Here is a 57,160-nt window from a genome sequence, read left to right as displayed (position 1 = left end):
CCGCGACACCCTGCCCGACTGGCAGCGGCGGGTACGTGTGCTGGCCGGCTTCCCGCAGGTGCGGTGCAAGGTCTCCGGGCTGATCACCGAGGCCGACCACCGCGAGTGGACCATCGCCGACATCCGGCCGGTGTGGGACACCCTGCTGGCCGCCTTCGGCCCCTACCGGCTCATGTTCGGCTCCGACTGGCCCGTCTGCGTCCTGGCCGGCGGCTGGGCCCGCTGGGCGGCCACCGTCGAGGAGCTGCTGCACGGTTTCTCGGAGCACGAGAAGCAGGCGCTGCTGTGCGACACGGCGGCCGGCTTCTACCGGCTGTACGAGACACAGGAAGAGGCGTCTGCATGCTGCTGACCGAACTGCTCCACCCCGGCATCCTCGAAGCGCTCGCGGGAGCCGGGCACGGGGCCCGCGTCCTGCTCGCGGACGGCCACTACCCCGCCAGCACCGCCGTCGGGGAACGCGCGAGGATCGTCCACCTCAACCTCTCACCCGGCGTGCTCGACGTCAGCACCGTCCTCGACGTCCTGCTGCGGGCTCTGCCCGTCGAAACGGCTCACGTCATGGTGCCGCCGGAGGGGGAGCCGGAACCGCCTGCCATCGCCGAGTACCGCTCCCGGCTCGCGCCCGTCCCCGTCGAGACGCTCGGCCGCTTCGAGTTCTACGACGCCGCCCGCTCACCCGACCTCGCCCTGGCCGTCGTCACCGCCGACATCCGTACCTACGCCAACCTGCTGCTGACCATCGGCGTCCGCGCTGAAAGGACCCTGACCCCGCGATGACTCTCGCCGTTCGCTATCTCGCCGCCCGAACTCTCGACACCGCACCCGCCGAAAGCGCCGAACCCGGCCCGGGTGAGGTGCAGGTGGCCCCCGCCTACGTCGGTATCTGCGGCACCGACCTGCACATCTTCCACGGTGACATGGACGCCCGTGTCGCGACGCCCGCCGTGCTCGGGCACGAGATGTCCGGCCGCGTCGTGGCGGTGGGGGCGGGTGTCGAGGGCTGGCGCCCCGGGGACGCGGTGACCGTGATGCCGCTGCGCTGGGACGACAGCTGCCCGGCCTGCCGCTCCGGTCACCGGCACATCTGCCAGCACCTGGACTTCATCGGCATCGACTCCCCGGGGGCGATGCAGCAGCGCTGGACCGTACCCGCCACCACCCTCGTCCGCCTGCCCCACTCGATGCCCCTGGACCAGGCCGCGCTCGTCGAGCCCACCGCGGTCGCCGTGCACGACGTCGGCCGGGCCGGTGTGCGCCACGGCGAGAAGGTCGTCGTGGTAGGTGGTGGTCCGGTCGGCATCCTCATCGCCCTGGTCGCCCGGGCCGCCGGCGCCGAGGTGCGGGTGGTGGAACTCAGCGCACACCGGCGGCTGCTCGCCGAGGAACTGGGCCTGGCCACCTGGGACCCGGCCGCAGCCGACGTACCCTCGCTGGTCGGCGAGTGGACCGGCGACGCGGGCGCCGACGTGGCCTTCGAGGTGTCCGGTGCCGCCGGCGGCGTCGACACGGCCGTCGAGGTCCTCGGAGTGCGCGGGCGGCTGTGCCTGGTCGCCATCCACCCCAGGCCCCGCGAGATCAACCTGCACCGCTTCTTCTGGCGCGAACTCACCCTCGTCGGGGCCCGGTTGTACGACCGCTCCGACTTCGAGAAGGCGGTCGCCCTGGTCGCAGACGGCACCGTCGCCGCCCACCGCCTCATCAGCAAGGTCGTCCCGCTCACCCAGGCACCGGCCGCCTTCGAGGCCCTGGAGGGTGGCGGTGACGTGATGAAGATCCTCGTCGACTGCACCACCGACTCCGAGGGAGCCGCCGCGTGAACGCCTTCGACCTCACCGGAAAGCTCGCCGTCGTCACCGGCGCCAGTCGTGGCATCGGCCGCGCCATGGCCCGGGGCCTCGCCGAGGCCGGCGCCGACATCGTCGGCGTCAGCGCGTCACTGGAGGCGGGCAGCGACGTCGAGAAGGACGTCACCGCCGCGGGCCGCACCTTCGAGGCGATCCGCACCGACTTCGCCGACCCCGAGGCCGTACGGGCACTCGGCGCGGACCTCGCCGGGCGCGAGCGCCCGGTGGACATCCTCGTCAACAACGCCGGCACCATCCGCCGTACGCCCGCCGCGCAGCACTCCGACGCGGACTGGGAGCTGGTGCTCCAGGTCAATCTCAGCGCGCAGTTCGCGCTCACCCGCGCGGTCGGGGCGGGCATGGTCGCCCGCGGGCACGGCAAGGTCATCTTCACGGCTTCGCTGCTGAGCTACCAGGGCGGCATCACCGTGCCCGGCTACACCGCCGCCAAGCACGGGATCGCCGGCCTGACCAAGGCGCTGGCCAACGAGTGGGCCCCGCACGGCGTCAACGTCAACGCCATCGCGCCCGGCTACATCGCCACCGACAACACCCAGGCGCTCCAGGACGACCCGGCGCGCAGCAAGGCCATCCTGGAGCGGATTCCGGCCGGCCGCTGGGGCTCTGCCGACGATCTCGCCGGTGCGACCGTCTTCCTCGCGTCGGGTGCGGCCGACTACATCCACGGCACCACCCTGCCCGTCGACGGCGGATGGCTCGGCCGATGAGCGCGACGAGCGGCACCGGCCTGACGGCCGTCCTCGCGGGGGCGCGTCTCCTGCCGGTGCTGACCGTGCCGTCCGTGGCGAGTGCCGGCCCGCTGGCCGACGCGCTCGCGGCCGGCGGCGCCCGGTGCGCCGAGGTCACCTTCCGCACGCCCGATGCCGAGCAGGTCCTCAAGGCGATGGCGGCCCACGGGGGCCTGACCGTCGGCGCCGGCACCGTCCTCACGGCCGAGCAGGCGGAACGGGCCGTGGCGGCCGGAGCCCGGTTCCTCGTCTCCCCCGGTTTCGACGCGGAGGTCGTCGACCGGGGGCGGGAGTTGGGGGTTCCGGTCGTGCCCGGCATCGCGACCGCGACCGAGTTGATGCGCGCGCTGACGGCGGGCCTGGACACGGTCAAGCTGTTCCCCGCCGAGCCGCTCGGCGGAACCCGGATGCTCCGGGCACTGGCGGCGCCCTTCCCGCAGGCCCGTTTCGTGCCCACCGGCGGCATCGGCCCGGACCAGATGCCCGGCTACCTCTCCCACCCGGCGGTCCTCGCCGTGGGCGGCAGCTGGATGGTCGCCTCCGGCCACCTGGAGCGCGGCGCGTACGCGGAGATCCGCCGGCTGACCGCCGAGGCCGTGGAGAGGAGTGCGCCGTGACCGAGGTGATCGCCCTGGGCGAGGTGATGCTGCGCTTCGACCCGGGCGAGGGACGGATCCGCACCTCCCGCTCCTTCCAGGTGTGGGAGGGGGGCGGTGAGTACAACGTGGTACGGGGTCTGCGCCGCTGTTTCGGACTGCGCACCGCGGTCGTCACCGCCCTCGCCGACAACGCCGTGGGCCGGCTGGTGGAGGACCTGGTCCTGCAGGGCGGCGTCGACACCTCGCTGATCCGCTGGGTCCCCGACGACGGCATCGGCCGCAGCGCCCGCAACGGCCTGAACTTCGTGGAACGCGGCTACGGCATCCGCGGCGCTCTCGGCGTCAGCGACCGGGCGAACACGGCCGTGTCGCAGCTGCGGAAGGGGGACGTCGACTGGGATGCCGTCTTCTCCGGCACGGTGCGCTGGTTCCACACCGGCGGCGTCTTCGCCGGCCTGTCGGACACCACCCTGGATGTGGCCGACGAGGCGATGGCAGCCGCTCGCCGTCATGGCGTCACCGTCTCCTACGACCCCAACTACCGCCCCAGCCTCTGGGCCGGCCGTGGCGGTGCCGACGGCGCCCGGGAGGCGGACCTGCGCCTCGCCCGGCATGCCGACGTGGTCGTGGGTGCCCTGGGTCTCGCGGGCAGCCGTCCGGGCGCCTGCCGCCTCACGGCCGACGAGGTTCCCGACGCGCTCGCCGAGGTCGCCGGTCTGCTGCCCGGGGTGAGCGTGCTGGCCACGACGTTGCGCGAGGTGCCGTCCGCCGGCGTCAACGACTGGTCCGCGGTCGCCTGGTCACGCGGGGCCGGCCTCGTCGCCGGTCCGCGGATGCCCGGACTGCACGTCCTGGACCGCATCGGCTCGGGCGACGGCTTCGCCGCGGGACTCGTCTACGGCCTGCTCACCGGTGCGGGCCTGGAACAGGCCGTCGCCTACGGCACCGCCCACGGCGCCCTCGTCATGACCACCCCGGGGGACGTCTCCATGGCCACCCTCGCCGAGGTGGAAGCGCTCGTCGCGGGCGGCTCGGCCCACGTCAGACGCTGACCGCACGCACCTGTCATCCCGAGGAGAACGTCTTGCGCCGCCGAACGATCCGCAACACCCGTGTCGAACTCACCGAGCTCGGCTTCGGAGCCTCCGTGATCGGCAACCTCTACCGCCTCACCTCCCACGAGGAGGCGTCGGCCGCGGTCGACGCCGCCTGGGACTGCGGAATCCGCTACTTCGACACGGCCCCCCACTACGGTCTCGGCCTGTCCGAACGCCGCCTCGGCACCGCTCTGCGCGCGAGACGCCGCAGCGAGTACGTCGTCTCCTCCAAGGTGGGCCGTCTGCTCGTCCCCAACGAGAACCCCCGTGGGGTCGACAGCGAGGGCTTCGTCGTCCGCGACGACGTGCGCCGCGAGTGGGACTTCAGCCGGGACGGGGTACTGCGCTCCATCGAGGCCACGCTGGAGCGCACCGGCCTGGACCACCTGGACGTCGTGTACCTCCATGACCCCGACGACCACTGGCGGCAGGCCGCCGGCGAGGCCATGCCCGCCCTCGCCGAGCTGCGCGACCAGGGCGTCGTCGGTGCGATCGGCGCCGGTATGAACCAGTCCGCCATGCTCGCCCGGTTCCTGCGCGAGACCGCCGCCGACGTCGTCATGCTCGCCGGCCGCTACACCCTGCTCGACCAGGGCGCCCTCGACGACGTCCTGCCCGCCGCGCAGGAGACCGGCAAGAGCGTCGTCGCCGTCGGTGTCTTCAACTCGGGCCTGCTCTCCCGCGACCGTCCCGCCGCCGGCATGAAGTACGACTACCAGGACGCCCCGCCCGACCTCGTACGGCGTGCCCTGGCCATCGCGGAGATCTGCGAGGCCCACGGCACGAACCTGCCCGCCGCGGCCATCGCCTTCCCCCACACGCACCCCCACGTCGTCAACGTCACCCTCGGCATGCGCAACGCCGACCAGGTCACCCGCAACGCGCAGCTCCACCACCGGAGCATTCCCGCCGGCCTCTGGAGCGACCTCCTCGACCAGGGACTGATCCGGCCCGACGTGCCCCTCCGGCGGGTCCCGGACAGTGACGGCATCTCCGAGAGGAGCACCCCGTGTCCCTGACCGACAGGGCGATCGCGCAGATCCGCGAGCTCATCGCCTCCGGCGCGCTCCCGCCCGGCTCGAAGCTGCCTCCCGAGCAGGAACTGGCGGCCCAGCTCGGCCTGTCCCGCAACCTGGCCCGGGAGGCGGTCAAGGCGCTGGCCGTGGCCCGCGTCCTGGAGGTCAGACGGGGAGACGGCACCTACGTCACCAGTCTCCAGCCGGGGCTGCTGCTCGAAGGGCTCGGCGGCGCGGTGGAGCTCCTCCAGGTGGACCCGCGCGTCGTACTGGACCTCATGGAGGTACGTCGCCTGCTGGAACCCGTCGTCACCGCGCTGGCCGTCGCCCGGATCTCGGACGACGGCCTGGCCGAGGTGAAGGGACATCTGGACGCGATGCGGGAAGCGAGCGGGGTCGAGCAGCTGAACGCCCATGACGCCGCCTTCCACCGGGCCATCGCGAACGTCACCGGCAACGAAACCCTCATCACCCTCCTCGAGGGCATCTCGGGCCGCACCCTGCGCGCCCGCATCTGGCGCGGCCTGGTCGACAGCCGGTCCTACGGACGCACCCTCACGGAGCACGAGGCGATCTACGCCGCCCTGGCCGCCCGGGATGCGGCGCTGGGCCACGCGGCGGCACTGCTGCACGTCAGCAACACCGAGCAGTGGCTGCGGGAGCACCTGGAGAACGCGAGCGGCTCGTCCGGGAGCGGCCCGGCAGCCGGGCTCGCCTCCTGACCGGGGCCGCCCACGCCGGGTGCGGACCGTCAGGGGGTTCCGGGCGAGCGGGCCCGACGCGACGCCCCCGCTCCGGATACGTCCAGGGATCTTCGGCCGGTCGTGCCGGTATCATCGGCGTCACATTTGACGGCCCTCCTGCCCGACTCGCGGAAGGGGCCCTGAGGAGCGGCGCTCACGGAGGGAGCTCAGGTTGTCCCTGACGGACAAGGCCATAGAGCAGATCCGTGAGCTCATTCGCTCGGGGGCGCTTCCCCCGGGCGCGAAACTGCCCCCGGAGCCGGAGCTGGCGGCGCAGCTGGGGCTCTCACGCAACCTCGCCCGCGAGGCGGTCAAGGCTCTGTCCGTCGCCCGGGTGCTGGAGGTCCGGCGCGGAGACGGCACGTACGTGACCAGTCTCCAGCCGAGCCTGCTGTTGGAGGGCCTGGGCGGCGCGGTGGAGCTCCTCCAGAGCGACAAGGGCGCACTGCAGGACCTGATGGAGGTGCGGCGGCTGCTCGAACCGCTCGCCACCGGGCTCGCCGCCGACCGGATCACGGACGAGCAACTGGCCGAGGTGGAGCGGCACTTGATCGCGATGCGCGAGGCGCGCGACGATGTCGAGCAGCTCAACGCGCACGACGCCGCCTTTCATCGGGCGGTCGTCGCGGCCACCGGCAACGAAACCCTGCTCACCCTGCTCGAAGGCATCTCCGGCCGCACCCTGCGCGCTCGCATCTGGCGCGGGCAGGTCGACGACCGGTCGTCCGAGCGGACCCTGGCGGAACACCAGGCGATCTTCGACGCCCTGTGCACCCGGGACCCGGCCCTCAGCCAGGCCGCCGCCCTGCTGCACGTCAGCAACACCGAGCACTGGCTCCGCCGGCACCTGCAGTCCCTGGATCTTCAGGCCTGACGCCTCTTCGGGAGCGGGAACCGGCCGCCGCAGGCCGGGTTCGGCCACACCTCGCGGGAAGTATGTGCCGCGCATTGACGGTTGCCGCGAGCTTCCTATCATCCCAACCATCGAAACCCCGTGCATCGTTCGAGGTATCGGACAGCCCTGAGAACCGGGGCCGCCCGAAGTGCCCGAGGGCGCGGCCTCGCCCACCCGCATTTGTCATGCGCACGCCCATCTTCAACTCGAAGGAGTGATGTGATGCCGGCACGCAAGTCACCCAGGTTGTGGTCCGTGGTCGCCGCGGCGTTCCTCGCCCTGGCCACGGCCACCAGCGCCACGGCACTGCACGACGGCACGGACGGGCAGCGCACCGCGCCCGCCGGAGCCGCGGCCCCGGCGGCGACGGCCGGGTGCGGCAAGGCCCCCGGGCTCAACAGCGGCACCCACACCCTGCAGATCAACGGCAAGAACCGCAGCTACATCCTGAGGGTGCCGGACAACTACGACCGCAACCGCTCCTACCGGATGGTCTTCGGCTTCCACTGGCTGGGCGGCACCGCCACCGACGTGGCCACGGGTCGCACCGTCCAGAACGGCACGTGGGCCTACTACGGACTGCAGCGGCTCGCGAACAACAGCGCCATCTTCATCGCACCCCAGGGCCTGAACAACGGCTGGGCCAACTCCGGCGGCGAGGACCTGGCCTTCGTCGACGCCATGATCCGCCAGATCGACGACGCGCTGTGCGTGGACACCACCCGGCGCTTCTCCGTCGGCTTCAGCTACGGCGGCGCCATGACCTACTCCCTGGCCTGCTCCCGGGCGACGGTCTTCCGCGCGGTCGCCGTGCAGTCCGGCGGGCAGCTCAGCGGTTGCAGCGGCGGCTCCCAGCCCGTCGCGTACCTCGGCATCCACGGCATCCGGGACTCCGTGCTCGGGGTGTCCGGCGGACGTTCGCTGCGTGACCGGTTCGTCCGCAACAACGGGTGCACGGCGCAGAACGCGCCCGAACCCGCGCAGGGCAGCAGGGCGCATCGCGTCACCCAGTACGCGGGGTGCTCCTCCGGACGCCCGGTCGTGTGGGCCGCGTTCGACGAGGGCCACATCGCCGCGCCACAGGACGGGGCCGCCGGTGACAGCGGCTCCAGGACCTGGGTGCCGGGCGAGATCTGGAACTTCTTCACGCGGTTCTGAGACCTCCGCCCCGGCACCGGGCCGGCGGGAGCGTCACGCCGGCGTGGCCGCGGCTCGTTCGCTCCGGGAACGGGCCGCGGTGGCGCGCCAGGTCATGTCCACGACTGCGCCGCCCCCGAGTCCAGCCGGATGAGCACGGCGGTGTTCCCGCGTGGCAGCGAGACGGTGAGCCGACCCGCGTGCGCATCCCACTCCACGACGGCTTCGGACGCAGGGGGATACAGCACCGTGGGCTCGACCCGGGCACCGCGCAGGTGGGGAATCGCGAGAGCGCGGCCGGTGTCGCCGGACCCGTCGCGGTCCGGGCCTCCCGGGGCTGATGCGGCTCCGCCGTCGTCCGGTTCCCTCCTGCAGACGGAGAGCAACGTGGCCCCTTCGCCCCGAAGTCCGTGAACGACCCACTCGTCCTCCCAGCCGGGAAGGCCCAGGGGCCAGAACGGCCTCGCCCCGCCCAGCTCCGGCCGGAGCTCCTTGTACACGGAGATCGCCGAGCGGACCATGCCGGACTGCTCGGGGCTCATCCGGTCGAGGAAGCCGGAGAGGTGGACGCGGCCCAGCAGGGCCCCGGTGAGGGTGAGGGCGATCTCGTCGAGGGTGTGGTCCGGCTGGGGGTAGGCCCACACCGCGGCCTGCTCCGGTGTCACGGCGGTGGCGGCCGCGGCGGCGATGGGCGGATAGCGCAGGAGGTCCTGCTGGTCGCTGGTGGACTGCAGTTGGGCCACGGCCAACTGCGCGTAGTCCATGCGCAGGCCGCCCGATCCGCAGTTCTCCAGGACGAGACCGGGATGCCGGTCGAGGAGCGAGGCCATCCAGTCGAGATGGGCACGGTGGTGCCCGAGCAGACCGGCACCCGCGCTCTCGGAGCCGTTCTCCGTGCCGGGACCGATGTTGATGTTGTAGTCGAGCTTCAGGTAGCCGACGCCCCACTCGCCGACCAGCCGGTCCACGACCTCGTCGAGATGGGCGCGGGCGGCAGGGTGGCGCAGGTCCAGGTGGTGCCGCCCGTGCTCGGTGACGCGCAGACCGCCGCGCCGGAAGAACGCCTCGGGAGGAAGCGTGCGAGCCAGGGGGCTGCGTACGCCGACGACTTCGGGTTCGAGCCAGAGCCCCGGGGTCATCCCGTGCGCCCTGATGGCGTCCAGGACCTCCGGCAGACCGCCCGGGAAACGGCGGGGAGCGGGTTCCCACGCGCCGACGGCGTCCCACCAGCCCTGGGCGTCGTCGTCGTACCAGCCCGCGTCGATCACGAACACCTCGGCACCGGCCGCACCCGCCGCCTCGACCAGCGGCAGGAGCCGTTCGGTGGTGGGGTCGCCCATCAGGGTGTTCATGTAGTCGTTGTAGATCACCGGCAGCGCGCGGTGGTCGGGGTGGTCGCGCCGGATGCTGCGGCGGTGGTCGGTGAGTTCGCCGAAGGCCGCGTCCAGTCCGCCGGTTTCCGTGTGGACGAGAACGGCCGGGACGGTGTGGAACTCCTCGCCGGGGGCCAGGGTGTGCCGCCACTGGTGGTGCGCGTCGTCGGGGCCGAACAGGGCCACATAGGCGGCTCCCTCGCGTTCTCCCGTCTCGAAGCGCCAGCCCGCGCTGGACTCGATCTGCCACAGCCAGGCGCGGCCGTCCGCGTCGGTGAGGCCGGCCACGGGAAGGTGGCGGCCGGTGGACCAGCTCCCCTGCGAGTACCGCTCGAAGCAGCCCCGGCCCTCGTGGCCGTGGACAAAGCGGCTCAGCGGGACCACCCGCTTGCGGAACCCGTCCTGCCGCCACCGGCATTCGGCGAGCCAGTCGTTGTCCGCCCAGTGCAGGGTCAGCTCGTCGAGGCCGGCCTCGCCGTCGACGATGCCGCCGAGGGTCAGGGTGGAGACGCTCTCCAGCCGCAGCGCGGTGCCGCCCTCGTTGACGAGGCGTACCCGGGCCCGCAGGCAACCGCTGCCCGCGCGGGTCTCCAGGGTGACGTGGGCGGCCAGGCCGGTCCCGGGATCCGTGAGCCGGATCGTCGTACGGTCCACGCCGCCGTGCCGGACCGTCTCGTGCCCCCGGTAGGTCAGGCGCTCGCCGATGGCTGTCTCGATGAATCGCTCCCCAGACCACAGGCGCCCGTGGCCGGTGGCGGTCACCTCGACGAGGGGCACCAGGCGGGTCCAGTCCTGACCGGGTCTTCCCAGCCTCACCGCTCCACCGGCGTCCATGACGGCGTGCAGGCCGGTTTCCGGATGCGACCAGACCCAGGAGCCCTCGGCTGTTTCGACGGTAGCGGTCAACGCGCCTCCCCTTCCGGGATGTTCGGTCCTGCGGCGGTCAGTGTGGGGGCTGATCTGGGGATTCACCAACGGCGACGGTGCCGGGCCCCGGTGGCGGATGTGCCGGAGAGCTGAATCCGCGCTCGCGGTCCCTTGACGCCCGCGTTGTGACCGCTCACAATCCTCGCATGTTTGTGACCGGTCACACAAGGTCGCGCACCTCCGCCGATCCCCCTCAGGGACAGCAGAAGGCCGCGAGCATCCGCGATGTCGCCCAGGCCGCGGGCGTGTCCTACCAGACCGTTTCGAGGGTCATCAACGGCCGTCCGAACGTCCGGGAAGAGACACGCAAGCGGGTGCAGGACGCCATCACCGCCCTGGGATTCAGGCGCAACGCCACCGCGTTCGCGCTGGCCAGCGGCGTGACCCGGTCGATCACCGTCCTCACGTCGAACACTCTGCTCTACGGTTACGCAGCCACCCTTCAGGGCCTGGAGGAGGCGTCGCGCGCCGCGGGCCACACGGTCGGCGTGCGGGTCCTGACTCCCGAGGACGACCTGGACCGCACGATCGCTTCGGCCGCCGACGCCGGAGGCGGCCTGGTGGTCATCGGCTTCGACCGCCTCGGCGCGGCAGCCCTGGACCGCGTACCGGCCCATGTGCCGTGCGCGGCGGTGGTGGAGGCTCCGCCGCCGGGAAGCACACCCGGACTCCCCGCCGTGTGGGCAGACGACCGCGAGGCGGCCCGTGTCGCCACCGAACACCTCCTGGCGCTGGGGCACGACACCGTCCACTACGTGGCGATTCCCGCCTCGACCGGATCCCGGCGCTCGGTGGGACCCCGCGCCGAAGGCCGGCGCCAGGCCCTGGAGTCGGCCGGTGTCCCCGCTCCCGAGCCGTCCGGCAAGGGCTGGGACGCCCAGGCCGGATACGAGGCCGGGAGGAAGCTCGCCCGGGACCCGGAGGCCACCGCGATCCTCTGCGGCAACGACGATCTGGCGCTGGGTGTCCTGCGGGCCCTGCACCACGCGGGCCGGCGGGTCCCGGAGGACGTCAGCGTCATCGGATTCGACGACGCTCCGCACTCCGCCTACCTCACACCGGCCCTCACGACGGTCCGCATGGACTTCCAGGGGCTGGGCCGCGCCGCCTTCGGGCTGCTGCACACCCGGCTCGATCCCGATCAGCAGGCATTCCCGGCACCGCCGGCCGTACCCACCCTCGTCCTCCGCGAGAGTGCGAGCCCGCGCCGCAGGTGAGCCGGACCGCACACCCGCACCATCTCTCCTCGCCTCCGCCTCCTTCCCCCTCCTCGCAGTCGTCGCCCCTCTCCACAGCACCGCACCGCCTTCCCGCTCCTCACGATCAAGGATCTCGCCATGAGAAGAGCCGTCTCCGTCCTTGTCACCGCATGTCTGCTCGGCCTGACCGCCACCGCCTGCAGCGACAGCACCGCCGGCGGAACCGGCGCCGCTCCCGAGGGATCGGTCGACCCGACCGCCGACCTCAAGGGTGTCGAACTCACCATGTGGACGGCCCAGAACAGCGTCGGCCAGCCCAAGCAGGCCATCGAGGCGTTCGAGAAGGCCACCGGCGCCAAGATCAACACCGTGGTCATCCCCGACCCGTACGAGTCGAACGTCCCGACCAAGCTCGCCTCGGGCGTCAAGCCGGACCTGATGTTCTGGCAGCCCACGGGCAGCACGCTGCCGTTCATCCAGCCGCAGCAGAATCTGCTCCAGCTCGACAAGGAGGACTGGGTCCAAAAGCTCGGCAAGACGGAGCAGGGCCTCGGCCAGGTGGACGGCCACCGCTACGCGGCCATCGTCACCAGCCCCGCGGTCCTCGGCGTCTACTACAACAAGGACGTCTTCGAGAAGGCCGGCATCACCACGATGCCGAAGAGTTACGACGACCTCCTCGCCACCGCCTCGAAGATCAAGTCCAAGACGGGCGTGGCCCCCTTCTTCGAGGTCGGCGGAGACAAGTGGCCCCTGCAGTGGCAGGTCCAGGTGCAGATGACGGATCTGCCTCAGACGTTCTGGGACAAGCTGAACAAGAACAAGGCCAGTTGGACCGACAAGGCCATCGTCGACGCCATCGCCAAGTACAAGTCGAAGGTCCTCGACGGCGGCCTGGCACAGAAGAACTACAAGACGGCCACGTTCGTCGACCAGGGCAAGGCGATCATGGACGGCAGTGCCGCGATGGCCCTCAACGTCACCTCGCTCCAGGCCCAGATACAGGCCACCTCCAGCACCCAGGAGATGGACAGGAAGCTCGGCTGGTTCCCCATCGCCAACAGCGCCGCCAAGGCCGAGTACTCGCCCGACCAGACCAACGGCGTCGTCGCCTTCAAGACCGGCGACACCAAGCGGCAGAACGCCGCCCGGCAGTTCCTGTCCTTCTGGCTCGGCAAGGACTACCCGGACTACATCAAGGCGAACAAGCTCGTCTCGGTGCAGCCGTCGGTGCCCAACCCCGGCGGGCTGCCGCAGACCGCGATCGCCCAGGCCGAGGCGCTGTCCTCCGCCACCGGCGTCTTCCAGGTCAAGGCACTGACCGCACCCGACATGCACCTCGCCCTCGCCGACATGATCTACGGCAAGAAGTCGCCCCAGCAGGTCGCCCAGGCCGCCCAGGACCAGTTCGAGCAGGTGCTCAAGGCGCGCGGCGTCTCCGGCTTCTGACCGGTGCCCTGTCGCCAGCCCGCTCCCCGGGCCGCCGTCGGCGGCGCGCCCGGGGCCTGCATCCGGAGGTGAGAAAGTGGTGGACACCGCCACCAGGGGCGCCACAGACGCCACGCGCGCGAAGGACCGGAGCGCATCGCCCCGCCCTGGCCCGCGTGAGCGCGTCCGCAGGAAGGCCGACCAGCCGTGGTGGTTCGCGCTTCCCGCGCTCGCCGTGTTCGGCGCGTTCTTCCTGCTGCCGAACCTGCTGAACTTCGTCTACCCGTTCACCGACTGGTCGGCGTTCCACCCGCAGATCGGCTTCGTGGGCCTGTCGAACTTCGAGACCATCCTCAGCGACGGCTCGATGGTCCGCGACATCCGCATCACCCTGGAGTACGCGGTCCTGGTGGCCGTGTTCCAGAACGGCTTCGGCCTGGGCCTGGCCCTGCTGCTGGAGCGGGACACCCGCTTCAACCGCTTCTTCAGAGCGGTGTTCTTCCTGCCCGTACTGATCTCCGCCCTGGCCGTGGGCTACATCTTCCGGGCCCTGCTCGCGCAGGACGGGGCGCTCAACAGCGTGCTGTCGTCCCTCGCGGGGCACCAGGTCGACACACCCTGGCTGGGGTCGACGACCTGGACCCTGGTCGTGGTGACCCTCGTCCACGGCTGGAAGTGGATGGGCCTGGCCATGCTGATCTACCTGGCGGGCCTGAAGAGCATGCCCGGAGACGTGCTGGAGGCCGCCCGGATCGACGGGGCCGGCGCCTGGCGCACCTTCTGGTCGATCCGCTTCCCGCTGCTGGCGCCCGCGGTGACCTTCAACGTCACGACCGCCCTGATCGGCTCCATGAACACCTTCGACATCGTCCAGGCCACCACCGGGGGCGGCCCCGGCAGCGAGACCGAGGTGTTCAACATCTACATGTTCCGCATCTTCGGCCAGGGACTGTACGCCCAGGCGTCCGCGATGAGCCTGGTGCTCTTCCTCGTGGTCGTCGTCCTCGCCGTGCCCGTGATCGTCGGCCTGCGCCGGAGGGAGAACAACCAGTGACCACCACCACCGTGTCCTCCCCCGCCCGCCGGCGCGCCCCGCGCGGGCTGCAGCAGGCCGCCGTCCTGCTCATCGCGGCCGTCACCATCGGCATCCCGCTCTGGCTCGTCGCGGTGACCTCCGTGAAGCCCCAGGCGGAGGCGATCAAGCCCAACCTCTCGCTGCCGCACCGGGTGCAGGCCGCGGAGAACTACCAGCAGACCTTCGACCAGGGGAAGGTCGTCCAGGGCTTCGTCAACAGCCTGCTGGTCGTGGTCCCCTCGGTGGTCCTCGTGCTGCTGCTGGGCGCCGGCGCCGCCTGGGTCTTCGCCCGCCGCAAGGGGCGCCTGGCCGGCTCGCTGTACGCCTTGAGCATCAGCGGCCTCCTGCTCCCGCCCGCCGTCATCACCATCGTCATGGAACTGCGTCAACTCGGCCTGGCGGGCACCCGGCCGGGCATGATCGCGGTCTATACCGGGATGTACCTGTCCACGTCGATCTTCTTCATGACCGGCTTCATCCGGAACCTGCCCGAGGAGCTGGAGGAGGCCGCGCGCATGGACGGCGCCGGTCCGGCCCGGGTCTTCTTCCAGGTGATCCTGCCGCTCCTGCGTCCCGTCATCGCCACCGCGACGATCATGGTGATGCTCTTCGCGTGGAGCGACATCTTCTATGCGTTCTTCGTGCTGGGCGGCGGGGAGAAGGCCACGCTCCCGCTCAACCTCTACCAGGTCGCGAGCGCCCAGCTGTACCTGAACAACTGGCACCTCATCTTCGCCTACGTCGTGATGATGAGCCTTCCGATGGTGGCCGTCTTCGTCATCGCCCAGCGCCGGATCGTCTCCGGCATCACCAGCGGCGCCGTCAAGTAGCGCACGCCCCGGCCTCCGGGGCGCGCCTCCCCGCGTGCCCCGGGCTTCACCCCTCCGGTCCGCCCGGTCCTTCCGGGCCCCCGGGTCCACTCACCATCCTCCCGCAGCGGACGCGGGGGGCGGAGGACGCACATGCCCCGAACCGAGCACACCTCACGCAGGACCACGCGCCTCATGGGGGCCGTCGCCTGCGCCGCCGCGCTGACCGGCACGGCCGTGACCAGTCCGGTCGCCCACGCGGACACCCCGCGGGTCACCGTCGACCTGGGCACCACCACCGGTGACGTGATGCACGGCGCCAACGGAACGCTGTACGGGCTCAGCGACGACGGTGTCCCCGGCGACGAGCTGGTGGCCCCGCTGCACCTGACCACGGTCGTGCAGAAGGCACCGGACGGTGCACAGCACCCCAACGGGGACGCACTCGCGATCAAGAGGGGCTACGACCGCAACGGCGGCGGCCAGGTCCACATCTACATGCAGGACGTCTACGCCCAGTGGCCGTACGAGAACCTCGGTCTGGACGACTACCTGGCCAAGGTGGACACCATGGTCCGCAAGGTCGCCGCACGCCCCGACCGGGACGACTTCGTGTGGGTGCCCTTCAACGAGCCCGACGGCAACTGGTATCCGGATCTGGGCAGTTCCGACAGCGCCAAGTACGCGAGCGCGCTGGGCCGGTTCCGGAGCGACTGGAGCACCGTCTACAAGAAGATCCGCTCGATCATCCCCGACGCCCGGATAGCGGGGCCCAACGAGACCCACTACGACGGCAGGCTCATGGGCGACTTCTATCCGTGGGCCAAGACGGCCGGCGTGCTCCCGGACATCACCACCTGGCACGAGCTCGGCCCGGACTCCCTCAAGGACTTCGAGTCCCACCTCGCCGACTACCGGGCCGTCGAGGCGAAGGCCGGCATCTCGAAGCGGCCGGTCAGCATCAACGAGTACGGCAACCGTCGCGATCAGTCCGTGCCCGGCCAGATGGTCCAGTGGCTGTCGATGTTCGAGCGCAACAAGGTCTACGCCGACCAGGCGTACTGGAACATCGCCGGCAATCTCAACGACAACGCCGCGCAGACCGACATCCCCAACGGCACCTGGTGGCTGCTGCGCTGGTACGCGGGCCTGACCGGCAAGACCGTGCGGCTGGACCCGCCGCAGCCGAACACGGTCGACACGGTCCAGGGCCTCGCCTCGCTGGACACCGGCCGCACCCAGGCCCAGGTACTGCTCGGCGGCACCTCCGGCGACGTCGAGACGGTGATCCGCAATGTCCCCGAGCGCTTCGGCAAGAAGGTCAACGTCACCGTCGAGCGCATCGGCTGGAGCGGCTACGAGGGCGCCGCCGCGCCGAGCGTGGTGTCCCGCACCACCGGCAAGGTCGCCGCGAACGGCAGCGTCACCGTGCCGCTGACGAACCTGGACGCCATGTCGGCGTACCGCGTCACCGTCAACCCGGCCGGCAGCGGCTCACCCACCGCGGCGAGCCTGCCCTGGTCCGCGTCGTACGAGGCGGAGAACGCCGCGATCACCGGCGGCACGGTCTATTCCCAGGGTTCGCTGAGCAACCCCTACGGCTTCGCCACCTCGGGCACCAAGGACGTCGGCAGCCTGAACAGGCCGGACAGCAAGGTCGCCTTCACCGTCGACGTCCCGAAGACCGGCACCTACGATCTGGACGTCTTCTACGGCAACCAGTCCGGCGGGCCCGCGACCCAGACCCTGACGGTCGACGGCGGCGCGCCGAAGACCCTCACCTACGGCTCGACCTTGAACTGGACCTACCGCGCCACGGCGAGCACACCCGTGTCCCTGACGGCCGGCAAGCACACCCTGACCCTGGGCAAGGGCACGAACGAGGTCACCCTCGACAAGATCGACCTCACCGCGTCCAGGACCCCGGACTCCGTCTACCCCGCGGCCTACGCCGACATCAGCGGGTCCCCGTCGTACGACTACAGCGCCTCCGGGGCCGGCGGCGCCGGCGCCCTGGTGCTGGGCCGGGGCGACAAGGCCGCCTTCGACGTCCACGCGCCGGCCGACGGCTACTACACCGTGCACGCCGACTACGCCGCCACCGGCGAGGGCACCCTGAGCCTGGACGGCGCCACCGCCGCCACGCTCCCCTCCACTCGGGGCCGGGTCACCGACAAGTCCCTGCGGCTGTACCTGTCGCAGGGCAACAACCGCATCACCGCCGCCGCCCCGGGCGACTGCCGCCTCACCCTGCGTGACCTGCGTGTCACCGGCGCGGTCAGCACCTCGGGGGTCACCGTCCACGAGGCCGAGGACGCCACTGCGGCGGGCACCGCGTCGGTCTCCGGCAACTCCTGGGCCTCCGGCGGCAAGTACGTCGGGCACGTCGGCCTGGGCGCCGGCAACACGCTCACCTTCAAGGTGAACGCCCCCTCGGCGGGGCGCTACGTGATGAACGTGCGCTACGCCAACGCCGAGGTCGCCGGATCCGGGAACTACAACACCAATGTCGTCTCCCGGGCAGCGGACATCACCGTCGACGGCACCTCCCAAAGGGTCATGTTCCGCAACTCCTACAGCTGGTCCGACTTCTGGGACCTGCCGGTCCCCATCACCCTCAAGGCCGGCGTCAACACCATCACCTTCGGCAACTCGACGGCGTACGCACCGGACATCGACAAGGTGACCGTCGCGCCCCTGAACGGCTGACGAAGAGGTCCGCGGTCGGCCCGGCCACGCTTCACAGCGCCGGGGTTCCCCGGCGGTGACTGTGCTGATGCCGGCCCGGCCGGCCTGCGTGCAGGGGTGGGCTCCTCCTGGCGGGAGGAGCCCACTTCGGGGGGGGACGGGTGAGGAGTTATTCCGTGCGCAGGCCGTCCGGGCGCATCATCCGCAGCAGCGGCGGCAGGCTGAGCAGCGTGACCACGCCGACCACGGCAGCGCCCACGCCGGTCATGGTCAGAACGCTGGTCCAGTCCATGGCCACCGGGGTACGGGTCATCTTCAGCAGCACAGTGCCGAGGGTGACACCGACCGTCGTCGCCAGGACGAGGCCGAGTCCGACCGGGAGGGCCGTCTGCCACAGCACCGACAGGCTCAGGGTGCGGCGCCGGGTGCCGAAGGCGATCAGCACGGAGAGCAGTTTCCTGCGCTCGCGCAACTGTTCCAGCTGGGAGACCAGCAGACTCGCGCCGATCAGTGCCAGCACGAAGGCGGAGCCGACGAAGAGGCCCGTGCGGATGGAGGCGTACTTCTCGTCCTCCTGGGTCGCCGACCAGCTGTAGGTGTGTCCCAGGGGGTCGATCCGGGCGACGACGTTGCGTGCGTACTCCCTCGCGTCCGGCACCGACGGGTCGATGCGCAGATAGACCCCGTCCGAGGCCAACGCGGGCGCGGCCCCGGCGGGCAGGGCGGCGGGGGTGACCAGCAGGCTGTTGGACTCCACCAGTGCGTCCTTGCGCGCGTCCACGACCCGTGTGTTCGCCGGAACGGTCCAGGGCGCCTCGATGCCGCGTTCGCCGGCGCCGCCGTACGACGGCTCGATGTAGAGCTGCCGGCCGGGCTTGACCAGGGCGATTTCGGCGGCGTTGCTGGGGTTCTCGTAGTTGCTCCTCGTGCGGGTGACGAACACGTCGCCGTCCTTGCAGGAGGGCAGGGTGGCGAGTTCGCGCAGGGCGGCGCAGTTGCCCACGGTCAGGCCGTTGCCGTTCTCCGGATCGCGACGCGCGTCCCCGTACTGGGAGATGGCCAGGGCCACCGCGGCCCGCACCCCCTTGGTGCCGGTGAACTCGCGCTCGACACCGGACAGCGGCTTGCGGTCGCTGAACTCGACCTGCATCTGGACCCGGCCGGGGTCCTGACCGGTGGCCTTGACGTACTGGCTCTGCGTTCCCGCGAACAACATCTGCAGGGCGATGGCTCCGGCCACGGCCACGGCGATGCCGTTGACCATGCGTGCGGCGGTTCCGCTGCTCAGCTGCAGTCGCCGTACCGCGAGTTGCCAGGACAGCGCGCCCTTGCCGAGGCGGACGACGACCGCCTCCACGACCCAGGGGAGCAGCGCGGTGACACCGATCAGCAGCAACAGCACACCGCCGATGACGAGGTACTGGTTGAACTCGCCGTTCTTGCGGCCCTTGCCGATCATCGGGTAGAGCATCGCGAGGCCGGCCGGTGGCGGCAGCAGCCGCCACCACAGCCGGCGGCGGCGCTGCTCGCCCGCGCGCACGACGCCGAGCGGCTCCACCATCACGCCGCGCATCGCGAGCAGCGTGACGAGTACGGCGGCGACCGGCACCGCCACCGCGACGAGCGCGGCGAGCAGCGGGGACGGGTCGAGGTAGGCGGGCCATACGCTCACGCCCAGCACCTCGGTGGAGCCCAGCGTCCGACGGCCGAGGAGGAAGAAGCCGGTGCCGACGACCAGGCCGAGCAGGGCTCCTGCGAGTGCTTCGCCCGCCGCGATCCGCCGGGTCATGTGGCTGTCCGAGCCGACCAGGCGCAGCGCGGCCAGCCGGCGGTCGCGGCGCTCGCCTCCGAAGCGGACGGCGGCGGCGATGAACACGGCGACGGGGGTCAGTAGCACGACGAACACGACGAGGATCATGAGGAGCAGCACCGGGTCGGTCTTCCCGGGTTTCGCGTCCGGTTTGCCGTAGCCGGTCAGCCGGTGCACCGGGGAGAACTCCGTGGTCTTCAGTCCCGAGGCGCCGGCGTAGTAAGCCAGTTCGTGGGAGCCGATGAGCCCGTTCTCGCCGATCGTGCCGGTGATCTTGTAGGGGAGCCGCTCCCTCAGCAGCCTGGCGTCGTCGGAGGCGAGCAGGTCCTCGAGCGCCGGGGAGACGACCATCTCGCCCTCGCCGGGGAAGCTGTCGACCCCGGGAGGCAGTGGTGCCCGCTCGCCCTCGGGCTCGAGGAGCCGGCCGCGGACGTCGTCGTCGTGCCAGGTGGTGTCGGTGTCGACGATAAGGAAGGTGTTGTCGGCCTTCGGCGGGGCTTTCCGGGAGTACGTGAACGTGTTGTCGAAGCGGGCGTCCTCCACCTTGCCGCGGGCAGCGAACACGTTGGGCAGGGCGGTGCACAGCAGGAGCAGTGCCACGCCCAGGCCGACGCCGATGGCGGTGAGTGTCATCCGGACCCAGCCCTCGCGCCCGCCGGTGAGGGCGAATCGGGCTCCCATGGCCAGGTCTGCGACCCTCCCCCGCGCTCGGTTTCGCTCACCCGGGAGGGGGCCGCCACGAGGGCTCATACGGCGCGCTCCATGTCCCGGGACCTGCCGTCGCGCACGACGACCTCGCGGTCGGAGTAGGCGGCCACGCGTGTCTCGTGGGTGACGAGGACGACCGCGGCGTCGGCCGAGCGGGCCGCTTCGGTCAGCAGTTCCATCACGCGTTCGCCGTTGGAGGAGTCGAGCGCGCCGGTGGGTTCGTCGGCGAACAGCAAGCGCGGCCCGGTGACCAGCGCGCGGGCCACGGCGACGCGCTGGCCCTGGCCGCCGGAGACCTCACCGGGACGCTTGGACGTGAGGTCGTCGACCTCCAGGCGCGCCATCCAGTCGCGTGCGGTTCGCTCGGCGTGCTTGCGGGAGACGCCGTTGAGCCGCAGCGGCAGGGCGACGTTCTCCACGCAGGTCAGCTCGGGCACCAGTTGACCGAACTGGAACACGAAACCGAACTCCGAGCGGCGCAGGGCGCTGCGCTGGGCGTCGCTCATCGTCGTCAGTTCACGCCCGGCGTAGGTGATCGACCCGGAGTCGGGCGGCACGATCCCCGCGAGACAGTGCAGCAGTGTGGACTTGCCGGACCCGGAGGGTCCCATGACGGCGACGACCTCGCCGGGGTTGATGGAGAACTCGGCGCCGTCGAGCGCGCGGGTCGGGCCGTACGCCTTGCGCAGGTCGTGCGCGGTGAGCAGGGCACGGCGCGGGCCGGGCTCCAGGAGCCCTGGGAGGGGGTGGCTGATGGACATGATCCGCACTCTACACATTGTGTATACCTGGCGTGTATACGCGAGGTGCATACACGAAGCGCGCGAATCGCGTCGGTGTACGACAGTGCAGGTGAGGGGCCGGAAACACCGATCGTCACGGTTCGGAAACGGGGCGGTCCCCTGCCGAGTCGGCAGGGGACCGCCCGTGTCTACGGCGTCACGGTCAGCCCGGGCGCCATGTCGGCGGTCGCGTTGGTGAGCTTCCCGGAGCCGAAGGCGCCTTCGGAGCTGACGAATCGCAGCTCGTGGTTGGTGCCCGTGTCGCCGACAGCGAGCAGGAGCGTGGACTGATGGGCCGCGTAGGCGTTCTGGACGAAGGAGGTGATGTCGACGGTGATGTCGCGGCCGTCGATCGCGTTGCCCTGGTGGGTCCCGCCACCCTCGGGGATCAGGGTCGAACCGAGGGTGAAGGTGGCCGACTTCGCGACGGAGGAGGTCGTGGCGGTGAAGCTCGGGCGGTTCTGCCAGGTCATCGTGTCGACCGGGCAGGACGAGCCGCCTCCGGTGCAGGTGGTGTCGCTGACCGGCTGCACGAGGAGCTGGTCGGTGTCGGTCGACGGCACCGAGGAGTAGCGGTGGCCGACGTAGGTGAGATGGAGCGTCGCCTGACTCGGTGACCTGGTGAGGCTGCCGAGGGGGAACTGGATGTAGGAGAGCTTTCCGTCTCCGGATCCCGTGGTGTACTGCTCGCCCATCAGGCCGACGCCGGTGTTGCGGGTGATGAGGGTCAGGTCCGAGGAGTTGTTCGAGCTCAGGTCACCGGTCCACGCGCCCACCCAGGTGTCGCCGTTGGTGAGGGCGCCGGTCTTGACGTTCCGGGTCTGGCCGCCGGCGTCCGTGTAGGTGGTGGTCAGCGTGCCGACTCCGCTCGTCGTCAGCGGCAGCTGGCTGGTGTACTCGACGAGCCGGCCCGCGACCTGGAGGTTGTTCAGCGTCGCGTCGGTGACGCCGGTGATCGTGTTGCCCGTGTTCGGCTTCGAGAACCACACGTTGTCGAGGGTGACGGTGCCGATCGGTGTCTTGGTGTAGGAGTACGTGGTGCCCGAGCCGTCGGGGTTGGGGGCGTACCCGTAGTTCGCCTGCTGGTCGGCGGTGATGGTCTGGGTGGTTCCGTTGCCGCCGTTGACGCTGACGGGCCCTGACGTGTACCGGGAGTTGTCGACCGAACTGTTCTTCACCACCAAGCCCTGGATGCGCGGGTAGGTGTTGGTGTTGTTCATCGCGAGGATGCCGCCGGCCGGGGCCGACAGGGAGTTGAAGTTGTCGAACGTGTAGTTGGCGAGCTTGTGTCCGTTCGTCTGGTACCCGAGGCGGATCGCGTTGCCCCCGTTGACGGTCCAGTTCAACGTGTTGCTGACCGATATGTTCTTGGAGTCCTCGTCGTCCCACTGGTTGGAGTCGAACCCGAGGTCGCCGGAGACGGTGTCGTAGGCGCCCACCGCGTTGACATAGCCCTGGACGTCGGCGCTGGAGGTGCCCAGCTTGAAGTTGTCCCACACGCCGGAAGCCAGCGGGGTGAATCCGTTGCTGGGGTTGTAGTGACCGGAGGCGAACGCGTCGTCGTTGCCGAGGGTGAAGACGCCGTTGGCCGTGATGTCCTGGCCGCTCGCGAAGTCCGTCCCGTCCACCCACGGCTGCTGGTACGGGGTGAGGGCCTTGATGTTGTTGAACGTCACGCTGTGTGCGCTGTGGGTCTCGTAGTTCCACTGCTTCGCGTTGCGCTCGTAGGTGTCGTTGAAGGTGATGTTCGACGAGTGCATGACCATGACGCCGCCCTGGTGCTGGCTGCGGTAGGCGTCGTGCAGGTCACCACTGCTGACGGCGTTGTAGTTCGCCACCCCGTTGGCGTCGTAGACACCGCGGCCGTCGATCTCGATGTCGCTCGAGCCGATGATTCCGATCGCCGGCTCGAACGCCTCCATGTACGCCTGGACGCGGTTCTTCAGCAGGGCGCCTTCATCGGTGTAGATCTTCAGCTTGCCGCCCTTGAGCTTGCTGCCGTCCACGCCGTTGACCAGCAGCCCCGACCACACGTACGTGCCGTTGGGGAAGTAGAGCGTGTTGAGCGCCGTGGGGTTGGCCTCGATGGTCGCGATGGCCGCCTGCAGGGCGTAGGTGTCGTCGCCGGCGGCCATCGTCCGCTGGTTCGGGTACCGCACATTGACACTGCTCGCGCTCACCAGGCTCCCGGCCGAGGTCTTCTGACCGGCGGGTATCGCGGTGCCGTCGATCGTCCGGCCGGCCATGGAGCTCGTCGTCGCGGCGGGAGCCTTCTGGGCCGCGCTGTTCGGGTGCGCCGCGAGGTACTTCGCGGCGAACTCCTGGAAGTTGAGGACACCGGTCTGCAGGTTGACGCCGGAACCGTCCGCTGCGCTCGTGGTGTCCGGGCGCCGCGCCGGGTCCTCCAGAGGGTCGTTGACGACAGCCAGGTAGGGCTGCCCCGCGGCGTTGGTCGAGTCGCCGTTGACCATCACGATCGCTTCGTTCAACCCGGCGGCGGCTGACATCTGGAACGTCAGGGTGTGCTTGTCCGTGCTCACCGAGATACTGCCGGCCGGGTAGTAGCGCGCCGGGTAGACGTTCACCGTGTTGATCGTGGTGCCCGGCAGCGTGACCGTGATCGTCGGCGTGCGGGAGTCCGACGCGAAGCGAGCGATGTCGAAGTTGTGGCCGTTCTGGGTGTACTGGACAGCCTGGACGGGCGTGCCCGCGACCTGCACCTGGTACTTCGTGGCCGCCACGTCGGGAGACGTCGTCGTACCGCCTCCCACTCCCGTCGGCGCGTAGGTGTGGACGGTGGTGGCGGCCTGTGCGGGGACGGCGCCGGTGAGCATGAGGCTCGCCAGCGTGATGGCGGCGCCGGCTGCGGCCGCGAGGACGCGGTGCACGCGCGAGCCGCGGCGCGCCGTGGCGGGGTTCGGGTCGGCGTCGTCGCCGGCCGGTCGGATCATGCCTGTCACTCCTCGGGACGAGACCTTTCCAGGTCTGTTCAGGCGCTCCCCGGTCTGCTGGAGACGGCGCGGAGCATGCGCGATGCCGAGGCCGGGCTACGGCCGTCGGCGCTGTCGCGACGGAGAGGACCACCACGACGCACCGAGGGCGATGGCACCGAGTGACACGGGGTGGTGTTTCGCGCGGTGGGCCGCTGAGGGCCCCTTTGCGTTGACCGATCCACGTGATCGGCGTGGCCGGGATGTTAATCCTGTATTTCCGGAACCGTCAACGCTTCCGCCGTCATCCAACGGCAAACCGGGGCGCGACGTGTGCCGTTCTCGCCGTGTTCCGGTAACCGCTGCATCACGACCTTCCGGCGAAGTCTTGCTCTGTCGCGACAATCCGACCTACGCTGACGCCGCTCACGTGGATCGATACATGTTGCGGAGGTGCACCGGTGGTGACGATGGCGGAGGTGGCCGCTCGGGCGGGTGTCGCCAAGCAGACCGTCTCCAACGTGGTGTCCGGCAAGAAGGTGCGGCCGGAGACCCTGGCGAAGGTGAACACGGCGATCGCCGAGCTCGGCTACAAGCCGAACCTGGTGGCCCGCTCGCTGAGAACCGGCAGCACGGCGACCGTGGGGCTGTTCGTGCCGTCGGTGGCCAACCCGTTCTACTCGGAGGTGGTCGAAGAGGTCGAGAACGTGCTGGTCGGTCACGGATACAACCTGCTGCTGGCCACGACCCGCGACGATCCCGCCTACACCCGGGCCCATCTGGAGAACCTCGCCGCGCGCTCGGTGGACGCACTGCTGGTCGCCGGGGACAAGGGCGTCGTACAGCAACTGCCGATGCTCGCCGAGACCGCCTTCCCGGTCGCACTGTTCGCCTGGGAGGGGGACCCCCCGACCACGCTGCCGGTGGTGTCCATCGACTACGAGCACGCCGGGTACCTGGCCGGACGCCACCTGAGGGACCTGGGCCACCGCAACATCGCGGTGATCGCCGACCTCCCCTCGCACGCGCCGCGAGTGCGCGGGCTGCGCCGGGCCTTCGCCGACGACGGGCTGAGCATCGATGACCGCATGGTGTTCGCCTGCACCAGGGACGACGCCGGCGGCGGGTTCGCCGCGGGACGTGCGGCACTGGAGGCGGACCCGGAGCTGACGGCGATCTTCGCCACCCACGACATCCTGGCCGTCGGTGCCGTCGAGGCGGTGGTCCGGTCCGGGCAGCGCGTCCCCGGCGACGTCAGCGTCGTCGGCTTCGACGACATCGCCCAGGTCGGGCAGATCCAGCCGGCGCTGACCACGATCACCTTCCCGAAGCGGGAGATGGCCCAGCAGGCCGTCGAACTGCTGCTGCGCGCCGTCGACTCGGGCCGGCCGCCGACCAACGTCATATCGCTGCTGCGCCCGACCCTGACCGTCCGCGGCAGCAGCGCCCCGCCCCGGGCCGGCGCATAGCACCTGGCACCGCTCGACCCGCACGTCACCCCCGACGGGACCTGCGCGTCACCCCCGGCGAGCTCACACGGTCCTGCCGCTCCGATTTCCCGCGACCTCTACGCGTGACGACAGAAAGCACCTCCACTGATGAAAGACCTCGGCCCCAACGCCTACGTCGAAGACCGGTCGCCGGGCACCGGACGGCTGCGGCCGCGCGCCGCGTTCGCTTCCGACCTGCCCGCGATCGCGCTCGACGGCGACTGGAGATTCCGGCTGGCGTCAGGGCTGGACGACCTCACCGGTGACTTCGCCGCACCGGACTTCGACGACACCGCCTGGGCCCTGCTCGCCGTTCCGTCCTGCTGGCAGATGACCGGCCTGCCCGGCGAGCCCCGCCACGGCGCCCCGGCCTACACCAACATCCTGTACCCGTTCCCCGTCGACCCGCCCCGGGTGCCCCGGCAGAACCCGACCGGCGAGTACCGCCGCGGGTTCGACGTGCCGGACGGGTTCCCCGCGTCGGCCGCGGTGCTCCGCTTCGAGGGCGTCGACTCCGCGTTCGCGGTGTGGCTCAACGGGATCCGGCTCGGCGACGGCAAGGGCAGCCGGCTGACCACCGAGTTCGACGTCTCCGCGGCTCTGCGGCCCGGCCGGAACGTCCTCGCGGTCCGCGTGCACCAGTGGTCCTCCGGCAGCTACCTGGAAGACCAGGACATGTGGTGGCTCTCCGGGATCTTCCGGTCGGTCTCCGTGACCGCCCGTGGTGTCGAGGACTTCTTCGTCCACACCGCCTACGACCACACGACGGGGCAGGGCACCCTCGCCGTCGACGTCACCGCCCCCACCCGGGTGTCCCTGTCGGTGCCCGAGCTCGGCATATCCGCCGCCGATCCGGCCGGCCCGCACGAGATCGACGGTGTCGAGCCCTGGTCGGACGAGGAACCGCGCCTGTACGCGGGGGAACTGGTCTCCGAAGCCGGGGAACGGATTCCGCTGCGCATCGGCTTTCGCACCGTGGCCGTCGTGGACGGTGTCCTGACCGCGAACGGCAGGCCGATCTCCCTGCGGGGCGTCAACCGCCACGAATGGCATCCGCTGACGGGGCGGACCCTGACCGAGGAGACCATGCTGACGGACGTGCTGCTCATGAAGCAGCACAACATCAACGCGGTGCGCACCAGCCACTACCCACCCGACCACCGCTTCCTGGACCTGTGCGACGAGCACGGCCTGTGGGTGTTCTGCGAAGGCGACCTCGAGACGCACGGCTTCGAACCCGGCGGCTGGCGGCGCAACCCCAGCGACGACCTCGCGTGGCGCGAGGCCTACCTGGACCGGGCCGAGCGGCTGGTGGAACGCGACAAGAACCACCCCTCGGTCATCGTCTGGTCTCTGGGCAACGAGTCCGGCACCGGAGCCAACCTGGCCGCCGCGGCCGCGTGGATCCGGCAGCGCGACGACAGCCGCCTGATCCACTACGAGGGCGACTTCGAGAGCTGCGCCTACGTCGACCTGTACTCCCGCATGTACATCGGTGTGGACGAGCTGGCCGCCGTGGGACGCCGCCAGGAGGCACCGACGGCTGATCCGGCCGACGACGCGCACCGCCGCGCCCTGCCGGCCGTGCTGTGCGAGTACGGACACGCCATGGGCACCGGACCCGGCGGACTGTCGGAGTACCAGCAGGTCATCGAGGCACACCCACGCCTGGCCGGTGGATTCGTCTGGGAGTGGATCGACCACGGGATCGCCCGGCTCACCGGTCAGGACAACCCCCGCTCGTACTACGCCTACGGCGGCGACTTCGGCGAGGAGGTCCACGACGGCAACTTCGTCGCCGACGGGCTGCTCTTCCCCGACCGCACGCCGTCGCCGGGCCTGGCCGAGTACAAGAAGGTCATCGAACCGGTCCGGATCCACATCGACCCGGCGGCCCGGCGGATCGATGTGCACAACCTGCACCACGTCCGCGACAGCGGCTACCTGGACTTCCGGTGGACCGTCGAGGACGCGGGCGAGCTGGTGGGCTCCGGCGGCCTGACCGTGCCCGCGACCGCTGCGGGCGCGACGACGGCCGTCGCATGGCCCGCCGGCCTCACCGCGGCACTCGATGCGGTGCGCGAGAACCACTCCGGCCACGAGGTCTGGCTGACCGTGACCGCGGTGCTCGCCGCCGACGAGACCTGGGCGGGGGCCGGCCACGAGATCGCCTGGGGCCAGGGGCTGGTCGTGGCACCGACCGCCTCGCCCGTCCCCTTCACGCCGGCTCCGGCGGTCGCCCGCGACGGGTACATCGCACTGGGTCCCGCGCGGTTCGACGCCCGCAGCGGGGTGCTGACCCGGCTCGGCGACCTGGAGCTCGACGGTCCGAGGCTGGACATCTGGCGGGCCCCGATCGACAACGACCTGCTCAACGCCTTCGGCGAGCCGCAGATCGGCGCCTGGCTCGCCGCCGGACTGCACCGGATGCGCCACGACGTCCTGGGTGTCGAGCCCGACACGTCGGGACTCACGGTCACCGCCCGGCTGGGCGCCGCCGGGTCCTCCTGCGGGCTCGGCGTGGTCTACCGCTGGACGGCCCGCGACACACCGGATGCGGGCCGGGCCCGGCTCCGGCTGGACGCCCTCGTCACCCCCGACGGGCCGTGGCCGGTGCCGCTGCCCCGGCTGGGAGTCGCGATGGCGCTGCCGGGCACCGACGCCGACGTCGAGTGGTTCGGCCCCGGACCCGGTGAGGCGTACCGCGACTCGCGCGCCGCGGCTCGTGTCGGCCGCCACCGGTCGACCGTCTCGGCGATGCAGATCCCGCAGGTCCGCCCGCAGGAGAACGGCAACCGCCACCAGGTCCGCAGCGCCAGGATCACCACACCGGGCGGCACCCTGCTCGTCACCGGCGACCCGGTCATCGACCTGACCGTTCGTCCCTGGAGCACCGAAGCCCTGGCCACCGCGTCCCACCAGCACGACCTGGTCGGCGACGGCAGACTCCATCTGCACCTCGACCACGCGCACCACGGCCTGGGCAGCACCGCATGCGGCCCGGGCCCGTCGGCACCGAGCGTCCTGGCCGCGGTCACCACCGCGTTCGCCCTGGAGTTCGGCACCGGCCGGTAGGCAGGCCTGCACGCCCGCCCACCGGCCATCCAGCAAGTCCTCTCCCTGTCACAGAAGGTTTCCTCACATGGACAGCACCACCATACGCAACCGCAGACTCCTGTCGTTCGCCACCGCGGCCCTCCTCACGGCCGGCCTCAGCGCGTGCGGCGGCACCGAAGACACCTCCGGCAACGGTCCGGCCGCGGAACCGAGCCACAGCGGGCCGGTGAGCATGGAGTTCTGGGGCTGGGCCCCCGGCTACGACAAGATCGTCGACCAGTGGAACGCCGCCCACCCGAACAGCAAGGTCACCTTCAAGAAGATCCCGTCGGGCGGCAAGGGCGGCTACACCCAGATCACCAACGCGATCACCGCCGGCAAGGGCCCGTGCCTGGCCCAGATCGAGTACGGCACCCTTCCGTCGATGCTCGTGAAGAACACGGTCATGGACATCACGCGGTACGCGAAGGCCGACATGGCCAAGTACGTCCCGTCGGCCGTCTCGGCCTCCAGCGTCGGCGGCAAGATCTACGGCGTCCCGGTGGACGTCGGCCCGATGGTCCTCTTCTACCGCAAGGACCTGTTCGCCAAGTACGGCATCAGCAAGCCGCCGGCCACCTGGGCCGCGTACAAGGCCGACGCCGAGAAGGTCGCCGCCGCCGACCGGAGCGTGAAGTTCGGCACCGCGCCCGGCGACGGCAACGATCTGGCGGCCTTCAGCCTGCAGACCGGCAAGTCCTGGTACTCGACCCACGGAGACAGCTGGACCGTCAGCATCGACAACCCCGGCACACGGAAGGTCGCCACCTTCTGGCAGGGCATGAAGGACAAGGGTCTGGTGACGAAGACCGGCAACGCCTGGGACCCGCAGTTCGACAAGGCCGCCGAGGCCGGCAAGGTGCTGACGTTCGTCAACGCGGCCTGGGCCGCCGGCGGCCTGAAGTCGGACCTGAAGGACCAGTCCGGCAAGTGGGCGGTCGCCCCGATGCCGACCTGGAGCGCCGGCGACGGCAAGAGCGCCAGCAACGGCGGCTCGGCCACCTCGGTGATGACCGGCTGCAAGACCCCCCGCGAAGCAGAGCAGTTCGCCGCGTTCCTCTCCTCCGACCCCAAGGCCGTGAGCACGGGCATCACCGTCGGCGGCCTGTACCCGGCCTCGAAGGCCGGGCAGAACGACCCGTCACTCGCGGCGGGTGACCCCTACTTCGGCGGTCAGAAGGTCGGCGAGCTGTACAAGGCCTCCGCCGCACAGGTGCCCACCAACTGGACCAACGGCCCGACCTACCAGCAGGTCGAGACGGACTTCACCACAGCCATCGGCCAGGGCACCCTGCCGGCCGCGGTCACCAAGGTCCAGGCCTCGACGGTCGCCGCGATCAAGCAGCTCGGACTGTCGGTCACCGGCGGCTGAGGCAGCGGGACTCCAGCCGACCCGAAGGGTTCCCGCGGCCGCCCGTAGCCGGCGCCGCGGGACCCCGCTCCCCGACGACGAACCGCCCGAGCGAGGTTTCCATGAGCAGTCCCAGCAGCGCCCCGACCGCGTCACCGCCGCGGCCGGTACCCGCGGTCACCCCCCGGGTCCCACCTGCCGGTCGGCGCCGGCGCGGCACCGGACGCCGTACCGCGTTGACCGCGACGGGTTTCCTGGCGCCGTTCGCGGTGCTCTTCCTGACGATGATGATCGCGCCGATCTGCTACGCGGTCTACCAGAGCTTCTTCACCGTCCACCGCGCCGGGCTGTTCGGCGGCACGCAGTCCACGGAGTTCGCGGGACTGTCCAACTACGCCGCCGCCTTCGGCGACCACGACTTCATCGCGTCGATCGTCCGGGTCGTGCTGCTGGGCTGCGTCCAGGTCCCGGTCATGCTCGGCCTGGCCCTGCTGCTGGCGCTCCTGCTGGACTCCCGCTCGGCCCGGCTGCGCAAGACCTTCCGGCTCGCGTTCTTCCTGCCCTACGCGCTGCCGGGTGCGATCGCCGCGGTGATGTGGTCCTTCCTCCTGGCGAAGAGCCTGTCGCCGTTCACCGGACCGCTGTCCCACATCGGGATCACCACCGACTTCCTGTCGCCGTCATGGGTCCCGGTCTCGATCGGGAACATGATCACGTGGGGCTGGACCGGCTACAACATGCTGATCATCTACTCCGCGCTGCAGACGATCCCCGCCGAGGTGATGGAGGCCGCAGCGCTCGACGGCTGCACCGGATGGCGTCTGGCGTGGGCGGTGAAGATCCCGCTGGTGCGTCCCGCGCTGGTACTGACCACGGTCTTCTCCATCATCGGGACGGCGCAGCTGTACACCGAGCCCGCGGTGCTGGCCGGAGCCCGCATCCCAGGTGTCTCGCCGAAGTTCTCCCCGATCATGAACACCACCCTGGGCATGGACCTGGGCGACCAGAACCTCGCCGCCGCCGAGTCCGTGGTGCTCGCGCTCATCACGCTGGTGCTCTCGTTCGGATTCCTCAAGTACACCCAGCGCAAGGGAGCGATGGCATGAGCGCGATCCAGGCCGTCCGGCCGACCCGGCCGGGCCGGCGCGGCCCCGACATCGCGAGCAAGGTCGCCGTCAACGCGGTGCTGGGCCTGATGGCCCTGTACACGCTGATCCCGCTGTGGTGGCTGTTCGTCTCCGCGACCAAGGGCTCGGGCTACCTCTACACCGGTATGCCGTTGTGGTTCTCCCATTTCGACCTGGTCGCCAACATCAGGACCGTGTTCAGCTTCGAGGGCGGTGTCTTCTCCACGTGGCTCGCCAACAGCGCGCTGTACAGCCTCGCGGGGGCGACCGTCAGCACCCTGCTGTCGGCGATGGCCGGCTACGCACTGTCCAAGTTCGAGTTTCGCGGCCGGGAAGGCGTGTTCAACGTCATCCTCGCCTCGGTTCTCGTTCCGGCACCGATGTTCGCGCTGCCGTTGTTCATGCTCATGGCCAAGCTCGACCTCACGAACTCCTACTGGTCGGTGCTGCTGCCCAGCTGCGTCAGCCCGTTCGGCGTCTATCTGTGCCGGATCTTCGCCGCGGCGTCCGTCCCGGGCGAACTGCTGGAGGCGGCCCGGCTCGACGGAGCGGGCGAGCAGCGCACCTTCTTCGGGATCGCCCTGCCGCTGATGGGTCCGGCGCTGGTGACCGTCTTCCTGTTCCAGTTCGTCGGCATCTGGAACAACTACCTGCTGCCCTCGCTCATGCTCAACTCCCCCTCGCGGCTGCCCGTCACGGTGGGCCTGGTGCAGTGGCGCTCGGAGTTCGCCAACGGCGTGCCGCCGCTGCTGCCGATCACCGGCGCGTTCCTGTCGCTGATCCCCCTGCTCGTCGCCTTCATCAGCCTCCAGCGGTTCTGGCGCAAGGGACTGACCGCGGGCGCCGTCAAGTAGCGCGTCGCGGGCACGGTGGTCCGCGGCGGCCTGGAAAGGCGTCCCGTGCGGCACGCCCGGGAGGGGCGGACCGGCCGGCGCCGCTCCGCCCCTCCCCAGGTCATGGTCGAACTGTCAGGACGTCAGGGGAGCTTGGCCAGAGTCCACTGCTGGTTCGTGGTGCCTCCGGCCGGCCACTGGTCGATGATTCCTCCGTCGCTGGTGGAGTTGCCGAGGACATCCATCCGGTACCCGTCCAGGCGGGACTCGATGATGTAGTGGCCGTTGTCGGTCGGGGCGATCTGCCACTGCTGGTTCGGGCTGCCGGTGGGGGTCCACAGCTGCAGCTGGGTGCCGGGCCAGGCGGTGGCGTGGTCGATGTCGAGGGCCTTGCCGCTGCCGACGCCGATGATGCTGTAGTAGCCGGCGCTGTTGCGGGTCAGCTTCCACTGCTGGTGGGTGCCTCCGCCGTACGTCCACTGGTCGATCTTCGTGCCGTTGGCGGTGGCGGCGCCGACCGCGTCCAGCACCTTGCCGCTCTGGACGCCGGCGATCTTGTAGGTGCCGGAGAGGTCGGGCACGGTCCCGGGGGTGATGGACAGGTTGGAGTACTGGACGGGGTAGAAGCCGGCCGTGCCGAGACCGACGAGGCCTCCGCCGTAGCTGCTGTCGGTGACCGTCCCGACGGTGGTGCCGTCGATCTTGGCGGTGATGGTGCTGCCCTGGAAGGACAGAGCCATGTTGTGCCAGGTGTTCGTGCATCCCGCCTCAACACGTCCCGCTCCACGCCCCTTTGAGGTAGCCCCATGCCGTTGTCGCACGACCACATCCGCACCACCGTCGCCACCTACCTCGCTCGCCACCCTCACGAGCGCGAGCAGCTCGGCGGACTCCTGGCCGCCCTCGACCGTCCCACCGACATCGCCAGCCGCTCCGCCTTCACCGGCCACGTCACCTGCGGCGCGATCGTCGTCGACGCGCTCGGCCGTGTCCTGCACGTGCTGCACCTTGCGAGCGGGAAGGTTCTCGCCCCCGGCGGACACGCCGACCCCGCCGACGAGTCCCTGACAGGGGTGGCGTTGCGGGAGCTGCACGAGGAGACCGGGATCCCACCCCGAGCCGTCACGCCGTGGCCCGGCTACGAGACCGTGCCGTTCGACATCGACGTCCACGACATCGACGCCCGCCCGGGCAAAGGCGAACCCGGCCACCAGCACTTCGACCTCCGGTTCCTCTTCCGCCTGCGCACCACAACCGAGTTGCCGCTGGTGCTGCAGGAAGCAGAGGTCGGCGGCATCGAGTGGCGGCCAGTTGACCGGGTGACCTCCCCCTCCCTGCGCGACAAGCTGCTCAAGCTCCCGTCCAAGGCCGAACCGGAGGCGGCCAATGCCTCCGCCCTGATCTACAACGACCGCGGCGAGTACCTGCTCCACCTGCGCGACTACTTCCCCGGCGAGATCTGGGAGCCGGGCATGTGGTCACTGCTGGGCGGTGGCCGAGAGCCCAAGGACGCCACCCTGGAACACACCGTCCGGCGCGAACTGGCCGAGGAAACGGGTCTCCACATCGCCGACCTGACCCCGTTCGGCATCGAGTACGCCTCCGACGACGCCGGTGCGAGCGTGCCCATCGCCATCTACGCCGGCCGCTGGAACGGCGATCCGCGCGAACTCAGCCTGACGGAAGGGGTGATGCTGGCCTGGTTCGCCCCCGACGACCTCCACCGCCTGCGCATCGCAGACACCACCCGCGACCTCGTACGGCGCCACGCCGCCAGCGTCCCCGCCAACGCTTCCGGCACTGTGTCGCAGAGCGGGCTCTCGTCACACGAGGAGCGCCGCCCAGCTTCGCCTCACGGCACGGTCCTCAACATCATCGGCGTCCACCTCTACCTGGAGCGCCCCGACGGGACGGTGCTGCTCGGGCTGCGCCACCCCGACTCCGCGTTCGCGCCGTCCACCTGGCACGTCCTGGCCGGCCACTGCGAGCAGGAGAGCGCCATCACCTGCCTGATCAGGGAGGCACGGGAGGAAGCCGGCCTGCGCATCGAGCGCCAGGACGTCGAACTCGTCCACGTCGTCCACCACATCGACCGCGCCGGGGACCGGCCCCGCATGGGCCTGTTCTTCCGCGCTCGCACCTGGACCGGCGAGCCGGAACTACGCGAGCCGGACAAGTGCACCCAGTGGAAGTTCTGGGACCCTGCCGCGCTGCCCGACAACCTCGTTTCCTATACCCGCCAAGCCATCGCGAAGATCCAGAACGGGGACCTGTACAGCGAGACGGGATGGCCCGCATGACCGGCACCCCGAGCGGCGCACACCGTCGCCTGGCCACTGCAACTGCGGCCGGCCGTGAGGACACCCGCCTGGTGGTGATCCGCGGCAACTCGGCGTCAGGCAAGTCAAGCGTGGCCCAGGGCCTGCGAGATCACTACGGCCGCGGTATCGCGATCGTGGGCCAGGACGTGATCCGCCGGAACGTGCTCAGGGAACACGACACCGCGCGCGGCGCCAACATCGCCCTGCTGGGCAGGATCGCACGCGAAGCACTGAACGCCGGCTTTCACGTGGTGCTCGAAGGGATCCTGTACGCCGACCGCTACAGCCACATGATCACGTCTCTGGTACGGGACCACCGCGGCATCTCCTGCTGCTACTACCTGGACGTGCCGCTGGAAACGACGTTGGTCCGACACAGATCGAAGGCGGATGCCGCGTACCTGGCGCAAGTCACCGACAGCCACCTCGCCTCCTGGTACCGCGAACTGGATCTGCTGCCCGGCGGTCTGGAGACCGTGATCCCGGCCGACAGCACGCTGCAGGACACCATCACGCGCATCCTGCGCGAAACCGACCTGGCCTCTGCCTCCCCCATCCCGCCACCGCAGTGCAAGCCGCCGCAGGGACACTCGATGAGCAGTCCGGTGTTGATGTCCGATCCGCAGGTCGCCGCGATCCCGCTGCGCGAGTGCGGGGAGCCTCTCGTCGACGTACGTGACCACAGCTTCCGCGTCGATCCCCGCAAGCAAGATCCGCTGGGCGCGTTCGCCCACGTCCGCGAGGGCGTCCTGGCCCGGCTGGAGCACGCCCGCTCGCTCCTGCCCGCCGGCACCGACCTGCTGTTCATCGAGGGCTATCGGCCGCCGGCCCTACAGCAGCGCTACTTCACCGAGTACCGGGACGAGCTGGCCGCCGCTCATCCCGACTGGGCAGCTGAGCAGCTCCACCAGGCCGCCAGCCGGTACGTGTCACCACCGGAGATCGCGCCCCACTCCGCGGGCGCGGCTGTAGACGTGACTCTCGCCGACCAGGACGGCCACGAACTCGACCTCGGTACCCGCGTCAATGCCTCCCCCGAGGAGAGCGACGGCGCCTGCTTCACTCACGCCCCGAACGTCAGCGATCGCGCGCGCCACCACCGCATGCTGCTGCTCAACGCCATGGAGAACGCAGGTTTCAGCAACTATGCGACCGAGTTCTGGCACTTCTCGGTAGCGGATCGGTACGACGCGTTGATGCGGCAGGAGCCGCACGCGCGCTACGGACCGATCGAACTGCCGTAGCGCGCCGGCATCCTCGTCCACTTCATCGCCACCCACGCCGATCCGGAAACACAGGAGCGCGGCCACCGGACCCTGGCCCGGTTGGGATCCCAAGGCCGCGACGGACGGACCTCATCGAACGGAGGCACGTATGCCCGACGACACCCAGCAGGCGATCCCAGCCGTCCCGAGTCCGGCGACCGGACGTGAACCACAAGAGCACCACATGCACCTGCTCGGGCGGTACTACCGCCAACTGGAAGCAGGCCGCAAGACGATCGAAGTGAGGGTGGCCACCCCGCAGAAGCGCGCCGTCGCAGTCGGCGACACGGTCGTCTTCCACGACCGGGACACCGGGCGGGAACTCGACGTCATCGTGCAGCGGATCACGCCGTACCACTCCTTCGAGGATCTGCTCAGCTCGGAGGACACCGTGCGTATCGACCCGGACGGGCCGCCCGGCGAACTGCTCGCCAACCTCCGAAGCATCTACCCGCCGGCCAAGGAAGCCCTCGGCGTTCTCGCCCTCGTATTCGACCACCGCCCTGCCCGGCCCGGCCGCCCCATGCCGATGACACCCACGCAGTGCGCGCAGACCGTCTCCACCCCCACCCAGAAGGCGACCGTGCCCGCCGAGGATGCTGGTAAGCCCGGGCTATCAGAACCTGCGGATTGACCCGTGGTTGAGGTCGTCAGTTACGACCACGGGGCGCACATGATCACGGCCATTCCAGGCGACGGCCATTCCAGGCGACGGCCGTTCCAGGCGGGCGAGGGCTCCCATGATGTCGAAGCGATCGGGGCGGTGCCCGTGGGCGATCATGTGCCAGGTGATCGACCTGGCACCCACCCGAAAGAAGGTCTCGGACCGGGTGGTGGGATGGTGCACGCCCGCGGCCCCCTGCGAGCGAACCGGTGTGCTACGGCCGCCCGGCAGACCTGTACGGGTCTCAGGACATGCTGCCCCGGCACACCGTCCCAGGGGCCGGGGTGTGACCCGTGCGGAGGTATTGGTCGACCGTCTCCTTGACGCAGCGGTTCTGCGGGTATGTGCCGTGGCCCTCCTCCTCGGCCGTCAGGAGCACGCCCACGCCGTCGCCCAGGGCGCGGGCCATGTGTCGGGCGCCGGGGTAGGGGGTAGTCGGGTCGCCGGTGCCGCCGACCACCAGGACGGGGGCCGCGCCGTCGGCGTTCACCTGGGGCGTTGCGCGCTCGCCGTCGAACGGCCAGTCGTAACAGAGGTAGACGCCGGTGGACCAGGCCGCGCCGAAGACGGGTGAGGCGGCCTTGACGCGGGCCTCGTCCCTGTCGAGGGCTTCGAAGCCGGGGCGCAGGCTGGAGTCCGCGCAGGTGATCGCGGTCCGGGCGACGCTGCTGCTGTCGGGCGGGGTCGCCGCGCGGTCGGCGGAACCCATGTCGGCCGCACCGCTGCTCATCGGACCGCCGTCGTTGTGGTCGATCAGCGCGGTGAGGGCCTTGGCGAGCGGCGACCAACCGTCCGTGCCGAGGACGAGATGGTCTCCAACGCTGTGCGCGAGGTCGTCGGCGTCCAGGTTCCTTCCCCCGCCGGCCGGGGCGGGCTTCTTCTCCAAGCGGTCGGCCAGGCGCGCCATGCGTCGCGCGGCCTCCTCGGGCCCGTCACCGGTCGGGCAGTGGCGGATACGTGCCGCGCAGTGCGCAACGAACCGGTCGAACGCCGCCTGGACCGCCTTGACCTGCGAGACCTGCTCCTCGCTGAGGTCCTCGGTCGGATCGACGGGCGCTTCGAGGACGAGCCGTCCGACGTGGGACGGGAACAGGTGGGCGTAGACCGCGCCGAGCGCCGTGCCGTACGAGACCCCGAAGTAGTGCAGCCTCTCGTCGCCGAGGAGATAGCGCATCAGGTCGAGGTCGCGCGCGGTGTGTGAGGTGCCGATGTACGGCAGGAGCGCCCCGGAGCGCTCGGCGCAGGCGTCGGTCCCGTCGTAGCCGGTGTCGTCCGCGGTCTTTCCGCAGCGCACGGGGATGGTCGCGCCGACGCCGCGCGGGTCGAAGGAGACCAGGTCGTAGCGGTCGAGGAGCGGCTTGTACTGGTTGAGCCGTTCGGGCAATCCGCTCACACCGGACACGCCGGGGCCGCCGAAGTTGAGGACGAGCGAGCCGATGCGCCGGGCGTCAGGGCCGGTGGCCTTGCGGCGGATCAGAGCGACGTCGATTGTCCTGCCGTCTGGTTTCCGGTAGTCGAGGGGGGTCTTCATGACGGCGCAGTCGTAGCCATTGCGCGCGGTGGGCGGCGAGGTGCAGCGGGACCAGTGGAGGTGCTGGCCGGTGGTGAGCGCGGTGGGCAGACCGGCGGGCGGGTTGTTCGCGGTGAACTCCGTACGCGGTTCCGCACTCCGGCCGGGAGCGTCGTGCTGGAGCCAGGCGCCGATGGCCCCGATCGCGGCGAGGACGACCCCTGCGAGGATGAGCGCACCGGCCGAGAGGCCCGGTCTGCGGCTTCGTAACGGACGTGCGTCACTCATTGAAATCCCCGCGCTCCCGCCCCTGGACGCCCAGGCCCCGTGCCCGTATGCCCGTACCCTTGATCGTCCGATCGTCGAATGAGTGTGCAGGGTACTAGCCCCCTCTGACAGCCCGGCTCGGGAGAGTGCCCGGAAGTATTGACCGCCCCGTGCTCACGCGACTCCCCCTGCGGTCCGGCCCGGCGTGTGCTGGACGCTGGACTGCTGCGTGTGCGGGTGGGAAGGCCGTAGCCGCCCCGCTGACCGCGACCGGCCGCCTGTGTCTGGCCCGGTGAGTCGTCGACGGACAAAGAGCTGCTGGTGTAGAGGTCGTACCCGGGCCACTCGATCCAAGCCCGTTCGGATCCGGGCTTCTCGAGGTAACAGGTGTTCTGGTAGACGTAATTGGCCGGCGCCTGGACTCTGCAATTCCAGGTGTATGTCCCTGCGGCCAGGTAGGCGTTGCGATCGACATAACCCGGATCCACCGGAGCGTAAGCTCCGCCGAGAGTGACACTCCAGTGGTATGTTCCGGCTGCCAAGCAGACGGTACTGCTCATCTCGGCCTCGTCCCCTGGTGACCATTTCTCAGGACGAGAAATTCCATGGCTCAGCCGCTGCCAAACTGCCACGATGCTGTTCCCTGAAGCGGAGGGCATGTGTTCGTCTTCGTGTGTGTGGGATGCGGCGCCGAGCTGACCACCGCGCTGTCCCAGGTGGCCATGCCGGTCCACGCCTACCCAAAAGTACGGGAACGGGATTCAGCTCCCGGTCCAAGCATTTTCCAGCACACTCTTGTCCGGCTACCAGCCATCCGCAACCAGTGGCTGCGCAAGATCCTTGGAAACCTTACGCAGGGCATGCACGCCCGGATCTTTTAAGAGGATGTCTCACGTGGCGAGTTTCGCGAGCTTCTTGTAGCAGGTGAGGGCGGCTGCGAGGCCGGGGAAGGCGAGGACGTGAGATCCCTTTCGCTCGTACCGGACGGTGAGCCGGCCGGAAGCCGAACAGCCAGGCGATCGACCGCTCGATCTTCGAGCGGTGCCGGCCGAGCCGCTCGCTCGATTCGATCCCGGGACGCGCGATGCGCGGGACGAGCCCTCGCTCGCGCAGCCAGGTGAGGTGCTCGGCGGAGACATACGCCCTGTCCGCGCGGAGTTTGACGGGCCGACGCCGTCGCGGCCCGCGGCGGGAGCGGACGGCGGGTACACCGCGGATCAGCGGCTTCAGAGCCAGGCTGTCGTGGGTGTTCGCACCGGACACCCCGACGGCCGGCCGGATGCCCTGGCCCTCGGACAGCACATGCGGCTTGCTGCCCTTCTTGCCGCGATCGACCGGGTTCGGCCCGGTCAGCGTGCCCCCCCTTTTGACCCGGACCGAGACGGCATCGACGATCGCCGAGGCCCAGTCCAGCTCGCCCCGCGCACCGAGTCACGGAGCGGTCCCGCCGCCCTGCGGACGGGAGTTGAACGACAGCGGCAACGGTGCGACCAGCTCCCACAGACCGTCAGGAACCAGCCGCTGCGACATATCGACACCCACAAGCAGCAATGATGCCGCAGCTCACCACACGAGCACATGAGACATCCTCATTAAGAAGAGCCTGTATGAGACCGCGTTATGGGGCAGCCGTGCAACGCATACTCCGGCCGTACTCTCGCCTTACAGCAAAGCATTCTTTCACTCCGGCCGATGCTGGCGTATCACTTCACGGGCACTTTCATTCCGAACAGTTTCTCTGCATTTCGGAATGCAATCTTTTCCTTGTCTTCGCGTGGCAAATCGACTCCGCGGAACCAGTCAGTCTGCTCCTTTATGTCCGCGAACGGGTAGTCGGTTGCGAACATCACTCGATCCACGCTTATGTACTTCAGCAGGAGATCGAGCAGTTCGGTCTGGGGGAATGCGCTGGTTGTGACCCAGAAGTTGTCCTGGAAGTATTGCCCGATGGGCTTCTCGAGCGAGTCTTTGGTCGGCTCGCCCATGTCATTGACGATCCGCTCGTAGTAGAAGGGAAGACCTTCACCCATGTGGCCGATGATGATTTTCAGTTTGGGGAATCTGTCGAAAACTCCGTACGCGATCATCCGAATGCATTGGGTCAGCACCTCCTGGTGCCAGCCATATCCAGACCCACTGAAAATGTAGTCTTGATACTCTTCCGTGTATTTTGACCGTGTGGTGCTGTAGTAGATCTTGAAGACCTCGTCAGCTGGATAGCCCGGATGCAGGTAGATCGGCACGTCGAGAGCAACGGCACGTGCCAGCACAGGCTCGAAATCGGGATGATCGAGATACTTCTTCGCGATGTGTCCGTTGGTCAGGGCACCCAAGAAGCCATCTTCCCGAACCGAGCGTTCCAGTTCGTCCGCCGCCGCCTCCGGGCTCTGCAAGGGCAAGGTGGCGAAAGCCTTGAAGCGGTCCGGATATCTGGCGATCGGCCCGTCTACAAGTTGCCGGTTGAGACGATAGGCAAGGTCGATGCCCCTCTGCCCAGGGACATTTTGTGCGGAGGGTGTATGAGCAGAGAGGATTTGAACGTTGAGTCCCCCCGCATCCATATCGCCGATGCGGCGTTGGCCTAGATCCGAAAGACCAATTTCCTCAAGGAACGCTATATGATCCTGATTGATGGAGTTCAACTTCAACAACGTGGGAGTCGAAAAGGTCTCCTCCGTGCCGATGAAGGGCAGGTCCTGGTCCCGCCGTGAAATGTCCGAAGTCTTGTCCGAAGTCTTGTCCGAAGTCTCGTTCTCGCTCGCTTCCGAGAGAATGGCGTGCGTGGACAAGCCGGCACCAATGCCAAGTGCCGTGCTGGCGGTCAGAAAGCCGCGGCGTCCCATGGGCTTCATGTCAGTCCCTCTCTTCAGGCGTTACTGCGGTCGTCATCCCTCTGGAGACAGGCGGTACGCCGTTACTCCGACGGGAGTACTCTCCGGAGCGGCGTTCGACACCCGCACGAGAATCAAGGCCCGTCGCAACTGGGCCCGAAGTCCAGGGTCCGGGCCGCGCTTTCCCCGATGGTGCCGCGTCGACTGCCATCACCAGCCTTCTACATACGGGTTGCATCGCTTATCCGCATGCCTACTTCCTACAGAGCGAACCTGAGACGAACGTTAAAGAGCTGCTCACGCGCTCTGCCAAATGATCAGTTGTGGGAGCTTCTCGAGCCGGTGCTTCCGCCGTGGCCCGACGAAGGCGCCCGGTCCGCGGCCGGTGCCGGATCGGCAGTGCCTGCAGGGCATCTTGTACGTGCTGCATACCGGGATCGGCTGGGAAGACATTCCGCAGGAACTCGGCTTCAGGTCAGGCATGACGTGCTGGCGGCGGATCAAGCGGTGGATCCACGCCGGGGTGTTCGACGATCTGCATCGGATCCTGCTTGCCCAGCTGAACGCGGCAAACGAGATCGACTGGTCCCGGGCTGTGATCGACGGCAGCCACATCGACACGAAAAAAGGGGGTCCCGGACCTTGAGTTCGCCCCCATTTCCAGCCCCCACGTGAGCGGAGTCGAGGGCCACGCGCGAGACGTCGATGAGGACCACGTTGCATTTGGCGTGGTCGGTAGCATTCGGCCGTGACGATCTTGGAGCGTCTTGTCCTGGACGGCTGTGGGAGTTGTTCCAGCGGGTGATACCGGTGGCGCCGACTCGTCCGCAGGGCGGCGGGCGACGCCGCTACGGGGACCGGAAGGGCTGGCCGCAATCTTGTTCGTGGCCACCTCCGGGTGCACCTGACGGCAGGTTCCCGAGGGGTTCGGTCCGTCGTGGTCGACCCACGAACCCCTTGCGCGTGCGATTCCGCCGATCCGATCTCGCCGCGGTCCCCGGACGTCTTCCGGCAGGCGGGCAGAAGTCCGTGGTAATTGACCGCCCACCTTCCGATGAGCAGCCACCAGAGCTGACGCGTTTACGCAGGTCAGCGCACCCTTCCCCGCGGCTTCAGAGGCACCGCCGGCAGCTCAGGGGCAGCCAGCGGATCACCGTCGTACCCCTTCACCTCGCCGAACCGCGTCCCCTCCATCCAGTCCCGCCGCGCCTGCTCGATCTCCCCCTGCGTACGCCCGATCCAGTTCCAGAACATGATCAGTTCCTCCTCGAACGGTTCGCCGCCCAGGAGCATCAGGCTCGCGTCCGACTCCGCCCGCAGGGGCAGTTCGCCGCGGCCGCAGCCGAGATAGAGCATGGAGCCGGGCAGGACGGGGACGCCGTCGACGTGGGCTTCGCCGGACATGGACAGGACCGCGTACTCGAAGTCCGGCTCGACGGGGAGGCGTACGTCCGTGCCTCGGGTCAGGGTCAGGTCGGCGCCGACGATCGGGGTGTACGCGGTGCCCGGTGAGGTCGCCCCGTCCAGGCCGCCGAGGATCAGCGTCGCCTTGACGCCGGGTGCCGTGACGACCGGCAGGTCGGCGTGGTGTTCGAAGCGCGGGTCGGCGTGGCGGTGGCTGTCGGGGAGCGCGACCCACAACTGCGCGCCGTGCAGGAAGCGGGCGTGCGAGCGCGGGCTCTCCTCCGAGTGGCTGATGGCACGGCCGGAGGTCATCAGCCCCAGTTCGCGGGGGCGGATCGTCTGGAGGCTGCCGGTGGAGTCGCGGTGCAGCACCTCCCCCTCGTGCAGCCAGCTCACCGTCTGCAGACCCATGTGGGGGTGCGGCGGAACCTGCATTCCGGGCTCGTCGGCGATGTCGTCGGGACCGTAGTGGTCGACGAAGCACCAGGCCCCGACCATGCGGCGGCCCAGGTTGGGCAGCAGCCGGCGGACCTCGCCGGCCTCGCCCAGCTTCACGCGGCGAGGGCTGAGAAGTTCACGCACCGGCTCCGCCACCACGAAGCCACGGCCGCCGCACAGGGAGGGGGCCGCTTCGCGCTCGAGATTGCTCATGGAGCACAACCTAGTCCGGCGCACGGGCCTGCGTCAGCGTCCTGTTCGCGCCGTGGCGCAGGGGCGCGTCGCGGACGTCCGCAGGACTTGGGTCGGCGTCATGTTCGGGCCGTGGGCGTGAGCGCGTGTCGCGGGCGCCCCGGAGAACCGTAGCGGCCGCGACGGCGTGCTCGACGAGCCGGTCACCGAGCGGGCCGGTGCCGGGCCGGCCGCCCTGCCCCGCTCGCCCCGGCCCCCTCCGACCAGCGGAATATCCGACCGGCAGGCTCGGTTGCCGTCCTCGAAGGAGGCACCGAGTGAACACGACCCAGGACACCATGTACTACGCCCACGGAACCCCGGCCGAGCGCTGGGAGCGCGCACAGCTGTTCTTCGACGCCAAGGACTACGCCGCCGCCGCGCGTGTTCTGGTCGGGCTGGTGGAGGAGGTGCCCGAGCAGACCGGGCCCCGGCTGCTCCTGGCGCGTTCCTACTACCACTCCGCCCAACTGCGCCGGGCCGAGCGCGAGTTGCGAACGATCGTCGAGCGGGACCCCGTGGAGCATTATGCCCGGCTGATGCTCGGCCGCACGCTCCAGCGGCAGAACCGGGACGAGGAGGCGGAGTCGCACCTGCGGATCGCCTCGGCGCTCGCGGGTGACTTCGAGCATCACTGACCCGCACCGCACCCGACGGTGCCCGGCTCCGTGCGGAGCCGGGCACGGTCGGCGTCGGCGGGGTCCGCAGACCCGGCCGGCAAGGAGGCGGCACGCCGGCCCACGTGCCCGGGCCCGCCGTCCCGGTCGCGGCGCTACGAGAGAGGCGTCCCGTACGAGCGGCGCCCCCGCCGGTGAGCGATCTCCCCCAGCAGGATGTCGACGGCGAGGAAGGCGGCCAGCGGGATGCCGAACAGCGGCAGGAAGTACCCGAGTACGGCGATGCCCGCCAGCAGCGGCACCAGGATCCGCGGCGGCACCTGCTGCCAGGCGCCGCGCGGGATCGGACGGCCGAAGGAGCTGCCCCGGCCGCGCTGCCACCACATCCGGTAGCCCCAGACGATCAACAGGATCAGACAGGTCGCGAGCAGCATCAGGGCGATCTGGTTGGCCAGGCCGAACAGGACGCCGGTATGCAGGTCGATGCCCCAACGGGTGAGCTTCGCGAGCACCGGGTGGTCCGCGAAGCGCACCACGTCGGTGACCTCTGCGTCGGCCGGGTCGATCGCGACGGCGTCCTGCTTGGTGGGCCAGCCGCGCTGCACCTGCTTGACCACGTACGCCGAGTTCGCGTCCGCGGGCGGAACGATCTCCACCGGGTCGCCGAGCCCCTCGGCCCGCGCCGCCGACAGGACCTTGTCCAGGCCCACGCCGTGTGCGGCGTCGCCCGCCTGCCCGGCGGCGGAGCCGTGGCCGGCGTGCTCACCGCCTGCGGCCGCCGACACCGACGGGGTGGCCTGGCCGAGCGAGGTGCGCAGCTCGTCGATGGTGGCCCCGGCGTAGGCGGACCAGGTCAGACCGGTCGCCGAGAGGAAGAAGAACCCGATCGCCGCCCACACTCCGACGGTGCCGTGCAGTCCGAGGGTGCGGCGCCGGCCCTTCGCGCCCCGCACCTTGCGCAGGGCGCGGCGCCGGGAGAACCACAGCGCCAGCCCGCCCGCCGAGATCACCCACAGCCAGCTGGCCGCCAGTTCGCTGTACAGCCGCCCCGTCTCCCCGAGGTGCAGGTCCCGGTGGAACTCGTCGATCCAGGTGCGCAGCGGCAGCGCGCCGGTCGAGCCGTACTGTTCGAGGGAGCCGCGCACCTTCGCGGTGTACGGGTCGACGAACACGGCGAGGGCGTGGCCCTCGTCGACGCCCGGCACGCCGGACAGCATCACCCTGGTCGTCGCGTCGGCCTCGGGTGAGGGGCGTACGGCGGAGACGGTGCCCTCGGGGTGGGCCTTGCGGGCGGCGGCCACCTGCTCGCTGATCGGCAGCTTCTTCTCGCCCACGGGGACGGTCAGTTCGTGGTCGTACACGAGCTTCTCGGCCTGGAACGAGCCGGCGTACAGCAGGCCGGTGACGGCGGCGACGAGGAGGAACGGCGCCACCAGCACACCGGCGTAGAAGTGCAGACGGAGGATCAGCGGGCGCAGGGAGGCCCAGCTGCTCTTCGACGGTGCCGGGGCGGCTGGTGGCGGGGCCTCGTCCGTGGTGGTCGAGGGAGCGGTGGTCATCGGCGGGCTTCTCCGGGGACGTCTTCTGGGCCGTTGCGGTGTGAGCGGTGGCCGTTGCGGTGCAGTAGTCGGTGCGGCGGGGCGTTCAGTTCCCGGGGAACACATGTGACGTGCATCACGTAGAGGTGGGGGGTGCCGTGTCATCCTGAGCCGATGGGAACACCGAGCGATCGCGCGCCCCTGGCCGAGCGGGTCGAACAACTCCTCGACGGAGGACTCCCGTTGGCCATCGTCGCGGCCGGTGACCCGGTGCTGCGGCAGGGCACGGAGCCGTACGACGGTCAGCTGGAGCCCGCCCTGCTGGCCCGGTTCGTCGAGGCCCTGCGGGTCACCATGCGCGCGGCCCCGGGGGTCGGCCTGGCGGCGCCGCAGGTCGGCGTGGAGCTGAGGATCGCGGTGATCGAGGATCCGGCGCCGGTGCCGGAGGAGGTGCGGCTCGTGCGCGGGCGGGTGCCGCAGCCGTTCCGTGCGCTGGTCAACCCCTCCTACGAACCGGTCGGCGACGCGCGGGCGGCGTTCTTCGAGGGCTGCCTGAGCGTCCCGGGCTGGCAGGCGGTGGTGGCGCGGCCCGCAGAGGTGCGGCTGACCGGGCAGGACGAGCATGGCCGGATGCTGGACGAGGTGTTCACGGGCTGGCCGGCCAGGATCGTGCAGCACGAGACGGACCACCTCGACGGCGTCCTGTACCTGGACCGCGCCGAGTCTCGCTCCCTGTCGTCCAATCCGGCGATGGCGGAGCGCTGGGCCCAGCCGACACCGGAGGAGGCGGCGCGGGCGCTGGGCTTCGAACTGCCGTAGCGCGCGGAGCCGCCCCGCCGAAATTCGGAGGCGCCCGCGGCGGCGCCTCCGTTACCGTGACCGCATGTCTACGCCCCGAATTTCCTAGCTCAGGACCCACTCCCACGCCACCCGTGTGTCCTCTTGCTTTTTCGGAGCGTTTTCTCATGATCACTGTTCGTGACATCGCCGTGCGCGTGGGCGCGCGTCTACTGCTGTCCGGCGTCTCCTTCCACGTCTCCCCCGGCGACCGCATCGGCCTGGTGGGCCGCAACGGCGCCGGGAAGACGACCCTGTTGCACACCCTGGCGGGCGAACTGCGGCCTGCCGCCGGCTCGGTCTGCCGCACGGCCGGAGTGGGGCATCTCCCCCAGGATTCCCGCGCCGCCGACCAGTCGGTCACCGTCACCGACCGGATCCTCTCCGCGCGGGGCCTGGACCTGGCCGTACGGGCGCTGCGCAGCGCCGAGGCCGCGATGGCCGACGGCACGGACCGGTCGATGAACGCCTATGTGCGGGCCGAAGCCGAGTTCCAGGCGCGCGGCGGCTACGCGGCCGAAGCGGAGGCCGCCCGGGTCGCCGCCGGTCTCGGCCTGTCGTCGGACCTGATGGACCGGCGGCTCAGCGCGCTGTCGGGCGGTCAGCGCCGGCGTGTGGAGCTGGCGCGCATCCTGTTCGCCGGACACGGCACCCTGCTGCTGGACGAGCCGACGAACCATCTGGACGCGGCCTCGATCGCGTGGCTGCGCGGCTTCCTGATGAGCCATCAGGGTGGGCTGGTGATGATCAGTCACGACACGTCCCTGCTGGCCGGCACCGTGAACCGGGTCTTCCACCTGGACCCGGGGCGGGCCGCGCTCGACATCCACAACACCGGCTGGGACACCTACCTGGAGCAGCGGGACGCCGACGAGCGGCGCCGGACGCGCGAGCGGGCGAACGCCGAGCGCAAGGCGGCGGCGCTGCACGCCCAGGCCGGCAAGATGCGGGCCCGGGTGTCGACCGCGGTGGCCGCGCGGAACATGGCGCGTCGCGCGGACCGGCTGCTCGCCGACCTCGAACCGGCCCGGCGCGCCGCGAGGACGGCCAGGATCCGGCTCCCCGAGCCTGCGCCGTGCGGCCGTATCCCGCTCGGCGCGGTGAGCCTGACCAGGTCGTACGGCGGCCGGCCCGTGCTGCGGGGGGTCGATCTGGCGGTCGACCGGGGCAGCCGCCTGGTGGTGCTGGGGCCCAACGGAGCCGGGAAGACCACCCTGCTGCGCATCCTGTCCGGGCAGGACACGCCCGACAGCGGCCGGGTGGTCCACGGGCACGGTCTGCGCCTGGGCTACTTCGCTCAGGAACACGACACCCTGGACCCGGAGTCGACTGTCCAGATGCACCTGGCCGGAGCCGCGCCGCATCTCACCGACGGGGAGGCGCGGCAGGTCCTGGGCGCGTTCCTGTTCACCGGCGACGACACCGGCAAGCCGGTCGGCGTCCTGTCGGGCGGCGAGAAGACCCGGCTGGCCCTGGCGGGTCTGGTGCACTCGGGCGCGAACGTCCTGCTCCTCGACGAGCCCACCAACAACCTGGACCCGGCCTCCCGCGCCGAGGTCCTCGCCGCGGTGGGCACCTACCCGGGCGCGATCGTCATGGTCACGCACGACGAGGGCGCCGTCGACGCGCTGCGCCCGGATCGGGTGCTGCTGCTGCCCGAGGCGGAGGAGGACCTGTGGGACGACGACTACCGGGAACTGGTGGTGCCGGCGCACGCGTGATCCCGGCCGGGGCCGTCCGGCGCGGGGCGCCGGACGGGCCGCGGGTCAGGCGTCGCGGTACGCCTCCAGCAGCCGCAGCCACACCTCGCTGATCGTCGGGTAGGACGGGACGGCGTGCCACAGGCGGCTGACCGGGACCTGGCCGGCGACCGCGATGGTCGCGGAGTGGATGAGTTCGCCGACGCCGGGGCCGACGAGGGTGACGCCGCGCAGGATCTCTTCCTCGACGTCGACGACCATGCGGGCGCGGCCCTGATAGCCGTCGGCGTACAGGCCGGCCCCGGCGACGGTGGACAGGTCGACGTCGACGGCCTTCACCCGGTGACCGGCCTGCTCCGCCTCGGCCAGGGAGAGGCCGACGGCCGCCGCCTCCGGGTCGGTGAAGACGACCTGCGGGACGGCGGCGTGGTCGGCGGTCGCGGCGTGGGCGCCCCAGGGCTCGGCCAGGAGGGTCTCCCCGGTGGCGCGTGCGGCGATGGCGGCGCCCGCGATGCGGGCCTGGTACTTGCCCTGGTGGGTGAGGAGGGCCCGGTGGTTGACGTCGCCGACCGCGTACAGCCAGTCGTGGCCGTCCACGCGGAGGCTGTCGTCGACCGGCAGCCACGAGCCGGGGTCGAGGCCGATCGTCTCCAGGCCGATGTCGTCGGTGCGCGGGGCGCGGCCGGTGGCGAAGAGGATCTCGTCGGCCTCGATGCGGTCGCCCGTGCCGGTGACGGCCACGACGGTTCCGTTCTCCCGGGTCACCGACTCCACCGAGGTGCCCGTACGGACGTCCGCGCCGGCCTCCGTGAGCGCCTCGGCGATCAGTTCCCCGGCGAACGGCTCCATGCGGGGCAGCAGGCCCTTGCCCCGGACCAGCAGGGTGACCTGCGAGCCGAGGGCCTGCCAGACGGTGGCCATCTCGGTGGCGACCACGCCGCCGCCGATCACGATCAGCCGGCCGGGCACGGTCTTGGAGCTGGTGGCCTCCCGGCTGGTCCACGGCTTGACGGCGTCGAGCCCGGGCAGGGCGGGCAGGGCGGCGCGGCTGCCGGTGCAGACGGCGACGGCCTGCCGGGCGGTCAGGACGTGCTCTGCGCCGTCGGGGCCGGTGACCGTCACGGTGCGGGGGCCGGTGAGGCGGCCATGGCCGCGGTACAGGGCGGCGCCGATGGAGTCGAGCCAGCCGACCTGGCCGTCGTCCGTCCAGTTCGAGGTGTAGTAGTCGCGATGGGCGAGGACCGCGGCCGCGTCGAGGGGTCCCTGGACCGACTGGCGCAGGCCCGGGACGCGGCGGGCGTCCGCGCGGGCGATGACCGGTCGCAGCAGGGCCTTGCTGGGCATGCAGGCCCAGTAGGAGCATTCACCGCCGACCAGTTCGCTCTCCACGACCGCGGTGGTCAGTCCGGCGGCGCGGGTGCGGTCGGCGACGTTCTCCCCCACGGGCCCGGCACCGAGCACCACGACGTCGTACGTGTTGGTTTCCGTTTCCGTCATGGGGTCAGTCTGGTGGGTGGTGTGCGCGCTGGCCACATGGGTAGGGGCGCGGAATACGTGTCCGGTCGGCCGTGTTGTGCTGACGGCTTGACCCCACACCAGGAAGAGGGATGTACGCCATGAGCAGCACCGTGGAGCTCACCAAGGAGAACTTCGACCAGACGGTCACGGACAACGAGTTCGTTTTGATCGACTTCTGGGCCGACTGGTGCGGGCCGTGCAAGCAGTTCGCCCCGGTGTACGAGAAGGCGGCCAGGGAGAACCCGGACCTGGTGTTCGGCAAGGTGGACACCGAGGCGCAGCCCGAGCTGGCCGCGGCCTTCGGTATCCAGTCCATTCCCACGCTGATGATCGTCCGTGACCAGGTCGCCGTGTTCGCGCAGCCCGGCGCCCTGCCCGAGGCCGCCCTGACGGACGTCATCGGGCAGGCCCGCAACCTCGACATGGACGAGGTGCGCAAGGCGGTCGCCGAGCAGCAGGCCCAGCAGCCGGCCGAGTGACCCGGCCGGGGGCCCGGACGGCCGGGCCCTCCCGCACCCGGCCTCTCGTGCGGGGCTCTAGAAGGGGTACGGGGCGACGTCTGCGCGTACCGTCGTCCAGCGCAGTTCGGTGAAGGCCTCCAGGTTGGCCTCGCCGCCGAAGCGGGCGCCGGTGCCGGATGCGGCGACCCCGCCGAAGGGCGCCACGGCCTCGTCGTTCACCGTCTGGTCGTTGATGTGGACGATGCCGGTCGGGATGCGCTCGGCGAGGTCGAGGCCGCGGGCCGGGTCCCTGGTGACGATGCCCAGGGAGAGGCCGTACGGGCTCTGCGCGGCCAGGGCCGCCGCCTCGTCGGGCGTGGTGAAGGAGCGGACGGGCGCGACCGGGCCGAAGACCTCCTCCGTGTACGCGGGGGTGCGGTCGTCGACGTGGGCGAGGACCGTCGGCCGGTAGAAGAGCCTGTCGTGGGTGCCGCCGGCGGCGAGCTTCGCGCCCGCGGCCGTGCTGGCCTCGACCAGACCGCTGATCTTGCCGAGCTGGCCGGAGTCGATGATGGGGCCCAGGTGGACCTGGTCCCGGTGCGGGTCGCCGACGGCGAGAGAGTCGGCCTTGGCGGCCAGGCGCTCGACGTACTCGTCGTAGAGGGACGCGTGCACCAGATGGCGTCCGGTGGTCATGCAGATCTGGCCCTGGTGGAAGAACGAGCCCCAGGCGGCCGTGGAGATCACCGCGTCGAGATCGGCGTCCTCCAGCACGATCATGGCCGAGTTGCCGCCCAGTTCCAGGTGGGCCCGCTTGAGGTGACGGCCCGCGGCCTCGCCCACGGCGCGTCCGGCGGCGGTGGAGCCGGTGAAGGAGATGATCGGCACACGGGGGTCGGCGACCAGGGCCTGTCCGGCGTCCGGGCCTCCGGGCAGCACGTGCAGCAGGTCCTCCGGCAGGCCCGCGGCGGCGAAGACGGCGGCGAGGGACAGTCCTCCGCAGACGGCCGTGCGCGGGTCCGGCTTCAGCAGGACCGCGTTGCCCAGCGCCAGGGCCGGTGCGACGGAGCGGATGGACAGGATCAGGGGGGCGTTGAACGGCGAGATCACGCCGACCACGCCGGCCGGCACGCGGCGCGTGTACGAAAGGCGCGGCGCCTCGCTGGGCAGCACCTGTCCGGCCGGGCGGGAGGCGAGCGCGGCGGCCTCGTAGCACTCCTGGGCTGCGACATGCAGCTCGAAGTCGGCCTTGCCGGGCACGGAACCCGATTCGCGGACGAGCCATTCGCGCAGTTCGGCGGCGTGCTCGGTGAAGAGGTCGCCGGCCTTGCGGAGCACGGCGGCACGGGCGAAGTGCGGGGTGTGCGCCCAGGCGGTCTGGGCGGTGGCGGCCCGCCCGGCGGCGGCTTCGACGTCCTCGGGGCCGGCGAGGGCGAGAGTGCCGAGGGCTTGGCCGGTGGCGGGCTCGGTGACGGTGTACCCGGGTCCCGCGAGGCTGCGGGGCTGCCAGGTTTTCGTGTCGAGCAACGGCATGACGGCTCTCCGATCGATCGGTCACCGGCTGACGGGCGAGCGGAATTCCCGTGCGTGCGCGGCCGGTTCGGCGGTCACATGGCGGAACGCGCCGAGCGGGCGCGACGGTGCGCGCCGCGGCCCGCGCAGGAACGCGTCCCCGTTTTGTTGAGCATGCAACATCCTATGCCCTGCCGCGCCCGCAGACCGGACCGTCCTCCGATTGCCGCGTGGCGTCCGGCGTCCGACCGGTGCCGTCCGGCGTCCGGCGGTGCCGTCCGGCGTCCGGCCACCGCCGTCCGCCGATTGTGGATCGGCGGACGGCGCTCGCCCGCTGCCGGAGGGCGTCCAGCGCCGGCCCTCTGCCGGACGGCGGCCGGCGCCTGACGACCGGCACCTGCGATCCGGCGGAACGACGTGGCCGCCGGGTCAGCTCGATTCGCGGTGCAGCACCGTCGCCCCCAGCACCTTGTGCGCCTCGGGCTCGGTGGCGGGATTGCGAACCGCCCGGTCCACCAGTTCGGCGAGTTCACGTCCGGACGGCAGCCGCAGGCGGACCGTGCTGAGCCGGGGCCGCAGCAGCCGCCCGAGCATCAGGTCGTCGGCCCCGATCACGGCCGTCTCCTCGGGGATGCGGATGCCCTCGTCCAGCAGGGCCCGCATCAGCAGCATCGCGTACTCGTCGTTGTAGGTGAACACGGCGTCCAGGCCGAGTGTGCGCCAGCGGGCGGCGAGGAGCGCCGCGGCCTGCTCGTCGTAGGCGAGGGGCAGTTCGGTCACGGTGGCGTCCGTGCCGCGCACCGACTGGCGGACGCCGTCGAGGCGGGGTGCGGAGAACGCCTCGAGTCCGGACTCCTGCGGGACGACGACGCCGATCCGGCGTCTGCCGCGGTCGTAGAGGTGGGCGCCCGCGCTGTGTCCGACCACGTCGTGGTCCATGAGCAGCGCGTGCGCGCCCTCGATGGTCTCGGGGCCGAGGGTGACCACGGCCCGCGCCCCCGATCGCTTGAGCACCGCCACCCCGCGCGGGCCCAGCCCGGAGCCGGGCACGAGCACGGCCACCGGCCGCAACTCGGCCCAGGCGCGGGCGGCTTCGTCGCCGTGCGGGCCACCGGTGCCGTGCTGCACGACGGTGTAGTCCAGGGCGGCGAGCGATCCCTGGAGGTCGGTGAGGAACCGGCTGTAGAGCGGGCCGACGGGGAAGGTCGGCGCCGGGATCAGGACCATGCGGCTGTGCCCGGCGCGCAGACTGCGGGCCGCGGCGTGGGGAACGTACCCCAGCTCCTTCGCGGCCTCGTGCACGCGACGGCGGGTGGGTTCGCTGATCCGTACGGCACTGGTGTTGTTGAGGACGTAGGAGACGGTCGCGCGCGAGACGCCGGCCAGGCGGGCCACATCGGCGCTCGTGGGCACGGAGCGCGACGGTGCGGGGGACGGGGGCGCGGGCGTTTTCGGTATCTGCACCATGACGTACGGCATCTTGGCAGAAGCCCCAATGCGGCCGTCCGGCGGGGGAGTTGTGAGAAACCCGTGAGCGCTCACGGGGTACGGCGGGCGCCTAACGGCAGGCGGTGCCCGCACCCGTCACCCGGTCGACCAGGTCGACCCACGCGGCCTCCAGCCGGGCCAGGGGCACCTGGCACTGCCTGGTCAGGTGGTGGATCAGGGCCGGGTCCAGCTGGCCCATCAGCGCGTGGGAGAGGAGATCGCAGTCCGCGTCGGGGGCGGCCTGGCGCAGCAGCATCTCGATGTGGTGCCGCAGTACGCGGCGGGCCGGGACCACGAAGCGGCGGTGTGCGCCGGGTTCGGCCGCCAGCTGCAGATCCAGCTCGTCGGCGGAGCGGCGCAGCATCGCGCAGCCGAACGCCCGCAGCCGCTCCACGGGCGGCGCTCCGGGTCCGAGCGGCGGCGGGCCGCCGAGGAAGGCGGCCTGGAACTTCTTCTCGGAGTGGTCGAGCAGCGCCGTCAGCAGGCCCGTGCGGTCGCCGAACCTGCGGAAGACCGTGCCCTTGCCGACGCAGGCCTCGGCGGCCACGGCCTCCATGGTGACGGCCTCGGCGCCGCGCTCCGCCACCAGCCGCCCCGCGGCCTCCAGCAGCCTGGCGCGGTTGCGCGCGGCGTCCGCCCGCAGGCACGGCTCGTCGCCCTCCAGTGCGGTGCCGAGCTGCAGCAGCTCGGGGTGGGCGACGGGCTCCTGGGGCGTCGAGGAGGGGGGCGGGGCGGTGGACATGAAGCCAGCGTAAAGCATCGGGAACAAAACTGGACCGCGGTCCGGTTAGGATGCTAGAACATTAAACGGACTCCGGTCCGGATGCCATCAGTCCTCAGAGCAGCGCCTCAGATGTGGGAGTCAGCATGTCCGTTCGTATCCTCGCCCTCGTCGGCAGCCTCCGTGCCGGTTCGCACAACCGCCAGCTCGCCGAGGCGGCCGTCAAGCTCGCCCCCGAAGGTGCCGAGGTGAACCTCTTCGAGGGTCTGGCCGAGATTCCCTTCTACAACGAGGACATCGACGTGGAGGGTAGCGTCCCGGCCGCCGCCGCGCGGCTGCGTGAGGCCGCGAACGCCGCCGACGGCCTGATCCTGTTCACCCCCGAGTACAACGGCACCATCCCGGCCGTGCTGAAGAACGCCATCGACTGGCTGTCCCGCCCGTACGGTGCCGGTGCCCTCAGCGGCAAGCCGGTCGCCGTGGTCGGCACCGCGTTCGGCCAGTACGGCGGTGTCTGGGCGCACGACGAGACCCGCAAGTCCGTGGGTGTGGCCGGTGGCAAGGTCCTGGAGGACGTCAAGCTGTCCATCCCCGGCTCGATGACCCGCTTCGCCGAGACGCACCCGGCCGACGACGCCGAGGTCGCCGAGCAGCTGACCGAGGTCATCGCCCGTCTGCACGGTCACGCCTCGGAGCCCGCCGCGGCCTGACGCCTCACCTCGCGCCCATGCAGGGGCCGGGGCCGGAAACGGCCCCGGCCCCTGCGGCACGTCGGCGGGCAGCCACCCCTTCAGACCGGCTGGGGCTCACGTTCAGGGCGGTGGATCGGCCTGACCGAGCCGGTGAGCGGCTCCCCCGTGCCGCCGTGCCGTGCCGCGATGATCTCCGCCGCGATCGACACGGCGGTCTCCTCGGGCGTACGGGCCCCCAGGTCCAGTCCGATCGGAGACCTGAGCCGGGCCAGCTCGCGCTCGCTCACGCCCGCCTCCCGCAGCCGCCGTTCGCGGTCCTCGTGGGTCCGGCGGGAGCCCATGGCGCCGACGTAGGCGACGGGCAGCCGCAGCGCCTCCGCCAGCAGGGGGACGTCGAACTTCGCGTCGTGGGTCAGGACGCACAGCACCGTTCGCCCGTCGGTCCTCGTGCGCCGCAGATAGCGGTCGGGCCAGTCGACGACGATCTCGTCGGCCTCGGGAAAGCGGGCCCGGGTCGCGAAGACGGGCCGGGCGTCACACACGGTGACGTGGTAGCCGAGGAACTTCCCCGCCCGGGCCAGGGCCGCCGCGAAGTCGATCGCACCGAAGACGATCATGCGGGGCGCAGGGGCGGCCGACTCGACGAACAGCGTGAGACCGCCTGGGCAGTGCGACCCGTCCTCGGAGAGTTCCACCGCGCCGGTGCGCCCGGTGGCGAGCAGGGCGCGGGCCCGGTCGAGCGCGGCACGGTCCAGGTCCGGGGCGCCGCCGAGACCGCCGGCGTACGAGCCGTCGGGACGGACCAGCAGCGCCCGGCCGAGGAGGCCGGACGGGCCGCGGGCCACCCGGGCCAGGGCCACGGGCTCCTCCCGGACGACGGCCGCCAGGGCGGCCGTCTCTGCCGGGCGACCGCCCCGGAACGGGGTGATCATGACGTCGATCGTTCCGCCGCAGGTCAGTCCCACCGCGAACGCGTCCTCGTCGCTGTAGCCGAACCGCTCCACCACGGTCTCGCCGTCCTGGAGGGCCTGGAGGCACAGGTCGTACACCGCTCCTTCCACGCAGCCTCCCGAGACCGAACCGACGGCCGTGCCGTCGCCGCACACGGCGAGTGCGGCGCCGGGAGGGCGCGGGGCACTGCCGCCGACGGCGACCACCGTGGCGACGGCGAACTCCCGGCCCTCCTCGATCCACCCGTGCAGGGGCCCTGCGAGATCAAGCATCGCCGCCCGCCAGCACGCGATCGGGCCGGATCGGAAGGTTCCGGTGGCGTACGCCGGTCGCGTGCCACACGGCGTTGGCGACCGCCGCGGCCGCGCCCACGATGCCGACCTCGCCGATGCCCTTGATGCCCACCGGGTCGTCGGGGTCGTGGTCGTCGACCCAGTCGGCCTCGATGTGCGGTACGTCCGCGTGCGCGGCGACGTGGTACCCGGCGAGGTCGGCGCCGTAGAGGCCGCCGCTCGCCCGGTCGCGGACGGCTTCCTCGTGCAGGGCCATGGAGATGCCCCAGGTCATGCCGCCGACGAACTGGTTGCGGGCGGTGAGCGGGTTCACGATCCGGCCGCCCGCGAAGATGCCCAGCATGCGGCGGACGCGGACCTCCCCCGTCGCGGGGTCGACGGCGACCTCGGCGAACTGGGCCCCGAAGGCGTGCCGCTCCTTCCGGGCGAGGGCACCGAGGGCTTCGGCCGTGTCCGACCGTACGGTGACGCCCTCCGGCGGGATGTCCGCGCCCGGCGGGAGGCTGCGGCGCAGTTCCTGGGCGGCCGCCGTGACGGCCCAGCCCCAGGAGCGGGTGCCGGCCGAACCGCCGGCGATCGACGCGGCGCCGAGGTCACTGTCCCCGATCCGCACCCGGACACGGTCCGCGGGCACCTCCAGCGCGTCCGCGGCGATCATGGTGAGCGCGGTCCTGGCGCCGGTGCCGATGTCCGCGGCGTTGATCCGCACCGTGAAGGTGCCGTCGGTCTCCGCGGTCAGGGCGGCCGTGGACGGCATGGCCAGCGTCGGGAAGGATGCGGCGGCGGTACCCGTGCCGAGCAGCCAGCGGCCCTCCCGGCGCACGCCGGGCCGCGGATCCCGCCCGTCCCAGCCGAACCTGCGGGCGCCCTCCCGGAAACAGGCGATCAGGTTGCGGCTGCCGAACGGCAGCCCGGACACCGGGCCGACCGCGGGCTCGTTGCGGACCCGCAGCTCGATCGGGTCGATGCCGCACCGCTCGGCGAGCTCGTCGAGTGCCGACTCCAGCGCGAACGAGCCCGGCGCCTCACCCGGAGCGCGCATCCAGGTCGGGGTGGGGACGTCGAGTTTCACCAGCCGGATGGTGGTGTGATGGGCGTCGGCGGCGTACATCGACCGGCTCGCCGCGGCGCTCGGCTCGACGAAGTCGTGCACGGTCGAGGTCTGGTTCAGCGACCGGTGCTCCAGGGCACGAAGCCGCCCGTCCGCGTCGGCACCGAGCCTGACGCGCTGGGCGGTGGGGCTGCGGTGGCCGGCGAGGGAGAACATCTGCCGGCGGGTCAGGACGACCCGTACGGGGCGCTGCAGCACGGTCGCGGCCATCACGGCGGCCACCTGGTGCGCCCGGGTGCCCTTGCTGCCGAACCCGCCGCCGACGTGTTCGGAGCGGACCCGCACGGAGGCCGGGTCGAGGGAGAAGAGGTTCGCGAGCTCGTGGGCGACCCAGCCGGTGCCCTGGTTGGAGTCGACGACCTCCAGCCGGCCGCCCTCCCACCGGGCCGCAGCCGCGTGCGGCTCCATCGGGTTGTGGTGCTCCTCCGGAGTGGTGTACTCCGCGTCCACCACGACGGCGGAACCCGCCAGTTCGGCCTCCAGGTCGCCCTTTTCCACCACGGCCGGCATGTGCCCGTCGAGCGGGTAGGCCTCGGACTCGCGCCGCGCGGAGAACGCGACGTCGTGCGACTCCCGGTCGTAGCGCACCACGAGGGCCGCGGCGGCCTCCCGGGCCTGCTCGGACGTCTCGGCGACGACCAGGGCCACCGGCCAGCCCATGTGCGGCACCCGGTCGTGCTGGAAGATGCCGGTGCTCGGGTCCGGCGCGACGCCCATGATGCCGGTGAAGGCGGTGTGGACGCGCGGGGCGTTGCCGTGGTGGAGCACGGTCAGGACGCCGGGCATCGCGAGCACGGCGTCGGTGTCCAGGGCGCGGACGCGGCCGCGGGCCACGGTCGACAGCACGAGCCAGCCCTGGGCGAGGTTCGCGAAGGGGATCTCCCCGGCGTAGCGGGCCGCGCCGGTGACCTTGTCGCGGCCTTCGACGCGGGTGTGCGCGGTGCCGGCGCCGGCCCGGGTGCTGGTGCCGGCGTTGCCCCGGGTGGCCGTGGTCATCGGGCGGCCTCCTCGGCGAGTTCGCTCAGCACGGCCACGACGAGGTTGCGCATCAGGGTCACCTTGTATCCGTTGTGGGGCAGGGGCCGGGCGGCCGCCAGTTCGG

General features: G+C 70.9%; 45 protein-coding genes and 2 pseudogenes (2 of these 47 cut by a window edge). 30 read left to right on the top strand and 17 right to left on the bottom strand.

What is annotated here, in order from left to right:
• The 10 genes from ACFCXS_RS17180 to ACFCXS_RS17135 form a co-directional block, all read left to right on the top strand.
• A protein-coding gene (locus tag ACFCXS_RS17180) for an amidohydrolase family protein (protein WP_376644151.1) crosses the window boundary here: on the top strand, positions 1-352 show its final stretch. The gene continues 560 nt to the left of window position 1, outside the view; only the last 352 of its 912 coding nucleotides appear in the window; its start codon lies beyond the left edge, outside the window; the stop codon is at positions 350-352.
• Positions 343-780: an RbsD/FucU domain-containing protein gene (locus ACFCXS_RS17175; RefSeq protein WP_352098623.1), complete on the top strand. Its 438-nt coding sequence runs from the start codon at positions 343-345 to the stop codon at positions 778-780. Before ACFCXS_RS17180 ends, ACFCXS_RS17175 begins: the two co-directional genes overlap by 10 nt.
• Complete coding sequence (locus ACFCXS_RS17170) at positions 777-1,820, top strand: zinc-binding dehydrogenase (RefSeq protein ID WP_376644150.1); 1,044 nt, start codon at positions 777-779, stop codon at positions 1,818-1,820. The genes ACFCXS_RS17175 and ACFCXS_RS17170 overlap by 4 nt, the downstream gene beginning before the upstream one ends.
• Entirely contained in the window at positions 1,817-2,575 is a 759-nt protein-coding gene (locus ACFCXS_RS17165) for an SDR family oxidoreductase (RefSeq protein WP_376644149.1), read from the top strand. The genes ACFCXS_RS17170 and ACFCXS_RS17165 overlap by 4 nt, the downstream gene beginning before the upstream one ends.
• Positions 2,572-3,213 carry a bifunctional 4-hydroxy-2-oxoglutarate aldolase/2-dehydro-3-deoxy-phosphogluconate aldolase gene (locus tag ACFCXS_RS17160; RefSeq protein WP_376644148.1) on the top strand — a complete coding sequence of 214 codons (642 nt, stop codon included), beginning with the start codon at positions 2,572-2,574 and terminating at the stop codon, positions 3,211-3,213. Before ACFCXS_RS17165 ends, ACFCXS_RS17160 begins: the two co-directional genes overlap by 4 nt.
• Complete coding sequence (locus ACFCXS_RS17155) at positions 3,210-4,247, top strand: PfkB family carbohydrate kinase (protein ID WP_376644147.1); 1,038 nt, start codon at positions 3,210-3,212, stop codon at positions 4,245-4,247. The genes ACFCXS_RS17160 and ACFCXS_RS17155 overlap by 4 nt, the downstream gene beginning before the upstream one ends.
• A gap of 32 nt (positions 4,248-4,279) precedes the next feature.
• Positions 4,280-5,311 (top strand): aldo/keto reductase, encoded by a 1,032-nt coding sequence (locus ACFCXS_RS17150; protein ID WP_376644146.1) that lies wholly within the window; start codon positions 4,280-4,282, stop codon positions 5,309-5,311.
• Positions 5,302-6,030, top strand: coding sequence for a FadR/GntR family transcriptional regulator (locus ACFCXS_RS17145; RefSeq protein ID WP_376644145.1), 729 nt, complete (start codon positions 5,302-5,304; stop codon positions 6,028-6,030). The genes ACFCXS_RS17150 and ACFCXS_RS17145 overlap by 10 nt, the downstream gene beginning before the upstream one ends.
• A 193-nt stretch (positions 6,031-6,223) precedes the next feature.
• Positions 6,224-6,925 carry a FadR/GntR family transcriptional regulator gene (locus tag ACFCXS_RS17140; protein ID WP_376644144.1) on the top strand — a complete coding sequence of 234 codons (702 nt, stop codon included), beginning with the start codon at positions 6,224-6,226 and terminating at the stop codon, positions 6,923-6,925.
• Positions 6,926-7,168: 243 nt separating this feature from the next.
• Positions 7,169-8,104, top strand: coding sequence for an alpha/beta hydrolase family esterase (locus tag ACFCXS_RS17135; RefSeq protein ID WP_376644143.1), 936 nt, complete (start codon positions 7,169-7,171; stop codon positions 8,102-8,104).
• Positions 8,105-8,196: 92 nt separating this feature from the next.
• Here ACFCXS_RS17135 and ACFCXS_RS17130 read toward each other — a convergent pair whose 3' ends face one another.
• Complete coding sequence (locus ACFCXS_RS17130) at positions 8,197-10,362, bottom strand: glycoside hydrolase family 36 protein (RefSeq protein ID WP_376644142.1); 2,166 nt, start codon at positions 10,360-10,362, stop codon at positions 8,197-8,199.
• Between the two features lie 167 nt (positions 10,363-10,529).
• On the opposite strand from ACFCXS_RS17130, the gene ACFCXS_RS17125 reads away from it, so the two are divergent.
• From ACFCXS_RS17125 to ACFCXS_RS17105, 5 genes are all read left to right on the top strand, one after another.
• Positions 10,530-11,600: a LacI family DNA-binding transcriptional regulator gene (locus ACFCXS_RS17125; RefSeq protein WP_376644141.1), complete on the top strand. Its 1,071-nt coding sequence runs from the start codon at positions 10,530-10,532 to the stop codon at positions 11,598-11,600.
• Between the two features lie 120 nt (positions 11,601-11,720).
• The gene (locus tag ACFCXS_RS17120; RefSeq protein ID WP_376644140.1) at positions 11,721-13,031 is read left to right on the top strand and encodes an ABC transporter substrate-binding protein; all 1,311 of its coding nucleotides are present in this window, start codon (positions 11,721-11,723) and stop codon (positions 13,029-13,031) included.
• 76 nt (positions 13,032-13,107) lie between these two features.
• The gene (locus tag ACFCXS_RS17115; protein ID WP_376644139.1) at positions 13,108-14,064 is read left to right on the top strand and encodes a carbohydrate ABC transporter permease; all 957 of its coding nucleotides are present in this window, start codon (positions 13,108-13,110) and stop codon (positions 14,062-14,064) included.
• Positions 14,061-14,915 carry a carbohydrate ABC transporter permease gene (locus ACFCXS_RS17110; protein ID WP_376644138.1) on the top strand — a complete coding sequence of 285 codons (855 nt, stop codon included), beginning with the start codon at positions 14,061-14,063 and terminating at the stop codon, positions 14,913-14,915. Before ACFCXS_RS17115 ends, ACFCXS_RS17110 begins: the two co-directional genes overlap by 4 nt.
• A gap of 132 nt (positions 14,916-15,047) precedes the next feature.
• Positions 15,048-17,603, top strand: a complete 2,556-nt coding sequence (locus ACFCXS_RS17105) for a CBM35 domain-containing protein (protein ID WP_376644137.1) — start codon at positions 15,048-15,050, stop codon at positions 17,601-17,603.
• Positions 17,604-17,751: 148 nt separating this feature from the next.
• Here the strand turns inward: ACFCXS_RS17105 and ACFCXS_RS17100 are convergent, their stop codons facing one another.
• The 3 genes from ACFCXS_RS17100 to ACFCXS_RS17090 all read right to left on the bottom strand — a co-directional run bounded on the left by ACFCXS_RS17100 (position 17,752) and on the right by ACFCXS_RS17090 (position 23,833).
• The gene (locus tag ACFCXS_RS17100) at positions 17,752-20,073 is read right to left on the bottom strand and encodes an ABC transporter permease (protein WP_376644136.1); all 2,322 of its coding nucleotides are present in this window, start codon (positions 20,071-20,073) and stop codon (positions 17,752-17,754) included.
• A gap of 65 nt (positions 20,074-20,138) precedes the next feature.
• Positions 20,139-20,861: an ABC transporter ATP-binding protein gene (locus ACFCXS_RS17095; protein ID WP_376644135.1), complete on the bottom strand. Its 723-nt coding sequence runs from the start codon at positions 20,859-20,861 to the stop codon at positions 20,139-20,141.
• Positions 20,862-21,031: 170 nt separating this feature from the next.
• Positions 21,032-23,833, bottom strand: a complete 2,802-nt coding sequence (locus tag ACFCXS_RS17090; RefSeq protein WP_376644134.1) for a hypothetical protein — start codon at positions 23,831-23,833, stop codon at positions 21,032-21,034.
• Positions 23,834-24,282: 449 nt separating this feature from the next.
• Here ACFCXS_RS17090 and ACFCXS_RS17085 point away from each other — a divergent pair, with 449 nt between their 5' ends.
• The 5 genes from ACFCXS_RS17085 (at position 24,283) to ACFCXS_RS17065 (ending at position 31,730) form a co-directional block, all read left to right on the top strand.
• Positions 24,283-25,281, top strand: a complete 999-nt coding sequence (locus ACFCXS_RS17085) for a LacI family DNA-binding transcriptional regulator (protein WP_376644252.1) — start codon at positions 24,283-24,285, stop codon at positions 25,279-25,281.
• A gap of 129 nt (positions 25,282-25,410) precedes the next feature.
• On the top strand, positions 25,411-28,377 hold the full coding sequence (locus ACFCXS_RS17080) for a glycoside hydrolase family 2 TIM barrel-domain containing protein (protein WP_376644133.1): 2,967 nt from the start codon (positions 25,411-25,413) through the stop codon (positions 28,375-28,377).
• Positions 28,378-28,444: 67 nt separating this feature from the next.
• Positions 28,445-29,770, top strand: a complete 1,326-nt coding sequence (locus ACFCXS_RS17075; protein ID WP_376644132.1) for an ABC transporter substrate-binding protein — start codon at positions 28,445-28,447, stop codon at positions 29,768-29,770.
• Positions 29,771-29,871: 101 nt separating this feature from the next.
• Positions 29,872-30,855, top strand: coding sequence for a carbohydrate ABC transporter permease (locus ACFCXS_RS17070; protein WP_376644131.1), 984 nt, complete (start codon positions 29,872-29,874; stop codon positions 30,853-30,855).
• Positions 30,852-31,730, top strand: coding sequence for a carbohydrate ABC transporter permease (locus ACFCXS_RS17065; protein ID WP_376644130.1), 879 nt, complete (start codon positions 30,852-30,854; stop codon positions 31,728-31,730). The genes ACFCXS_RS17070 and ACFCXS_RS17065 overlap by 4 nt, the downstream gene beginning before the upstream one ends.
• 122 nt (positions 31,731-31,852) lie before the next feature.
• On the opposite strand, the gene ACFCXS_RS17060 is transcribed toward ACFCXS_RS17065, so the two are convergent.
• Complete coding sequence (locus ACFCXS_RS17060; RefSeq protein ID WP_376644129.1) at positions 31,853-32,449, bottom strand: RICIN domain-containing protein; 597 nt, start codon at positions 32,447-32,449, stop codon at positions 31,853-31,855.
• Between the two features lie 66 nt (positions 32,450-32,515).
• Between ACFCXS_RS17060 and ACFCXS_RS17055 the strand changes: the two genes are divergently transcribed.
• From ACFCXS_RS17055 to ACFCXS_RS17045, 3 genes are all read left to right on the top strand, one after another.
• Entirely contained in the window at positions 32,516-34,009 is a 1,494-nt protein-coding gene (locus tag ACFCXS_RS17055) for an NUDIX domain-containing protein (protein WP_376644128.1), read from the top strand.
• On the top strand, positions 34,006-35,274 hold the full coding sequence (locus ACFCXS_RS17050; protein WP_376644127.1) for a M15 family metallopeptidase: 1,269 nt from the start codon (positions 34,006-34,008) through the stop codon (positions 35,272-35,274). The genes ACFCXS_RS17055 and ACFCXS_RS17050 overlap by 4 nt, the downstream gene beginning before the upstream one ends.
• Before the next feature lie 130 nt (positions 35,275-35,404).
• Positions 35,405-35,929, top strand: coding sequence for a hypothetical protein (locus ACFCXS_RS17045; RefSeq protein WP_376644126.1), 525 nt, complete (start codon positions 35,405-35,407; stop codon positions 35,927-35,929).
• A gap of 274 nt (positions 35,930-36,203) precedes the next feature.
• On the opposite strand, the gene ACFCXS_RS17040 is transcribed toward ACFCXS_RS17045, so the two are convergent.
• The 3 genes and pseudogenes from ACFCXS_RS17040 to ACFCXS_RS17030 form a co-directional block, all read right to left on the bottom strand.
• A complete protein-coding gene (locus tag ACFCXS_RS17040) occupies positions 36,204-37,757 on the bottom strand; it encodes an alpha/beta hydrolase (protein WP_376644125.1) in 1,554 nt (517 codons plus the stop codon).
• 869 nt (positions 37,758-38,626) lie between these two features.
• Positions 38,627-39,278, bottom strand: a pseudogene (locus ACFCXS_RS17035) (transposase).
• Positions 39,279-39,439: 161 nt separating this feature from the next.
• Positions 39,440-40,588, bottom strand: a complete 1,149-nt coding sequence (locus ACFCXS_RS17030; RefSeq protein WP_376644124.1) for an amidohydrolase family protein — start codon at positions 40,586-40,588, stop codon at positions 39,440-39,442.
• Between the two features lie 292 nt (positions 40,589-40,880).
• On the opposite strand from ACFCXS_RS17030, the gene ACFCXS_RS17025 reads away from it, so the two are divergent.
• Both ACFCXS_RS17025 and ACFCXS_RS17020 read left to right on the top strand, forming a co-directional pair.
• Complete coding sequence (locus tag ACFCXS_RS17025) at positions 40,881-41,213, top strand: transposase (RefSeq protein WP_376644123.1); 333 nt, start codon at positions 40,881-40,883, stop codon at positions 41,211-41,213.
• 77 nt (positions 41,214-41,290) lie between these two features.
• Positions 41,291-41,472 (top strand): annotated as a pseudogene (locus ACFCXS_RS17020) (hypothetical protein); the annotation flags it as partial.
• Between the two features lie 184 nt (positions 41,473-41,656).
• Here ACFCXS_RS17020 and ACFCXS_RS17015 read toward each other — a convergent pair.
• Positions 41,657-42,622 carry a pirin family protein gene (locus tag ACFCXS_RS17015; RefSeq protein ID WP_376644122.1) on the bottom strand — a complete coding sequence of 322 codons (966 nt, stop codon included), beginning with the start codon at positions 42,620-42,622 and terminating at the stop codon, positions 41,657-41,659.
• A gap of 317 nt (positions 42,623-42,939) precedes the next feature.
• Here ACFCXS_RS17015 and ACFCXS_RS17010 point away from each other — a divergent pair, with 317 nt between their 5' ends.
• Positions 42,940-43,278 carry a tetratricopeptide repeat protein gene (locus ACFCXS_RS17010; RefSeq protein WP_376644251.1) on the top strand — a complete coding sequence of 113 codons (339 nt, stop codon included), beginning with the start codon at positions 42,940-42,942 and terminating at the stop codon, positions 43,276-43,278.
• Positions 43,279-43,412: 134 nt separating this feature from the next.
• Here the strand turns inward: ACFCXS_RS17010 and ACFCXS_RS17005 are convergent, their stop codons facing one another.
• Positions 43,413-44,816, bottom strand: a complete 1,404-nt coding sequence (locus ACFCXS_RS17005; RefSeq protein WP_376644121.1) for a PepSY-associated TM helix domain-containing protein — start codon at positions 44,814-44,816, stop codon at positions 43,413-43,415.
• A 153-nt stretch (positions 44,817-44,969) separates the two neighbouring features.
• Between ACFCXS_RS17005 and ACFCXS_RS17000 the strand changes: the two genes are divergently transcribed.
• A complete protein-coding gene (locus tag ACFCXS_RS17000) occupies positions 44,970-45,614 on the top strand; it encodes a peptide deformylase (protein WP_376644120.1) in 645 nt (214 codons plus the stop codon).
• Between the two features lie 146 nt (positions 45,615-45,760).
• Positions 45,761-47,353, top strand: coding sequence for an ABC-F family ATP-binding cassette domain-containing protein (locus ACFCXS_RS16995; RefSeq protein ID WP_376644119.1), 1,593 nt, complete (start codon positions 45,761-45,763; stop codon positions 47,351-47,353).
• Positions 47,354-47,398: 45 nt separating this feature from the next.
• Here ACFCXS_RS16995 and ACFCXS_RS16990 read toward each other — a convergent pair whose 3' ends face one another.
• Entirely contained in the window at positions 47,399-48,829 is a 1,431-nt protein-coding gene (locus ACFCXS_RS16990) for a dihydrolipoyl dehydrogenase family protein (protein ID WP_376644118.1), read from the bottom strand.
• Between the two features lie 119 nt (positions 48,830-48,948).
• Here ACFCXS_RS16990 and trxA point away from each other — a divergent pair, with 119 nt between their 5' ends.
• On the top strand, positions 48,949-49,329 hold the full coding sequence (trxA, locus tag ACFCXS_RS16985; RefSeq protein WP_376644117.1) for a thioredoxin: 381 nt from the start codon (positions 48,949-48,951) through the stop codon (positions 49,327-49,329).
• 57 nt (positions 49,330-49,386) lie between these two features.
• Here trxA and ACFCXS_RS16980 read toward each other — a convergent pair whose 3' ends face one another.
• From ACFCXS_RS16980 to ACFCXS_RS16970, 3 genes are all read right to left on the bottom strand, one after another.
• Positions 49,387-50,823 carry a benzaldehyde dehydrogenase gene (locus tag ACFCXS_RS16980; RefSeq protein WP_376644116.1) on the bottom strand — a complete coding sequence of 479 codons (1,437 nt, stop codon included), beginning with the start codon at positions 50,821-50,823 and terminating at the stop codon, positions 49,387-49,389.
• A 408-nt stretch (positions 50,824-51,231) separates the two neighbouring features.
• On the bottom strand, positions 51,232-52,281 hold the full coding sequence (locus ACFCXS_RS16975) for a LacI family DNA-binding transcriptional regulator (RefSeq protein WP_376644115.1): 1,050 nt from the start codon (positions 52,279-52,281) through the stop codon (positions 51,232-51,234).
• A gap of 79 nt (positions 52,282-52,360) precedes the next feature.
• Positions 52,361-53,032 carry a TetR/AcrR family transcriptional regulator gene (locus tag ACFCXS_RS16970; RefSeq protein WP_376644114.1) on the bottom strand — a complete coding sequence of 224 codons (672 nt, stop codon included), beginning with the start codon at positions 53,030-53,032 and terminating at the stop codon, positions 52,361-52,363.
• Positions 53,033-53,157: 125 nt separating this feature from the next.
• On the opposite strand from ACFCXS_RS16970, the gene ACFCXS_RS16965 reads away from it, so the two are divergent.
• The gene (locus ACFCXS_RS16965) at positions 53,158-53,721 is read left to right on the top strand and encodes an NAD(P)H-dependent oxidoreductase (RefSeq protein ID WP_030851110.1); all 564 of its coding nucleotides are present in this window, start codon (positions 53,158-53,160) and stop codon (positions 53,719-53,721) included.
• A gap of 80 nt (positions 53,722-53,801) precedes the next feature.
• Here the strand turns inward: ACFCXS_RS16965 and ACFCXS_RS16960 are convergent, their stop codons facing one another.
• The 3 genes in view from ACFCXS_RS16960 to ACFCXS_RS16950 are tightly spaced (each overlapping or abutting the next) and all read right to left on the bottom strand, a layout consistent with a single transcriptional unit that may run on beyond the window.
• Complete coding sequence (locus ACFCXS_RS16960; protein ID WP_376644113.1) at positions 53,802-54,926, bottom strand: XdhC family protein; 1,125 nt, start codon at positions 54,924-54,926, stop codon at positions 53,802-53,804.
• Positions 54,919-57,054, bottom strand: coding sequence for a xanthine dehydrogenase family protein molybdopterin-binding subunit (locus ACFCXS_RS16955; RefSeq protein ID WP_376644112.1), 2,136 nt, complete (start codon positions 57,052-57,054; stop codon positions 54,919-54,921). The genes ACFCXS_RS16960 and ACFCXS_RS16955 overlap by 8 nt, the downstream gene beginning before the upstream one ends.
• A protein-coding gene (locus ACFCXS_RS16950) for an FAD binding domain-containing protein (protein ID WP_376644111.1) crosses the window boundary here: on the bottom strand, positions 57,051-57,160 show its final stretch. It continues 883 nt past the right edge of the window; only the last 110 of its 993 coding nucleotides appear in the window; the start codon falls outside the window, past its right edge; it ends in the stop codon at positions 57,051-57,053. Before ACFCXS_RS16950 ends, ACFCXS_RS16955 begins: the two co-directional genes overlap by 4 nt.

The sequence above is a fragment of the Streptomyces sp. NPDC056373 genome (assembly GCF_042262425.1).
Lineage (GTDB): Bacteria > Actinomycetota > Actinomycetes > Streptomycetales > Streptomycetaceae > Streptomyces.
The sequence above is the reverse complement of the archived record's forward strand: the minus strand, read 5'-3'. Positions and strand labels throughout refer to the sequence as shown.

Coding starts and splice junctions, on each gene's coding strand:
- ACFCXS_RS17175 (WP_352098623.1), top strand. CDS start 343: ATGCTGCTGACCGAACTGCTCCACCCCGGCATCCTCGAAGCGCTCGCG.
- ACFCXS_RS17170 (WP_376644150.1), top strand. CDS start 777: ATGACTCTCGCCGTTCGCTATCTCGCCGCCCGAACTCTCGACACCGCA.
- ACFCXS_RS17160 (WP_376644148.1), top strand. CDS start 2,572: ATGAGCGCGACGAGCGGCACCGGCCTGACGGCCGTCCTCGCGGGGGCG.
- ACFCXS_RS17135 (WP_376644143.1), top strand. CDS start 7,169: ATGCCGGCACGCAAGTCACCCAGGTTGTGGTCCGTGGTCGCCGCGGCG.
- ACFCXS_RS17125 (WP_376644141.1), top strand. CDS start 10,530: ATGTTTGTGACCGGTCACACAAGGTCGCGCACCTCCGCCGATCCCCCT.
- ACFCXS_RS17120 (WP_376644140.1), top strand. CDS start 11,721: ATGAGAAGAGCCGTCTCCGTCCTTGTCACCGCATGTCTGCTCGGCCTG.
- ACFCXS_RS17105 (WP_376644137.1), top strand. CDS start 15,048: ATGCCCCGAACCGAGCACACCTCACGCAGGACCACGCGCCTCATGGGG.
- ACFCXS_RS17100 (WP_376644136.1), bottom strand. CDS start 20,073: ATGGGAGCCCGATTCGCCCTCACCGGCGGGCGCGAGGGCTGGGTCCGG.
- ACFCXS_RS17095 (WP_376644135.1), bottom strand. CDS start 20,861: ATGTCCATCAGCCACCCCCTCCCAGGGCTCCTGGAGCCCGGCCCGCGC.
- ACFCXS_RS17090 (WP_376644134.1), bottom strand. CDS start 23,833: ATGATCCGACCGGCCGGCGACGACGCCGACCCGAACCCCGCCACGGCG.
- ACFCXS_RS17085 (WP_376644252.1), top strand. CDS start 24,283: ATGGCGGAGGTGGCCGCTCGGGCGGGTGTCGCCAAGCAGACCGTCTCC.
- ACFCXS_RS17080 (WP_376644133.1), top strand. CDS start 25,411: ATGAAAGACCTCGGCCCCAACGCCTACGTCGAAGACCGGTCGCCGGGC.
- ACFCXS_RS17075 (WP_376644132.1), top strand. CDS start 28,445: ATGGACAGCACCACCATACGCAACCGCAGACTCCTGTCGTTCGCCACC.
- ACFCXS_RS17070 (WP_376644131.1), top strand. CDS start 29,872: ATGAGCAGTCCCAGCAGCGCCCCGACCGCGTCACCGCCGCGGCCGGTA.
- ACFCXS_RS17065 (WP_376644130.1), top strand. CDS start 30,852: ATGAGCGCGATCCAGGCCGTCCGGCCGACCCGGCCGGGCCGGCGCGGC.
- ACFCXS_RS17060 (WP_376644129.1), bottom strand. CDS start 32,449: ATGGCTCTGTCCTTCCAGGGCAGCACCATCACCGCCAAGATCGACGGC.
- ACFCXS_RS17055 (WP_376644128.1), top strand. CDS start 32,516: ATGCCGTTGTCGCACGACCACATCCGCACCACCGTCGCCACCTACCTC.
- ACFCXS_RS17050 (WP_376644127.1), top strand. CDS start 34,006: ATGACCGGCACCCCGAGCGGCGCACACCGTCGCCTGGCCACTGCAACT.
- ACFCXS_RS17045 (WP_376644126.1), top strand. CDS start 35,405: ATGCCCGACGACACCCAGCAGGCGATCCCAGCCGTCCCGAGTCCGGCG.
- ACFCXS_RS17040 (WP_376644125.1), bottom strand. CDS start 37,757: ATGAGTGACGCACGTCCGTTACGAAGCCGCAGACCGGGCCTCTCGGCC.
- ACFCXS_RS17030 (WP_376644124.1), bottom strand. CDS start 40,588: ATGAAGCCCATGGGACGCCGCGGCTTTCTGACCGCCAGCACGGCACTT.
- ACFCXS_RS17025 (WP_376644123.1), top strand. CDS start 40,881: ATGATCAGTTGTGGGAGCTTCTCGAGCCGGTGCTTCCGCCGTGGCCCG.
- ACFCXS_RS17015 (WP_376644122.1), bottom strand. CDS start 42,622: ATGAGCAATCTCGAGCGCGAAGCGGCCCCCTCCCTGTGCGGCGGCCGT.
- ACFCXS_RS17010 (WP_376644251.1), top strand. CDS start 42,940: ATGTACTACGCCCACGGAACCCCGGCCGAGCGCTGGGAGCGCGCACAG.
- ACFCXS_RS17005 (WP_376644121.1), bottom strand. CDS start 44,816: ATGACCACCGCTCCCTCGACCACCACGGACGAGGCCCCGCCACCAGCC.
- ACFCXS_RS17000 (WP_376644120.1), top strand. CDS start 44,970: ATGGGAACACCGAGCGATCGCGCGCCCCTGGCCGAGCGGGTCGAACAA.
- ACFCXS_RS16995 (WP_376644119.1), top strand. CDS start 45,761: ATGATCACTGTTCGTGACATCGCCGTGCGCGTGGGCGCGCGTCTACTG.
- ACFCXS_RS16990 (WP_376644118.1), bottom strand. CDS start 48,829: ATGACGGAAACGGAAACCAACACGTACGACGTCGTGGTGCTCGGTGCC.
- trxA (WP_376644117.1), top strand. CDS start 48,949: ATGAGCAGCACCGTGGAGCTCACCAAGGAGAACTTCGACCAGACGGTC.
- ACFCXS_RS16980 (WP_376644116.1), bottom strand. CDS start 50,823: ATGCCGTTGCTCGACACGAAAACCTGGCAGCCCCGCAGCCTCGCGGGA.
- ACFCXS_RS16975 (WP_376644115.1), bottom strand. CDS start 52,281: ATGCCGTACGTCATGGTGCAGATACCGAAAACGCCCGCGCCCCCGTCC.
- ACFCXS_RS16970 (WP_376644114.1), bottom strand. CDS start 53,032: ATGTCCACCGCCCCGCCCCCCTCCTCGACGCCCCAGGAGCCCGTCGCC.
- ACFCXS_RS16965 (WP_030851110.1), top strand. CDS start 53,158: ATGTCCGTTCGTATCCTCGCCCTCGTCGGCAGCCTCCGTGCCGGTTCG.
- ACFCXS_RS16960 (WP_376644113.1), bottom strand. CDS start 54,926: ATGCTTGATCTCGCAGGGCCCCTGCACGGGTGGATCGAGGAGGGCCGG.
- ACFCXS_RS16955 (WP_376644112.1), bottom strand. CDS start 57,054: ATGACCACGGCCACCCGGGGCAACGCCGGCACCAGCACCCGGGCCGGC.